We start from the raw sequence: 54,653 nt of genomic DNA, 5'->3' as shown, positions 1-54,653 counted from the left end.
CACGCCGTGATCGAGGCCTACGACCGGGAATTCCGCAATCGCTCCGAGGGGGCCATTCCCGCGGTCGAGGAATACCTGGCGCTGCGCCGGCTCACCTTCGCGCACTGGATCTGGACGGATCTGCTGGAAGCGAGCGCCGGGTGCGAACTCCCGGACAGTGTGCGGAAACACCCGGGATATCGGCGGGCGGCACTGCTCAGCCAGGAATTCGCCGCCTGGTACAACGACCTCTGTTCCCTGCCGAAGGAAATCGCGGGCGACGAGGTCCACAATCTCGGAATCAGTCTCATCAAACACGAGGGGCTGACTCTTGAGGACGCGGTCGCCGAAGTAAGGCGCCGGGTCGAGGAATGCATTGCCGATTTCCTCGTCGCGGAACGGGAGACCTTACGACTCGCCGACCGCCTCGACGACGGCACCGTACGGGGAATGGAATTGAGCGCCGCCGTGCGGTCCTGTCTCGGCAATATGCGGAACTGGTTCAGTTCCGTCTACTGGTTCCACCACGAGTCCGGCCGTTACATGGTCGACAGCTGGGACGACCGGTCCACACCCCCCTACGTCAACAACGAAGCGGCAGGTGAGAAATGACCGTCGAGTCTGTGAAGCCCGCGGCCACCGAGGCGCCGGACCTCCTTGAGCCGCCCGTCGCGGGCGGCGGAGTCCCGCTCCTCGGCCACGGCTGGAAACTGGTCCGCGACCCGCTGGCCTTCATGGCCCAACTCCGCGACCACGGCGAGGTCGTACGGCTCCGCCTCGGTCCCAAGACGGTGTACGCCGTCACCGCGCCGGCCCTCACCGGGGCGGTGGCGCTGAGCCCCGACTACATCATCGCGGGCCCGCTGTGGGAGTCCCTGGAGGGGCTGCTCGGCAAGGAGGGGGTGGCCACCGCCAACGGGCCCACCCACCGGCGCCAACGGCGCATCATCCAGCCCGCGTTCCGGCTCGACGCGATACCCGGGTACGGGCCGGTCATCGAGGAGGAGGTGCACGCGCTCACCGAGCGCTGGCGGCACGGCGGGACGATCGACTGCACCTCCGAGGCCTTCCGGGTCGCCGTGCGGATCGCGGCCCGCTGTCTGCTGCGCGGCGACTTCATGGACGAGCGCGCCGAGCGGCTGTGCACCGCCCTCGCCACCGTCTTCCGTGGCATGTACCGGCGGATGGTCGTCCCGGCCGGACCGCTCTACCGGCTGCCCCTTCCGGCCAACCGCGAATTCGACCGGGCACTGGCCGATCTGCATCTCCTCGTCGACGAGATCGTCGCCGAACGCCGGGAATCTGGTCAAAAGCCGGACGATTTGCTGACAGCGCTGCTGGAGGCGACCGACGAGAATGGCGAGCCGATCGGGGAACAGGAGATCCACGACCAGGTCGTCGCGATCCTCACCCCCGGAAGTGAGACCGTGGCGTCCACGATCATGTCGCTGCTTCAGGTCCTCACCGAACACCCGGAACACACCGACAAGGTATGTGCAGAAGTTGAATCCGTGACGGGCGGACGCCCGGTGGCATTCGACGACGTCCGCGCGCTCACCCACACCAACAATGTCCTCGTCGAGACGTTGCGCCTGTGGCCCGCCGTATGGATATTGACGCGGCGGGCGGTCACCGACACCGAACTGGGCGGCTATCGGATTCCGGCCGGGGCCGACATCATCTACAGCCCCTACGCGATCCAGCGCGACCCGCGTTCGTATGCGCACAACCTGGAGTTCGACCCCGACCGCTGGCTTCCGGAACGGTCCAAGGACGTACCGAAATTCGCCATGAGCCCGTTCAGCGTGGGCAACCGGAAGTGTCCCAGCGACCACTTCTCGATGGCCCTGCTGAGCCTGTTCACGGCGGCGGTGGCGGCGAAGTACCGCTTCGAGCTGGTGTCCGGTTCCTACGACACCACCCGCGTCGGCATCACCCTCCATCCGCACAGGCTGATGCTCAGGCCGATCCCCAGGTGAGACGACAGGCGTGCGTTCAGGCGGCTTCCGGGCCCCTGAACGTGCGCCGGTAGGCGTTCGGAGTGGTGCCCAGGGCGCGGACGAACTGATGGCGCAGCGCGGGCGCGGTACCGAAGCCGGTGCGCCAGGCGATCTCGTCCATCGTCTCGTCCGTCCCCTCCAGCAACTGCTGTGCCAGCAGCACCCGTTGACGCAGGATCCAGCGGTACGGCGTGGTCCCGGTCTCCTGCTGGAAACGGCGCGCGAACGTACGCGGCGACATGTGGGCGCGGGCGGCGAGCTGCTCGACGGTGACCTCCTCGTCGAGGTGCTCCGCCATCCACACCAGCACCTCGCCCACGGTGTCGCACTGCGAGCGCGGCAGCGGCCGCTCGATGTACTGGGCCTGACCGCCGTCCCGGTGCGGCGGTACGACCATCCGCCGCGCGATGGCGTTGGCGACCTCAGGACCCTGCTCCTTGCGCACGATGTGCAGACAGGCGTCGATACCGGCGGCCGTACCGGCGGAGGTGATCACCGGGTCCGCGTCGACGTACAGCACATCCGGTTCCACGACGATCTTCGGATACCGCCGGGCCAGCAGCTCCGCGTGATGCCAGTGCACCGCGCACCGCCGCCCGTCCAGCAGCCCGGCGGCGGCCAGCACGAACACCCCCGAGCAGACGCTGAGCACCCGGGCGCCCCGGTCCACGGCCCGCCGCAGCGCGTCGAGCAGCTCCTCCGGGTACTCCCGCGCGGCGTAGGTCGCACCGGCCGGTACGGCGATCAGGTCCGCGCTCTCCAGCCGCTCCAGCCCATGTTCGACGGCCAGCGAGAAGCCGGCGTGCGTGGCGAGCGTCGGCCCCTCGGCCGAGGCGACCGCGAAGTCGTAGACCGGCAGGCCCTCGTCGCTGCGGTCGAGGCCGAACACCTCGCAGACGACGCCGAGTTCGAAGGGATGGACTCCGTCGAGCAGGACTACGGCCACGTTTCTCAGCATGCTGCCAGTGTGCGCCGGAAGTGGCAGTAAATCGAGGGTGTACGGCAGTTCTGCCACTGACGGTAAGGAGTGTAAGTCGCGACACTGGTGTCTATGAACGCAGCCATGGACAACCTCATCGCCCTACTGACCGTCCTCGGCGTCATCCTCGCCGTGGCCTTCCCGTCGCTGCTCGGCATCGCGCACGAGCGCCGCGTCGACCGTCAGATCCGGACCGCCCACCGGATCATGACTTCGTCACCACGACGGTGACCGACCACTCCTGAATGCCCTTGCAGGAGATCTTGTGCGGGGCGGTCGCACACAGCGGCCGGGACGACGTGAGCTTCACGGTCCCGGCCGAGACCGCCTTGAACGCGTTGCTCGCGTCGCCGGGCCGGATCAGGATCCCGCTGTTGGTGGCCTCCAGGCCGGTGCCGGCGGTCTTGACCTGCGCCCACGGCCGGGACTCCGTCCCGTCCAGCAGGATCCGGACCGTGCTGCCGGTCGTCAGACAGAACGTGCCGTTGTCGTCGGTGGCGGCGAGGGTCTCCTTCGCCGTACAGGCCGACTTGCTCTTGCTCGGTGTGGGGGACGAGGACGGCGACACACTGCCGCTTCCGGTGTCGGACTTCGTGCCGCCGCAGCCCGTGAGGGCGAGTGCCAGGGTGGCGACGGCGAGGGACGGAGCGAGGATGGATCGACGCATGGGGGGCCTCCTTGCCCCTTTGACGTGTCACGGACGCAACCGGATCCGCCGTGAGACGTGAAGTATTCGTGGACATGACACTCGCGGACACCGCATCCGTAGACATGACAGAGCCCCGGCCGCTGCGAGACGGCCGGGGCTCAGCTCATGAGGAGGTCAGCTGGTCGTGACGGCGGTGTCGTCGACGACGAAGCTGGTCTGGAGCGAGGAGTCCTCGACTCCGCTGAACTTCAGGGTGACCGTGGTGCCGGCGAAGGCCGACAGGCTGAAGGACTTCGCGACGTAGCCGGTCGCCGCGTTGAGGTTGGAGTAGGTGGCCAGGGTGGTCGATCCGGCGGTGACCGTCAGCTTGTCGTAGGCCGTGCTGGTACTGGTCTCGGCCGTGTCGACGTGCAGGTAGAAGGTGAAGGTCGTGCCCGTGCAGCCGGACGGGATCGTCACCGACTGGGACAGCGTGTCGGTGTGCGTCGAGCCGTAGCCGTCCAGCCAGGCCTTGTACGAACCGGTGCGGGCCGCCTCACTGCTGGAGTTGGTGATGACGCCGCTGGACGCGGTCCAGGTCGTGTTGCCCGACTCGAAGCCCGCGTTGCCCAGGAGCTGGGACGAGGTGCAGCTGCCGCCGCCGGAGGTGCTGACCGTCCAGGTGAAGGAGGCCGAGCCGGAGGCGCCGGTGGAGTCGGTCGCGGTCACCGTCACGGCGTAGGTGCCGGCGGTGGACGCGGTGCCGGAGATCAGACCGGTCGAGCTGCTGATCGACAGGCCGGTCGGCAGCCCGCTCGCGCTGTAGGAGAGGGTCGCTCCCGCGCTGTCGGAGGCCGAGATCTGCAGGCTGGCCGTGGAACCGGTCGCGGTGGACTGGCTGCCCGGGTTGGTGACGGTCACCGTGTTGCCGGTCGTGGTGCCGGAGGTGAAGGCGGCGGTGCCGTCCGGGGTGCCCCAGCCGGTCGGGCCGTCGTAGCCGGTGCCCGCGGTGCAGAAGTAGCTCGTCGAGCAGGAGCCGTTGTTGCCGCTGGTGACGTCGTACAGGTTGCTGGTGTGGGAGTAGGGGTACTTCGCCGGGTAGTCGCTGGAGCCCGGGGTGCCGGCCAGCGCGTAGACGCCCGCGATGATCGGGGACGAGGCGCTGGTGCCGCCGTAGACCGCCCAGCCGGAGCCGCCGTAGGTGTCGTAGACGGCCACGCCGGTGGCGGGGTCGGCGACGGCGGAGACGTCGGCCTCCATGCGCTTGGTGCAGCCCGTGTCGGTCTGCCAGCTCGGCTTGGCGTCGTACGCCGAGCAGCCGGAGCCGGTGCCCTCGGTGCTGCTGGTCTTCCAGACGGACTCGGTCCAGCCGCGGGAGTTGGAGGAGGTGGAGAGTGCGGTACCGCCAACTGCGGTCACGTACTGGGACGTTGCCGGGTACTCGGCACCGTAGGCGGAGTCACCGGAGGAGACGGTGATCGCTACGCCCGGGTGCTTGAAGTACGAGGTGTCCTCGGAGGTCTGCGAGGAGGACTCGGAGCCGCCCCAGCTGTTGGAGACGAACTTCGCGCCCAGGGCGACGGCCTCGTTCTCGGCGGTGCCGAGGTCCGAGTCGGTCGCGGAGTTGGCCTCGACCAGGATGATGTTGCAGTTCGGGCAGACCGCGCTGACCATGTCGATGTCGAGCGCTTCCTCGCCCGCCCAGCCGCTGTCGTTCGTCGGCAGGGACGTGGTCGAGCCGGTCTGACTGACCTGCTTGAAGCAGCCGTTGGCCACCGTGCAGGCCGACAGGCCGAAGTTGGAGCGGTAGGTGGCCAGGTCCGAGGCCGCGTTGGGGTCGTTGTACGCGTCGACCACCGCGACCGTCAGGCCGGAACCGCCGGTCGAGGGAAGGGCGTACGCGCTGTGCAGGTTGGCCGGGCTGAGGCCGGAGACCGCGGCCGCGGCGTCCGGGTGCACGGCGGCGGCGAGCTTCTGCTTGATGTCGGTGCGCCGCTGGGCGAAACAGGCCGCCGAACCGGGGGCCGCCTTCGCGCACAGGTGCTCGGTCGGCACCTTCTGCCCGGCCTTGCCGGTGGAGTGGACGGCCTGGGCCGCGGGGGCGGTCAGGGCCTTGGCGTTCTGGGTGACCTTGGAAACCTGGGCGGACTGGACGACCGCCTGGGCCGCGGGGCGCGCGTCGGCGGGGGAGGCCGCCGCGAGACCGAAGACGCTGAGGGTGAGGACGGGTATGGCGGCGGTCAGTAGTCTTCGCAGGCTTCGTCTGGGCTTCTCACGCATGGGGGTACTGCCTCCGTCGAGTTCGATTGGAGTGGGGTTCCTCGGCGTGGTGGCAGGCCTGTGACGCGCGTAGCGGCGGCGTTGGACGTCGTCATGGGCATGACACTTGGAGCGTTCTGTGATGCCGTTGTGAATGACATGGACAGGACGGGCAGAACGTAGCCGGGGTGGCGCGACCGCGAACAGACGCACCCCATGAACTTTGCCGCTCCATAGAAACTCCATGGACGGCCCATGGAAGCTCCATGGGCCGTCCGCGAAGTAAGCGATACATAAAGGGTGTTCGGCGGGGCTAGAAGTCCTCGTCGAGGTCGACCGTGCCCTCCACCGCCACCTGGTACGCCGACGGGCGGCGCTCGAAGAAGTTGGTCAGCTCCTGCACACCCTGCAACTCCATGAAGGAGAAGGGGTTCTCGGAGCCGTACACCGGGGCGAAGCCCAGCCGCTGGAGGCGCTGGTCCGCCACGCACTCCAGGTACTGGCGCATCGAGTCGGTGTTCATGCCCGGCAGACCCTCACCGCACAGATCGCGCCCGAACTGCAGCTCCGCCTCGACGGCCTCCTTCAGCATGTCCGTCACCTGCTGCTGGAGCTGGTCGTCGAAGAGCTCCGGCTCCTCCTTGCGGACGGTGTCGACGACCTCGAAGGCGAAGGACATGTGCATCGTCTCGTCGCGGAACACCCAGTTGGTGCCGGTCGCCAGACCGTGCAGGAGACCCCGGCTGCGGAACCAGTAGACGTACGCGAACGCGCCGTAGAAGAAAAGCCCCTCGATGCACGCGGCGAAGCAGATCAGGTTGAGGAGGAAACGGCGGCGGTCGGCCTGGGTCTGGAGGCTCTCCAGCTTCTCGACCTCGTTGATCCACTTGAAGCAGAACTCGGCCTTCTCGCGGATGGAGGGGATGTTCTCCACCGCGTCGAAGGCGGCGGCCCTGTCCTCCGGGTCGGGGAGGTAGGTGTCGAGGAGGGTCAGATAGAACTGGACGTGCACGGCCTCCTCGAAGAGCTGGCGGCTCAAGTAGAGCCGCGCCTCGGGGGAGTTGATGTGCTTGTACAGGGTCAGCACGAGGTTGTTCGCCACGATCGAGTCGCCCGTCGCGAAGAACGCGACCAGCCGCCCGATCATGTGCTGCTCACCCGGCGTCAGCTTCGCGAGGTCGGCGACGTCCGAGTGGAGGTCGACCTCCTCGACGGTCCAGGTGTTCTTGATCGCGTCCCGGTAACGCTCGTAGAAGTCCGGGTAGCGCATGGGGCGGAGGGTCAGCTCGAAGCCCGGGTCGAGAAGGTTCTTGGCAGTCATATCTGTCGGCGCGAAGCGCTGTCCTTCAGGGGCGGTGGTCGGGCGACGGGTGGGCATTACTGGCAGGCCTCGCAGGACTCGGGGTTTTCCAGGGAGCAGGCGACCGCGTCTTCGTCGGGGGTCAACTGCTGTACGGGGACGGTGGGTTGGGCCTGCGCGGCGCGGGCGATGCGGGTCGCCGGGCGGGAGCGCAGGTAGTAGGTCGTCTTCAGGCCCTGCTTCCAGGCGTACGCGTACATCGAGGAGAGCTTGCCGATCGTCGGCGTCTCCAGGAACAGGTTCAGGGACTGGGACTGGTCCAGGAACGGGGTGCGGGCGGCGGCCATGTCGATCAGGCCGCGCTGCGGGATCTCCCACGCGGTGCGGTACAGGGCGCGCACGTCGGCCGGGATCCAACTGAAGCCCTGCACCGAGCCGTTGGCGTCCCGCAGCGCCTCACGGGTGCGGGCGTCCCACACGCCGAGCTGCTTCAGCTCGTTCACCAGGTAGGAGTTGACCTGGAGGAACTCACCGGACAGCGTCTCGCGTTTGAAGAGGTTGGAGACCTGCGGCTCGATGCACTCGTACACGCCCGCGATGGACGCGATGGTGGCCGTGGGCGCGATCGCCAGCAACAGGCTGTTGCGCATGCCGACTTGGGCGATACGTTCCCGCAGTGCCGTCCAGCGCTCCGGCCAGGTGAGTTCCACGCCGTAGTGGTCGGGGTGCAGCACGCCTCGGGCCGTACGGGTCTTCTCCCAGGCCGGGAGCGGGCCGTTGCGCTCGGCGAGGTCGGCGGAGGCCTCGTACGCGGCGAGCATGATGCGCTCGGCGATCCGGGTGGAAAGGGCCTTGGCCTGCGGGGAGTCGAAGGGGACGCGGAGTTTGAAGAAGACGTCCTGGAGGCCCATCGCGCCCAGGCCGACCGGGCGCCAGCGGGCGTTGGAACGGCCCGCCTGCTCGGTCGGGTAGAAGTTGATGTCCACGACACGGTCGAGGAAGGTGACGGCGGTGCGGACCGTCTCGTCCAGCCGTTCCCAGTCCAGCTCACCATTGGTGACGAACGCGCCCAGGTTCACCGAACCCAGGTTGCAGACCGCCGTCTCGCCGTCGTTCGTGACCTCCAGGATCTCCGTGCAGAGGTTCGAGGAGTGGACGGTGTGGCCCGGCTCGGCCGTCTGGTTGGCGGTGCGGTTGGCCGCGTCCTTGAAGGTCATCCAGCCGTTGCCGGTCTGCGCGAGGGTGCGCATCATGCGGCCGTAGAGGTCACGGGCCGGGATGGTCTTCTTGGCCAGGCCCTGAGCCTCCGCCTTGCGGTAGGCCGCGTCGAACTCGTCGCCCCACAGGTCGACCAGCTCGGGCACGTCGGCCGGCGAGAACAGCGACCAGATGCCGTCCTCGTTCACCCGGCGCATGAACTCGTCCGGGATCCAGTGCGCCAGGTTCAGGTTGTGCGTACGGCGGGCGTCCTCACCGGTGTTGTCCCGCAGCTCCAGGAACTCCTCGATGTCGGAGTGCCAGGTCTCCAGGTAGACCGCGGCGGCACCCTTGCGCCGGCCGCCCTGGTTCACGGCGGCGACCGAGGCGTCCAGCGTCTTCAGGAACGGCACGATGCCGTTGGAGTGCCCGTTCGTGCCCCGGATCAGCGAACCGCGGCTGCGGATACGGGAGTACGACAGTCCGATGCCGCCGGCGTGCTTCGAGAGGCGGGCGACCTGGTGGTAGCGGTCGTAGATGGAGTCCAGCTCGTCCAGCGGGGAGTCGAGGAGGTAGCAGGACGACATCTGGGGGTGCCGGGTGCCGGAGTTGAAGAGGGTGGGGGAGGAGGGGAGGTAGTCGAGGCGGCTCATCAGGCGGTAGAGCGCTGCTACTTCGTCCAGGGCGCGGGTCGAGTCGTCCTCGGCAAGTCCGGACGCCACGCGCAGCATGAAGTGCTGGGGCGTCTCGATGACCTTGCGGGTGATCGGGTGGCGGAGGAGGTAGCGGCTGTGCAGGGTACGGAGCCCGAAGTAGCCGAAACGGTCGTCGCCCTCGGTGTCGATCAGCGCGTCGAGGCGGGCCGCGTGCAGCGTCACGAACTCGGCGGTGCGGTCGGCGATCAGGCCCTCGCGGTGGCCCACGGCGACGGACCCGGTGAACGTCGTGACGCCCTGCGAGGCTGCCTCGGCGGCGATGCCGACCGTCAGCAGCCTGGCGGCCAGGCGGGAGTAGACCGGGTCCTCGGAGATGAGGCCGGCGGCGGCCTCCGTGGCCAGTTCGCGCAGTTCCGTCTCGTCCGCGTGCGCGGACCGGCCGCGCAGGGTGGCGGCGGCGACCCGGCCGGGGTCGGCGTCGGGAAGGTCGGCGGTCAGCTCGGTCAGGGTCCGCAGGATCGCGGCGCCGGGACCGTCGGCACCGGGAACGGTGGTTCCCGGCATGTCGGTTCCGTTCGCGTTCGCCTCGTTCGCCTGGGTCGCTGATGCCGGCTCTGCTGGCGCGATGGTCACGGTGGGGCTCTCCCTCGCTCGGCACGGGGCCTTGCGGAGGGCAGGCGGCAGCTCACGAGCGCACGGGGCGTCGCGTCCACCGGCCCACTCCACGAGGCCCGGACGTCATGCGCCCGGGCCGGGTTGGCCGGGCGCGCCGTCGGCAGGTCCTCGGACTGACCAGGCGTGCGTATGCACGCAAGTACACCGTTGCGGGACAGTTCCGGATTCGCACCGGATTCCCCTGCGGCGACAGCGAGCATGAGCATACATCTTGTGCCGGGCTGTCGTGGCACCCCCAGATGTTGTGTCGCGGCGACTTCGGAGCGTGTCAGAACGTCAACTCGTAGGTGAGCAGAGTGATGTCGTCGAGCTCCGGAATCGGGTTCCAGTCACGCTCGGGGGTGCGGGTGAAACCGAGGCGTTCGTAGATGCGGTGGGCGGCGTGCATGGTGCGCTGGGTCGACAGGATGACGCGTACGCAGCCGTCCGTGGCCCTGGCGCGCTCGACGCAGGCGCGGACGAGGGCCTCGCCGGCGCCCCGGCCACGGGCCGCGCGGGCGACGGCGAGCATCCTGATCTCGGCCTCGCCCGCCGTCGCGAGATCGGCCATGGGTCCCCCGGACGGGACGAAGGTCACGCCGCCGAGGACCTGTTCGCCGTCCAGGGCGACCAGGACCTCCGCCGCGGCGGCGCGCTTGGCCACGTCTCTCAACTCGCCGAGGTACCAGTCGCTCTCGCCGAAGTCGAGGAGGCCGTCCTGTAGGTAGGCCTGTGCGGTGATCTCACCGAGGGTGTCGTACTCGGCGGGGGCCACTTGCCTGATCGCGATGTCCATGAGGCCGAGTGTGCCGGAGGGGTACGACAACGGGCCGCCGGATTTCTCCGGCGGCCCGTGATCACGTAGGAATCAGTGACCGGCGATTACAGGGAGCTCCTCCTTCACCCCCGGGTCGCCCGCGTCCGCCGTGTAGTCCCCGGCGCTTGTCTCGTCCACGCCCTCCGGGACCTTGAAGGCCTTCAGCGCGAACGTCAGGACCACCGTCACCGCCACGTTCAGTACGAACGCCGTCAGGCCGATGTAGCCGATCTCGCCGATGCCGGGGATCTTCTTGGACGAGCCGCCGAAGTGGTTCTGGGTCGGGGAGGCCACCCCGTAGGCCGCGAGGGTGCCGTAGAGCATGCCGACCGCCCAGCCCGCCAGGAGGGCCCAGCGGTGGAACCAGCGGGTGAAGAGGCCGCCGACCAGGGACGGGAAGGTCTGGAGGATCCAGATGCCGCCCAGGAGCTGGAAGTTGATGGCGACTGTCTTGTCCATCGTCAGGACGAAGGCCAGGGCTCCGACCTTCACCAGGAGCGAGACGATCTTGGAGACCTTGGTCTCCTGGGCCGGGGTCGCGTCCGGGTTGATGAAGTCCTTGTAGATGTTGCGGGTGAAGAGGTTGGCCGCCGCGATGGACATGATGGCGGCGGGGACGAGCGCCCCGATGCCGATCGCCGCGAAGGCCACGCCCGCGAACCAGTCCGGGAACATGTTCTCGAAGAGCTGCGGGATGGCCAGTTGGCCGTTGGTGACCTTGACGCCCGCCGCGATGGCCATGAAGCCGAGCAGGGCGAGCAGGCCCAGCATCAGTGAATACAGCGGCAGGATCGTGGTGTTGCGGCGGATCACGTTGCGGCTCTTGGAGGAGAGGGTCGCGGTGATCGAGTGGGGGTACATGAACAGGGCCAGTGCCGAGCCCAACGCCAGTGTGGCGTACGTCCATTGGCCGGCCGGGGCGGGCACGAGTCCGCCGGCGCCCGCCGCCTTGAACTTGGCGCCCGCCGCGCTGAAGATGTCGTCGAAGCCGCCGAGCTTGATCGGGATGTAGATGATCGCCACGGTGATGACGAGGTAGATCAGGCCGTCCTTCACGAACGCGATCAGCGCGGGCGCGCGCAGGCCGGACGAGTAGGTGTACGCGGCCAGCACGGCGAACGCGATCAGCAGCGGCAGGTCCTTCACGAACCAGTTGGAGTTGGCGCTGCCGCCCACCCCCATGACGTCCAACACGGCCTGGATGCCGACCAGTTGGAGCGCGATGTACGGCATGGTCGCGAGGATGCCGGTGACCGCGACCGCCAGCGAGAGGCTCTTCGAGCCGAAGCGGCCGCGCACGAAGTCGGACGTCGTCACGTAGCCGTGCTTGTGCGACACCGACCAGAGGCGGGGCAGGAACGTGAAGATCAGGGGGTACACCAGGATCGTGTAGGGCACCGCGAAGAAGCCGGCCGCGCCCGCCGCGTAGACCGCCGCGGGGACGGCGACGAACGTGTACGCGGTGTAGAGGTCGCCGCCGAGCAGGAACCAGGTGACCCAGGTGCCGAACGACCGTCCGCCCAGGCCCCATTCGTCGAGGCTGTGCTCGTTGTCGGCCCGGCGCCAGCGCGCGGCCAGGAAGCCCAGGACCGTGACGGCCAGGAAGAAGAAGATGAAGACGCCGAGAGCGACGCCGTTGACGCCGTCGTTCACCGGGTGCCTCCATGACGGGTGCGCTGGTCGCGCTGCCAGAGCTTGTAGGCGGTCATGGTCAGCGCCGTCGAGATCAGCACCCACAGCATCTGGTACCAGTAGAAGAACGGGATGCCGATGAATACGGGGTCCGTCTTGGCGTAGGAGCCGACCCAGAGCAGCGCCACGAAGGGCGCGAACAGACAGACGGCTATGGCAACGCGCACGGGCGTCACCACCGGTGCGGCCACTTCGGGCGGAACTTCGGGCACATCTGACATTTCGCGGCTCCGTCCCCTCACTGATCACCTGTGTAACGCGCAGGCAATGTAGGTCACGGCGTCACGCGAGCGAAAGACCCCGTCCGCATATCGTCATGTCGATTTAGTGAAAGCCCGACATCGGTGTCAACAGCAGCGGAAACCCTGGCGTGGATCGGCCTCCTGGCGGTCCGTCCGCATTCGTTCGAAGTCGCGTCGGTTCGGGACCTCGGCGGCCGGGTGGTCCCGGCGCAGATGCGTGACATACCGCTCGTACGCCGACTCGTCCATCAACTCCCGGACGTACCAACGCACTCCGCTACTCGCCCGCCGGAACGCCGACCACATCGCGCGCCCTCGCCTCCTCCTCCTTCTCCTCCCGGGTCGGGATCAGTCCGGCCGGTGCCACGATCTTCGACTCGACGTACGGCGTCTCGCTCAGCGAGGAGAGCGCCGGGCGGCGGACGTGTCGAACGCAGACGCGGAGGGCGTCCGTGATGACGACCACGACGAGCACCGCGAGAATGGCCGAAAGCACTCCGTCCACCGTGGAGTTGGTGACGACGGTGTGCATGTCGTCCATGGACTTGGCGGGCGGCAGTACCTTGCCCGCGTCGATCGCGTCCTGGAACACCGAGCGTTGCTTGAAGAAGCCGACCTTCGGGTCACTGGAGAACACCTTCTGCCAGCTCGCGGTCAGCGTGACCGTCGCGTCCCAGGCCAGCGGAATCCCGGTGATCCAGGCCCACTTGAGGCGGCCGGACTTCACCAGGAGGGTGGTGCAGACGGCCAGCGCGACGGCGGCCAGCAGCTGGTTGGAGATGCCGAAGATCGGGAAGAGCTGGTTGATCCCGCCGAGGGGTTCGTGGACGCCGACCCAGAGGAAGTAGCCCCAGAGCGCGCAGACCACGGCACTTGTCATTGCCAGGCCCGGCTTCCAACTCACGTTCTTGAACGGCCGGTAGAGGTTGCCCAGCATGTCCTGGAGCATGAACCGGCCCACCCGTGTGCCCGCGTCCAGCGCGGTCAGGATGAACAGAGCCTCGAACATGATCGCGAAGTGGTACCAGAAGGCGCGCAGACTCCCGCCGGTGACCTTGGCGAAGATCTCCGAGACGCCGACCGCGAGGGTGGGCGCACCGCCGGTGCGGGAGAGCAGGCTGGCCTCGTCGACGTTCTTCGCGGCCTGCGCGAGGTCGGCGGGGGAGATGTGATAGCCCCAACTGGTCACCACCTGCGAGGCGTTCTGCACGGTCGTGCCGATCGCGCCCGCCGGTGCGTTCATCGCGAAGTACAGGCCGGGGTCGATGATGCTCGCGGCGACCAGCGCCATGATCGCGACCGACGACTCCATCAGCATGGAGCCGTAGCCGATCATCCGGATCTGCGTCTCCTTCTGGATCATCTTCGGCGTCGTACCGCTCGATATGAGCGAGTGGAAGCCGGACAGGGCCCCGCAGGCGATCGTGATGAAGACGAACGGGAAGAGGGAGCCGGCGAAGACCGGGCCGTTGCCGTGCTTGGCGAAGTCGGTGACGGCGGGCATCCTCACGTCGGGCAGGGCGACGACGACGCCGATCGCCAGCAGGGCGATGGTGCCGATCTTCATGAAGGTGGAGAGGTAGTCGCGCGGGGCGAGCAGGGTCCACACCGGCAGGATCGAGGCGATGAAGCCGTACGCCACCAGCCAGATCACCAGCGTCGAGGGCGCGAGCGTGAAGGTGCCGGCCCAGGACGACTCGGCGACCCAGCGGCCCGCGACCAGGGCGAGCAGCAGCAGGGCCACGCCGATCAGCGACACCTCGGAGACGCGGCCGGGGCGAAGTACCCGTAGATAGAAGCCCATCAACAGGGCGATCGGGATGGTCATGCCGATGGAGAAGGTGCCCCAGGGGGAGGAGGCCAGCGCGTTCACGATGACCAGGGCCAGTACGCCGAGCAGGATGATCATGATGGCGAAGGTGGCGAGCAGGGCCGCCGCGCCGCCGAAGGGGCCGATCTCCTCGCGGGCCATCTGCCCAAGTGACCTGCCGTCGCGCCGGGTTGAGAAGAACAGCACCACCATGTCCTGGACCGCGCCCGCGAAGACGACCCCGACGATGATCCAGATCGTGCCGGGCAGGTAGCCCATCTGCGCGGCCAGTACGGGCCCGACGAGCGGTCCGGCGCCGGCGATCGCGGCGAAGTGGTGGCCCAGCAGGACGCGGCGGTCGGTGGGGTGGTAGTCGATGCCGTTGTCGAGGCGTTCGGCCGGGGTGGCCCGGGTCGCGTCGACCTTCAGGACCTTGTACGCGATGAACCTGGCGTAGAAGCGGTAGGCGATGGCGTACGAGCCGAGGGCGGCGGCGACCATCCAGGCGGCCGACACGTTCTCGCCCCGCGCCAGCGCGAGGACGGACCAGCCCGCCGCGGCGACGAGCGCGACGAGGGTCCAGACGACGATGGTTCGGACGTTCGCGGTACGCACCGGGGAGTCCTCCCGTCCATGCGGCGACGGGAGGAACGTAGAGCAACCGGCGTTACTGCGTAAGTCCCCTAGTCCTGCGGGCGCTTCAGTCGCGCCACGAACTTGTACCGGTCGCCCCGGTACACCGAGCGCACCCACTCCACCGGCTTGCCCTCCTTGTCGAGGGAGTGGCGGGAGAGCATCAGCATCGGGAGGCCGACGTCGGTGCTGAGGAGGCCGGCCTCGCGCGGGGTGGCCAGGGAGGTCTCGATGGTCTCCTCGGCCTCGGCGAGATGGACGTCGTAGACCTCGGCCAACGCGGTGTAGAGGGACGTGTACTTGACCAGTGACCTGCGCAGCGCGGGGAAGCGCTTCGCGCTGAGGTGGGTGGTCTCGATGGCCATCGGTTCGGCGTTGGCCATGCGGAGGCGTTCGATGCGCAGGACCCGGCCGCCGGTGGTGATGTCGAGCAGGTCGGCGAGGGTGTCGTCGGCCGTGATGTAGCCGATGTCCAGGAGCTGCGAGGTCGGTTCGAGGCCCTGGGCGCGCATGTCCTCGGTGTACGAGGTGAGTTGGAGCGCCTGCGAGACCTTGGGCTTGGCGACGAACGTGCCCTTGCCCTGGATGCGTTCGAGTCGGCCTTCGACGACCAGTTCCTGAAGGGCCTGGCGGACCGTCGTGCGCGAGGTGTCGAACTCGGCGGCCAGCGTGCGCTCGGGCGGGACGGGTGTGCCGGGCGGCAACGTCTCCGTCATGTCCAGCAGGTGTTTCTTCAGGCGGTAGTACTTGGGCACACGCGCGGTGCGGACGGTAGCCCCACCCTCGTTCTCCGCACTGCTGACGTCGGTGCTCATGCTCCGCCTTTCCGGCTCCGGACAAGGGTCACTTCGTGATCCCTTCTGTATACCGTCGCGGTCGCTTTTGGTCTAGTCCACAAGGGCAAGTGGTCTAGCGGAAGAGAGTACTCCGGCACGGTTGTTTTCGCTGCCTTCTTACTTAAAGGTTCCTGCATATGTAGGTCCCATAACGGCTGGTCAGGGCGGTTTCGGGAACCCTTGACAGGCCCTGTGGTCTGGTCCAAGCTCCCGGTACTGGTCTACACCATTGGTTCAGGTCCCGGCCCATGGGCGGGAGGTGTGGCAGGCATCCCTGAGGAGGGTGGCGTGAAGCGCAAGCTGATAGCCGCGATCGGTATCGCGGGCATGATGGTCTCCATCGCGGCGTGCGGGGGCAACGACGACAAGGGCTCTTCGAAGAGCGGCGCCGACGCCAAGGAGCTGACCGTCTGGCTCACCGTCGACGCGCAGAACAACTGGCCCCAGCTGGTCGCCGCAGCCGACGCGGCCGTGAAGAAGGCGCACCCGGGCGTCACGATCAAGCACGAGTACTACGGCTGGCCGGACAAGAACACCAAGCTCGACGCGGTCCTCGCCACCGACAAGGCCCCCGACGTGGTCGAGATGGGCAACACCGAGATGCTGAGCTACATGGTCAAGGGCGCCTTCGCACCCGTCGACCCTGCCAAGTTCACCAACTCCTCCGCCTGGCTCGACGGCCTCAAGGCCTCGGTCACCTACTCCGGCAAGACCTACGGCGTCCCCTACTACGCCGGTGGCCGTGTCGCCAACTGGCGTAGTGACATCGCCGCTTCGGTCGGCATCAAGACGCCCCCGACGACGTACACCGAGCTGACCGCCGACCTGGACAAGATCCAGAAGAAGGAGGGCAGCAAGTTCAGCGCCTGGTACCAGCCCACTCGCGACTGGTACGCGGCCATGTCCTTCGTCTACGACGCCGGCGGCGCCATCGCCACCCAGTCCGGGGACCAGTGGAAGGCCAGCCTCTCCTCGCCCGAGTCCATCAAGGGACTCAACGAGTGGAAGTCGGTCATCGACAAGTACATGCACGGCGACAAGACCAAGGACGAGTCCGACCGTTACATCGTCTACGGCCAGGGCAAGGCGTCCATGATCTTCGGCGCCGCGTGGGAGGGCGCGAGCGCGGCCGACCCGAAGGCCGACAAGACCGGCGGCAAGCTGAAGACCAGCCTCGTCAACTTCGTGATGCCCGGCCCGTCCGGCAAGAACATGCCCGTGTTCCTGGGCGGTTCGGACCTGGCCGTCCCGGTCAAGTCCAAGGCACAGGCCCTCGCCGCCGAGTGGATCAACGCCTTCACCGGCCCCTCCGGCCAGAAGGGCCTGATGGCCAAGGGCAACCTGCCCAACAACAAGACCGACCTCGCGACGCTGAAGAACGACCCCGCGACGGCGGTCCCGGCCACCGCGGCCGAGTCCAACTGGTTCGTCCCGATGGCACCGGGCTGGGGCCAGGTCGAGAAGGCTCAGGTCCTGCAGACCATGCTGCAGAACATCGGCACCGGCAAGCAGTCGGTCGAGGACGCCGCGAAGGCCGCGGACACCGCGATCGACAAGGTCATCAACACCAAGTGACCTGAAGGCAGGGCCCTGTTGGACCCCCACGGCGGGTTCTTCGGGGCAGGGCCCTGCCCCACGTACGGCCGTACGACCTGAGGGACCGCTGAGGAGCGCGCGATGAGTGCCGACACGACCACCCCCGCCAAGGTGCCGCCGCCGCGGCAGGCGCCCCCACCGCGCGCCTTGGGCGCACCTCGCAGAAAGCGGACGTCGAGAGGGACCGGGATCCCCTGGCTGCTGCTCGCCCCCTGTCTGCTCATCCTCGCCCTGGTCATGGGCTATCCGCTGGTCCGCCTGGTCACGCTGTCCTTCCAGTCCTTCGGACAGTCCCAGCTGTGGGGCTTCAAGCCCGCCGAGTGGATCGGCTTCGACAACTTCTCCGGGATCCTGGGCGACGGCGAGTTCTGGGGCGTCGTCGTCCGCACGATCGTCTTCGCGGCCGGCTCGGTCGTCTTCACGATGGTCGCCGGCATGGCCCTCGCCCTGCTCCAGCAGCGGGTCTCCGGCTGGATGAAGACCCTCATCAACATTGTCCTGGTGGCCAGTTGGGGCATGCCGGTCATCGTGGCGACCACCGTCTTCAAGTGGCTCTTCGACACCGACTACGGCGTCTTCAACGCCCTGCTCAGCAAGCTCCCCGGCGTCGACATGGTCGGCCACAACTGGTTCGCCAGCGGACCGCAGGGCCTCCTCGTCATCATGCTGCTGGTGGTCTGGGGCGCGGTGCCCTTCGTGGTGATCACCCTCAGCGCCGGACTCACCCAGGTTCCCCAGGAACTGGAGGAGGCCGCCCGCCTCGACGGCGCCGGCGCCTGGGGCGTCTTCCGGTACGTCACCCTGCCCATCCTCAAGCCGATCATCGTGATGCTCACGACCCTCTCGGTGATCTGGGACATGGGCGTCTTCCCCCAGGTGTTCGTGATGCGCGGCGGCCATCCCGAGGCCGACTTCCAACTACTGAGCACCTACTCGTACGACCGTGCCTTCGTCGTCAACGACTACGGACAGGGTTCTGCGATAGCCCTGGTCACGGTGGTGCTGCTGCTCGGTGTCGTCGCCGTCTACATGCGTCAGATGCTTCAGATCGGAGAGGTCGAATGAGCGCGCTCACGACCGACGCGCCCCGCAGGCCGGCCGGCGGGCGCAAGAAGTCCAAGCTCGGCTGGAACCTCGTCGGCCTCCTCGTCTTCATCGTCGTCGGCTTCCCCCTCTACTGGATGGTCGACACCGCGTTCAAGCCGGCCAAGGACGCCATCGACCCGGACCCGAGCCTGCTGCCCACCGGCATCACGCTCGACAACTTCCGCCGGGCGCTGGACATCGCGGACTTCTGGGGCCCGGTTGGCCGCAGCCTCATCGTGTCCCTGTCGGTCGTGGTGATCGGCATCGTCGTGGGCCTGCTGGCCGCGCTCGCCATCTCGCGCTTCGCCTTCCGCGGCCGCAAGATCGTGATCGTCGGCATCCTCGCGGTCCAGATGGTCCCGCTGGTCTCGATGATCATCCCGGTCTTCCTGCTGCTGAACGACCTCGACCAGTACGACAAGCTCTCCGGCCTGATCATCACGTACCTGACCTTCATCCTCCCGTTCACGGTGTGGACCCTGCGCGGCTTCATAGTCAACATCCCGAAGGAACTGGAGGAGGCGGCCATGGTCGACGGCTGCTCCCGCACCGGCGCCTTCATCCGCGTGGTCTTCCCGCTCCTCGCCCCCGGCATGGTCGCCACCTCGGTCTACGGCTTCATCCAGGCCTGGAACGAGTACCTGTACGCCCTGATGCTGCTCAGCCAGGAGCACCAGACGGCGACCGTCTGGCTCGGCAACTTCACCACCAAGCACGGCACCGAATACGCCCCGATGATGGCCGGCGCCACGATGATGGCCGTGCCGATCGTCGTCCTCTTCCTCCTCGTCCAGCGCAAGATGGCCGCGGGTCTGACCGCCGGCGCTGTGAAGGGATAACGCCAACCGATGACGACATTCGCCAGCGGTACAACTGCGTCCAATCCTGAAAAGGACGGCCTGACCCGCGACGCCCTCACCGTCCTGCAACCCGGGTTCCCCGGCACCACGGCCCCCGACTGGCTGCTGAGGCGCCTCGGCGAAGGCCTGGCCTCGGTGGGCCTGTTCGGCCGCAACATCGCGTCCGCCGAGCAACTGTCCTCCCTGACCGCCCAGTTGAGGGCCGAACGGGACGACGTGCTGGTCGCGATCGACGAGGAGGGCGGCGACGTCACGCGCCTGGAAGTGCGCACGGGCTCCTCCTTCCCCGGCAACCACGCGCTCGGCGCGGTGGACGACGTCGACCTGACACGGGCGGTGGCCCACGAGCTGGGCCGCAGGCTCGCCGCATGCGGCGTGAACCTCAACTGGGCCCCGTCCGCCGACGTGAACTCCAACCCCTCCAACCCGGTCATCGGCGTCCGCTCCTTCGGCGCCGACCCGGAACTGGTCGCCCGCCACACCGCCGCCTACGTCACCGGCCTCCAGGCCGCGGGCGTCGCCGCCTGCACCAAGCACTTCCCGGGCCACGGCGACACGGCGGTCGACTCCCACCACGCCCTCCCGCGCATCGACGCGGAGTCCTCCGTCCTGGAGCGACGCGAACTCCTCCCGTTCCGCGCGGCCATCGCCGCCGGCACCCGCGCGGTGATGAGCGCCCACATCCTGGTCCCGACCCTGGACCCGGACCACCCGGCCACCCTCTCCCCGCACATCCTGACCGACCTGCTGCGCGGCCGGCTCGGCTACGACGGCCTCATCGTCACCGACGCCATCGAGATGCAGGCCATCGCCGCCACCTACGGCATCGAACGCGGCAGCGTCATCGCCATCGCCGCCGGCGCCGACGCCCTGTGCGTGGGCGGCGGCCTCGCGGACGACGAGACGGTACGACGCCTGCGCGACGCCCTGGTGAGCGCGGTCCGCGCGGGCGAACTCCCCGAGGAACGCCTCGCCGAAGCGGCTGAACGGGTACGGGGGTTGGCCCGCTGGGCGGCCTCGGCGTCAGCCTTCGCTTCGGACGAAGGCGTCGCTCCCGCGCCGGACGTGACGCGCGTCGACATCGGTCTCGTCGCCGCCCGGCGCGCCCTGACGGTCACCGGTGCCGAAGGCTTCACCCCCCTCACCGAACCGCCCTACGTCGCTCTCCTCACCCCCGTCGCGAACATCGCCGTCGGCGACGAGACGCCCTGGGGCGCGGGTGTGGAGCTGACCCGGCTGCTGCCCGGCACGGAGATGGGGAGCTTTGCCGGGGAGGCCGCGGGGGACGAGGTGCTGGAGGCGGCGGGGGCGCGTCGGGTCGTGGTCGTGGTGCGGGACGAGCACCGGCATCCGTGGATGGCCGCTGCCCTCGACACCGTACTGGCGGCCCGCCCCGACACCGTCGTGGTCGAGATGGGCATACCGCAGGCCTCACCCCGAGGCGCTCTCCACATCGCGACGCACGGCGCGGCCCGGGTCTGCGGCCGTGCGGCGGCGGAGGTCCTCGCGGGGGCGTGACCTCAGGTGATACGCCGGTGCCGGGCCCTCCACGAGGGAGCCCGGCACCGGTACGTACGCGAGAGGAACCCGCGCCTCAAGTCCCGCGACTCAAATCCCCTGCCAGTCGGGCTTGTTGACGAACGTGTGCCGGAAATAGTCCGCCAGCTTCAGCTTGGACGCGGCGCCCTCGTCCACCACGACCGTCGCATGCCGGTGCAACTGCAGTGCCGACGCCGGGCACACCGCCGCGACCGGCCCCTCCACCGTCGCGGCGACCGCGTCCGCCTTGCCCTCACCGGTCGCCAGCAGCACCAGGTGCCGCGCCTCCAGGATGGTCCCGATGCCCTGCGTGATGACGTGGTGCGGGACCTGACCCATGTCGCCGTCGAAGAAACGCGCGTTGTCCACCCGCGTCTGCTCGGTCAGCGTCTTGATCCGGGTCCGCGAGGCCAGTGACGAGCACGGCTCGTTGAACCCGATGTGCCCGTCGGTCCCGATCCCCAGTATCTGCAGGTCGACCCCGTCGGCCTCGCCCAGCGCCCGGTCGTACGCCTCGCACGCCGCCTGCACGTCCTCGGCCGTCCCGTCCGGTCCGAGGAACGAGTCCATCCCGACCCCGAGCGGCTCCAGCACCTCACGGCGCAGCACCGAACGGTACGACTCCGGGTGCTCGGCGGGCAGCCCCACGTACTCGTCGAGCTGGGCGATCCGCGCCCGCGAGGCGTCCACGGCACCGGCGCGGACCTTGGCCGCCAGCGCTTCGTAGATGGGCAGTGGCGTCGAGCCGGTGGCCACGCCCAGCAGGGCGTCCGGCTTGTGCCGGAGCAGCTGCGCCATGGCCTCGGCGATCAGCTCGCCGCCCGACTTGGCGTCCGGAACGATGACAACTTCCACGCTGGGCCTGCCGTTCTGAAGTGAGCCATGTGGTTTAGACCAATCGGGGCTCAATCTAACAGAATCGGGTCCGACCGCCCAGGTGATCCCCGTCCCAACCACCCCGCGCGGGCGGCCTGGTGGAAGAGGGGGTGAAATGGACCCGACGGACCGCCCCCGCCTTACCCCGCGCATCTCCGGAGGACCCGCATGACCGCCACGACACCGACCCCCGAGAACGACGTGCCGGGCCGGATCATGGCCCGCGAAACGGCCGAGCAGCCGGCCGTCCTGCGCCGCATCCTGGAGGAGGGCGCCCCGCGCATCCGGCAGGTGGCCCAGGACGTGGCCGCCCGCAAGCCCCGCTTCGTGCTGCTCACCGCCCGCGGCACCTCCGACAACGCCGCCCTGTACGCCAAGTACCTCCTGGAGATCCGCCTCGGCCTGCCCTGCGGACTCACCTCGATGTCGACCACCACGGCCTACGGCGCCCGCCCCGATCTGACCGACGTCCTCGTCGTCACCGTCAGCCAGTCCGGCGGCTCCCCGGACCTGGTCGCCTCGACCCGTGCCGCCCGCGAGGCCGGCGCGATCACGGTCGCCGTGACCAACAACCCGGACTCACCGCTGGCCGCCGTCTCCGAGTACCACATCGACATCATGGCCGGACCGGAGAAGGCCCTCCCCGCGACCAAGACGTACACGGCCTCCCTTCTCGCGCTCTATCTCTTCGTCGAGGGACTTCGAGGCGGCGACGGCGCCGCGGCCAAGGCGCTGCCCGGCCTCGCGGAGCAGCTGCTCGCCCGGCAGGACGAGGTCCGCACCCTCGCCTCCCGCTACCGCTTCGCGGAGCGCATGGTCATCACCTCCCGCGGCTACGGCTATCCCACCGCCAAGGAAGCCGCCCTCAAGCTGATGGAGACCAGCTACATCCCCGCCCTCGCCTATTCCGGTGCCGACCTGCTGCACGGCCCCCTCGCCATGGTCGACAACGTCTCCCCGGTCATCGCGGTCGTCACGGACGGCAAGGGCGGCGCCGCCCTCCAGCCCGTGCTCGACCGGCTGCGCGGCCGGGGCGCCGACCTGGTCGTCATCGGCCCGGCCGGCCAGGTCGAACAGGCCTCGGCCGGTTTCGTCCTGCCCGTCGAGGGCGTCCCCGAGGAACTCCAGCCGATCCTGGAGATCCTCCCGCTCCAGCTCCTCGCCTACGAGGTCACCATCGCCCGCGGGCAGGACCCGGACGCGCCCCGCGCCCTGGCCAAGGTGACGGAGACCCGCTGACGGCACGCTCTTATGTGAGGGAACCTCCCGTCGCGTCCACCCAGCTCCCCGTGATCCACCGCCCGCCGTCGGACGCCAGGAACGCCACCACATCCGCCACGTCGGCGGTCTCTCCCACCCGCCCCAGCGCGGAGATGGCCGCCGCCCGGGCCCAGCCGTCCTCGCTCCCGTGCAGCAACTCGGCGGTGTTGTCCGTGTCTATGAGGCCCGGCGCCACCGAGTTCACCGTGATGCCCCGGGGGCCGAGCACCTTGGACAGGTCCCGGGAGAAGACGTCCAGGGCGCTCTTCGTCATGGAGTACGCGATGTTGTCCGGCATCGCCGCGCTGCGGGCGAGTCCCGAGGAGATGTTGATGATCCGGCCGCCGTCCCGCAGCCGGTCCAGCCCGTGCCGGACGAGGAAGAACGGCGCCTTCACGTTCACCGCGAAGACCCTGTCGTACTCGTCCTCCTCTATCTCCCCGATCGGTGACGAGGACCCGATCCCCGCGTTGTTCACCAGGATGTCCAGCCCGTCCGCGTGCCGGTCGAACTCCGCCCAGAGCCGCTCGGCATCGCCCGGCACGCCCAGTTCCCCGCCGAGCGCGAACGCCGAGCCGCCCGCGCTCTCGATCGCGGCGACCACCTCCTTCGCCGCCGCCTCGCTCCTGCCGTAGTGCACCGCGACCCGCGCCCCGTCCCGCCCCAGCCGCTCCGCGATGCCCCTTCCGATTCCCCTGCCCGCACCCGTGACGAGTGCCGTCCTGCCCGCGAGCACACCCATGTCCACGCCCCCTCCGCGTCTCTCCAGCAATTTCCCTAGCGGTCGCTACAGAAAAGACCGTACAACAGCGCGCCGACATTTCTCTAGCGGCCGCTATACAATTCACTCCATGGTGGACGATGCTGAGGCAAAACCGCAGGTCAAGGCCGGTAAGTCGCGCGGTCGACCGCGCTCCTTCGACCGTACGACCGCGCTGGAGCGGGCGGTGCTCGCCTTCTGGGAGCACGGCTACGAGGCCACCTCCGTCTCGGACCTGACCCGTGCCATGGGCATCGGCGCCCCCAGCCTCTACGCGGCCTTCGGTGACAAGCAGGCCCTGTTCGCCGAGGTCGTCGAGGAGTACGGCACGCGCTACGGCTCCTTCGCCGACCGGGCGCTCGCCGAGGAGCCGACCGCCCGGGCCGCCGTGGCGCGGATCCTTCGCGAGGCCGCCGCCGAGTACACCGCACCCGGCCGGCCGCACGGCTGTCTCGTCATCCACGCGGCCACCAACTGCACGACCCCAGAGGTCGAGGAGTCCCTCCGGATGCGGCGCAACGCCAACCTCGCCGCCTTCGAGCGCCGTATCGCCGCGGACATCGCCGAGGGGGAGCTGCCGGCGGACCTCGACGCCGCCGCGCTGGCCCGGCACGCGGGGGCTGTCGTCCAGGGAATGTCCCAGCAGGCGCGGGACGGGGCGAGCCGGACGGAGCTGGAGGCGCTCGCCGAAATTGCCATGACCATCTGGCCCCGCACATGACTCAACACCGTTAGGCTTCGCACTGCATGCTGGGACGTCCGAGTAGTTGCGGACAAGTGCGGGAAAGCATCGGCATCAAACATCCTTCAACGCATGGACATGGATTAGTGGTCTAGTCCACAATGTGTTAAAGGCGTAAGCCTCCGTCTTCCCCGCACAGGAAGACGGACCGAGGAACCGGAGCTCTCTGCCCTGACTGCCCCGGGTCCTCATCCATCGGCCGATCGGGACCGCACACCCCGTGGCCGTTGCTGCTCCGGGCTGCGGTGCCGAGAGGGCTGAGGGTCCCTCTCAGGCGCCGCGGCCCGCGGGTGTTTTTAGGACAGGTACAGACCGGCGGGTACGCTCGCAGACGTGCCCTCCATGAACGAACTCGTACGCCAGCACACCGCACTCGACGACTCCGACCTCGAGTGGCTCCACCTGCTGGTCTCGGAGTGGCAGCTGCTCTCCGACCTCTCCTTCGCCGACCTGGTCCTGTGGGTCCCCACGCGCGACGGCACGCGCTATGTCTCCGTCGCCCAGATGCGGCCGAACACCGGCCCCACCTCGTACCAGGACGACATGGTCGGCCACCTCGTCCCGCGCGGCCGCCGCCCCATGCTGGACGCCGCCCTCGACGAGGGCCGGATCGTGCGCGAGGGCGACCCGGAGTGGCGCGAGGAGGTCCCCGTCCGCGTCGAGTCGATTCCGGTACGACGGGACGGGCGCGTCCTGGGAGTCATCGCGCGCAACACCAACCTGCTCACCGTGCGCACCCCGAGCCGTCTCGAACTCACCTATCTGCAGAGCGCGTCGGACCTCGCCCAGATGATCGCGGCCGGTTCCTTCCCGTTCCCGAACCAGCTGGTCGACATGGACGCCTCGCCGCGCGTCGGCGACGGACTGATCAGACTCGACGGCGACGGCATCGTGCAGTACGCCTCGCCCAACGCCCTCTCCGCGTACCACCGGATGGGCCTCGCCACCGACCTCGTCGGCCAGCACCTGGGCGTGACCACCGCCGAACTCGCCCCGACCCGGGGCCCGGTGGACGAGGCGCTCGCCAAGGTCGCCAGCGGATGGGCGCCGCGCGAGTTCGAGATCGAGGCGCGTGACGGCGTGATCCAGTTCCGGGCGATCCCGCTCAAACCCAAGGGCACCCGCATCGGTTCACTGGTGCTGCTCCGGGACGTCACCGAACTGCGGCGCCGCGAGCGGGAGTTGATCACCAAGGACGCGACCATCCGGGAGATCCACCACCGGGTGAAGAACAACCTCCAGACGGTCGCCGCCCTGCTCCGGCTGCAGGCCCGCCGGATCGAGTCGGAGCGCGGCCGGGAGGCTCTGGAGGAGGCCGTACGACGGGTCGGTTCGATCGCGATCGTGCACGAGACGCTGTCCCAGAACCTGGACGAGCGCGTGGAGTTCGACGAGATCGCCGACCGGGTGCTCGCGATGGTCGCCGAGATCTCCCCGGGCAAGGTCACCGGCCGGCGCAGCGGCCGCTTCGGAATACTGGACGCCGAGGTCGCGACCCCGCTCTCCATGGTCCTCACCGAGATCCTCCAGAACGCCCTGGAACACGGCTTCCGCGAGGGCGAGACCGGCACGGTCGAGGTGTCGGCCGTCCGCGGCGGCACATCGAAGGACGCCCGCCTCCTGGTCACCGTGCAGGACGACGGCGTAGGACTCCCCGAGGGATTCGACCCGCACCGCTCGGGCAACCTGGGTCTGCAGATCGTACGGACTCTGGTGGAGGGCGAGTTGGGCGGCACGTTCGACATGGTGCCGGGGCCGGAGCGGGGGACCCGGGTGATTCTGGACGTGCCGGTGCAGGCGCACAAGTGACATACGTGCACACGATCTCCACGCGCGTGTGCCCGAACTGCCGTGCACGCGCGCGTGCTTGAGGACAGCAAAGAGCCCCGGACCAAGTGATGGTCCGGGGCCAGTCGCTCGTTGCTATGCGCATCGGGGGTACTGCGCGCTGCGGCTCGGGGGCGGGAGATGCGTACTCGCTGTACGCGCCGCCAAGCTCAGGCTGTTAGCAGGGTGGGCGTCAGGCGGAGGCCTGACGGGCACGGTTGCGAGCGGCGCGGCGCTTCATGGCGCGGCGCTCGTCCTCGCTGAGACCACCCCAGACGCCGGAGTCCTGGCCGGACTCGAGCGCCCACTGCAGACACTGGTCCATAACAGGACAGCGACGGCAGACGGCCTTGGCTTCCTCGATCTGCAGCAGCGCAGGACCGGTGTTGCCGATGGGGAAGAAGAGCTCGGGGTCTTCCTCGCGGCAAACGGCGTTGTGACGCCAGTCCATGGCTGCTACCTCTCCTTGGTATTACGTGCGGGTTGCTTGTGAATGTGAACGCTTTCACGAATCCCTCAACAAGTGAAGGGCCGAACGCCAGGTTCACTGGCGGAGGTCCTGTGGATTGAAGAGGGGTTCCGGCGATCCGTGGAGGCCGGTGTTGCGGGCCGTCTCGATCGCCACGTAGAGACTCGCAAACCTCAGCGGCGGATACAACCCCTACCGGAAAGTTTTTTTTGATTCCTCGGTGTCGACTAGGTCACAGCCGTACTTCCATGGGGTGGACCCTGGTCTAAACGTTCGAGTGAAAGGACTTCAGCCCTTTCTGCTCACACAATCACACGCAGTGCACGGCGTACGCCTGTGAACGTCACGCTCGTACGCAGTCCAAGGTGGTCGCCGTCCATCTGGAGGGGCAGAGGGACCTTCGAATGCAAGGTGAACTCGCTCAGGTCGTGCAGAGCCGCAGCGTGCTTGCCATGGGGTCCGCGCTCGGGGGACGAAGTGAGCAACTGGGTGCCATACCGGGCAACCGCGGCGCTGGACAGGCGGGTGAGACCGAGTACGTCGAGGCCTTTATCGAACGACGCCTTAGGTGACGTGTACATCGGGCGATTGCCGAGATACGTCCAGGGCGAGGTGTTCGAGACTATGGCCACCACCAGATCGGTGACCGGGTCCTCGCCGGGCTGCTCCAGGGTGATCGTCCCGTGCCGGCGGTGCTGCTCCCCGAGGAACTGCCGGACCACCTGGCGCACGTAGAGCGCGTGCGTGGACTTCTTGCCCTGCTCCCGCTGCTGTTCGACCCGCCCGACCACCCCGGCGTCGAACCCGAGCCCGGCGTTGAAGGTGAACCAGCGGGACGGCACCGCCTCGTCCTCGGTGCCGGGCGTTCCTGAAGCCAGCCCCAGGCCGACCGTGCGCTCGCTGCCCTCGCGCAGGGCGTCGAGGATGGCGCCGGTGGCCTCCACGGCGTCGTTGGGCAGGCCCAGGGCGCGGGCGAAGACGTTGGTGGAGCCGCCGGGGACCACCGCGAGGCCGGGCAGGCGCTCCGGGTCGGGGCCGGTGTGCAGCAGGCCGTTGACGACCTCGTTGACCGTTCCGTCGCCGCCGAGGGCCACCACCAGGTCGACGTTCCCGCTCTCCGCGGCCTGCCGGGCGAGGTCACGCGCGTGGCCCCGGTACTCCGTGGTGACGGCCTCCAGCTTCATCTCGCTGGCGAGGGCGTGAAGCAGGACGTCGCGCGTACGTGCGCTTGTGGTGGTTGCCGCCGGATTGACCACGAGAAGTGCACGCATGAGTTGCAGCGTACCTACTGGGGGGTACCCGTCCCATACCGAGGTAGGGGTTGGGTAAGAGGAGAGGGCGTGAGCCTGGACACCTGGGGCCGTTTTCCGAGGGCTACCCTTCTGGGGTGAGCGCTGAGCAGACCCCCGCCCCGGAGACGGCGACCGACGGCCCCGACGGACCCCGTCCGCGCCGACTGACCTACGCGGCGGCCCTCGTCGCACTGGAGGGTCTCGCGCTGGCCGTCGGCGGTGTGTGGATGCTCGTCCTGGGGCTCACCGGCGACCCGGACGACCGGCAGCAGGCCGTGACCGGAGGCATCACCCTGGTGGTGCTCGCGCTGCTGCCGCTGCTCGCCGGGCGCGGGCTGCTCGGCCGGCGCGGCTGGAGCCGGGGTCCTGCCGTGATCACGCAGATCATGGCGCTGCCCGTGGCCTACAACCTGCTCCAGGCCGACAGCGTGGCCATCCCGGCCGGGATCGCGCTCGCGGTGGTCGCGATCGCCTCCCTGGTGCTCCTGGTGAACCCGGCAACGACACAGGCCCTCGGAATCCGAGGGCCCGGCCGCCGTACCGAAGAGCCGAAGGGCTAGCCTCCGGCCCGGTCCTACTCCTCCACGAGGAGCTTCTCCCGCAGCTGGGCCAGGGTCCGGGCCAGCAGGCGGGACACGTGCATCTGGGAGATGCCGACCTCCTGCGCGATCTGCGACTGCGTCATGTTGCCGAAGAAGCGCAGCAGCAGGATCCGCTTCTCCCGGGGCGGCAGGTCCTCCAGGAGCGGCTTGAGGGACTCGCGGTACTCGACGCCCTCCAGGGCCTCGTCGTACGCGCCCAGGGTGTCCGCGACCGCCGGGGACTCGTCGTCCGTGTCCGGGACGTCCAGGGACAGCGTGGAGTACGCGTTCGCGGACTCCAGGCCCTCCAGGACCTCCTCCTCCGAGATGCCCAGCTTCTCGGCCAGCTCGTGGACCGTGGGAGAGCGGCCGTGCCGCTGCGAGAGCTCCGCCGTCGCCGTGGTCAGCGACAGACGCAGCTCCTGGAGCCTGCGCGGGACGCGCACCGCCCAGCCCTTGTCACGGAAGTGCCGCTTGATCTCGCCGACGACCGTCGGGGTCGCGTACGTCGAGAACTCGACACCGCGCTCCGGGTCGAAGCGGTCGACCGACTTGATCAGGCCGATGGTGGCGACCTGGGTCAGGTCGTCCAGCGGCTCGCCGCGGTTGCGGAAGCGGCGCGCGAGATGCTCGACGAGCGGCAGGTGCATACGGACCAGCCGGTTGCGCAGCTCTGCGTACTCGACGCTGCCGTCCTTGAGCGTGCGCAGCTCGATGAAGAGCGCGCGCGCTCCGCTGCGGTCCTGGGGGTCGTGCCGGGTGCTCTGCACACTCTGCACGCCTTGCGCGCCCGCCACGTCGTCCCGCTCGTGCTCGCTCATCGCCTGGTCCGTCGCCCTTCCCCGAGCTTTCGCCTCCTCCCCCACGCTCGACTGAGTCGGAGCGGGGGAACCCCCGGCAACAGGGGAGACCCCACCAATACGCACGGCACCGTCCTGCTCACGTTGACCGTCGTCCGTCACACCGGCCTCCGAGGGTTCGTCCTCCGGATGCGGCCGAGCCTGTTCGGGGATTCCGCCGCGTGGCACCAGGGAGCCGGCGTCCGCCGTGAGGCGTGCTCCGCCCGTGCCGCCATCGGCCGGCAGCTCCCGTGTGCCGCGCTCTTCGTCCCGCACCGGCCCGTCCCCGTTCCTCACGCCGGCCCGGGTCCCGCGCCGCGCTGTTTGTAGAGGCTGATCGTCACGGTCTTGTCCTCGTCGACTGCCGATGAGACCTTGCCCGCGAGGGCCGAGAGCACGGTCCAGGCGAAGGTGTCGCGCGAGGGCGCGTGACCGTCCGTCGTCGGGGCGGAGACGGTGACTTCGAGCGAGTCGTCCACGAGCCGGAAGACACAGCTGAGCACTGAGCCGGGCACGGCCTGCTGGAGCAGGATCGCGCAGGCCTCGTCCACCGCGATGCGGAGGTCCTCGATCTCGTCGAGGGTGAAGTCCAAACGGGCTGCGAGGCCGGCCGTGGCCGTACGCAGCACCGACAGGTAGGCACCCGCAGCCGGCAGCCGGACTTCCACGAAGTCCTGGGTCGCGGGCTCGCCTGCGATCTGGGACACCCTCACCTCCAAGGTGGTACAAGCTCTTTCGGGGGCCCAGGGGTCGCCCCCCGGGGTAACGCGATACTTGGTTCAGCGGTGACGCTACCGCGCTCCGAACTTTCCTGTCCCCGGGACCCCAACCCCATGCTGTCACTCATAGTAAACCTACGGATACGCTCCGTGGCTAGGGGTCCTGCGGGCCCAATTGGGAAGAGCGCGCGCCGGGTTGACGTACCCAGACGTCAGACGGTCGAACCGTCGAAACCGGCGGTCGGATTACGGGGTCACAGGAGTACGTGGTCGACGAAGCACCAGCGCCAGCTCTCACCGGGTTCGTAGGTACGCATCACCGGATGCCCGGATTCCTTGTGATGTGCTGTCGCGTGGCGCAGGGGAGAAGAGTCGCAGCAGGCGACATGGCCGCAGTAGAGGCAGAGTCGCAGCTGTACGGGGTGGGTGCCGGCCGCCAGACACTCGAGGCAGGTCTCGCTCTGGGGCTTCGGTTCCGGGAGCGGCAGCGCGTCGGCGTGCGTGCACTGTTTCATGATTGCCAGATTACGACGGCTGTGCGGTTGGCCGCGCGGAAAAACGAGGGCGGGCGAGGACGATGGACGTGATGCCACTGCTGTTGCTGGTGGCGGGAAGTGCCGCGGTGGCCGCCGGGGCCCGGCGCACCCCGGTGCCGGCGCCACTGCTGCTGGTCGCGGTCGGGCTGGCCGTCTCCTACGTCCCGGGGGTCCCGGACTACACCCTGGACCCGGACGTCGTACTGCCGCTGCTGCTTCCCCCGCTGCTCTACACGTCGGCCACCGACAGCTCCTACCTCGACCTGCGGGCCCAAGTGCGGCCCGTGGCGCTGCTGTCGGTGGGGTACGTGCTCTTCGCCACGTTCGTCGTCGGCTGGGCCGCGTACGTGATCGTGCCGGGGCTGCCGCTGACCGCGGCGCTGGTGCTCGGCGCGGTGGTGGCGCCGCCGGACGCGGTCGCCGCGACCGCTGTGGCCCGCCGGGTGGGACTGCCCTCGCGGATCACGACGATCCTCCAGGGCGAGTCCCTGCTGAACGACGCCACCGCGATCACCGCCTACAAGGTGGCCCTCGCGGCGGCGGTCGGCGAGGGCGCCACCTGGGCGGGCGGTATCGGGGAGTTCCTGCTCGCGGCCGTCGGCGGGGTCGGTGTCGGGCTCCTGATGATGGTGCCGATCCACTGGCTGCGCACGCACCTCAAGGAGGCGCTGCTGCAGAACACACTCTCCTTGCTGATCCCGTTCGTCGCCTACGCGGTCGCCGAGCAGGTGCACGCCTCCGGAGTGCTCGCCGTCGTGGTCGTGGCGCTCTATCTGGGCCACCGCGCGTGGGAGGTCGATTTCGCGACCCGCCTCCAGGAGGAGGCCGTGTGGAAGATGGTCGCGTTCGTCCTGGAGTCGGCGGTGTTCGCCCTGATCGGGCTGCAACTGCCGGTGGTCCTCAAGGGACTTGGCGAGTACCGGGGCCTGGACGCGGCCCTGTACGCGATCGCTCTCTTCCTGGTGGTCGTCGTGACCCGCTTCGTGTGGGTGTACCCGGCGGCCTTCCTGCCCCGCATGTTCTCCGCGCGGATCAGGGAACGCGAGGACAATCCCACCTGGAAGGGGGCGATGACCACCGCGTGGGCCGGCATGCGGGGTGTGGTCTCGCTGGCCATCGCCTTCTCGATCCCGCTCACGGTGCACGGCGGCGGCCCCTTCCCGCAGCGCAACCTCATCCTGTTCCTGACCTTCACGACGGTCATCGGCACCCTGGTGGTGCAGGGCCTGAGCCTGCCCCCGATCATCCGGCTGCTGAAATTCCCCGGGCGCGACCCCCAGGCCGAGACCCTCGCCGAGGCCAACGCCCAGGCGCAGGCCTCCCGGGTGGCCGAGAAACGCCTCAACGCCCTTCTGGAGGACGAGCGCAACACCCTGCCCCCTCCGCTGGCCGACCGCCTCCGCGAGGTCCTGGAGCGCCGCCGCAACGCCGTCTGGGAGCGCCTGGGTGCCACCAACCCCGTCACCGGCGAGACCGTCGACGACACCTACCGCCGCCTCTCCCGCGAGATGATCAGCGCCGAACGCTCGATGTTCGTCCGCCTCCGCGACGGCCGCTACATCGACGACGAGATGCTCCGCACGCTGCTCCGCAGGCTGGACCTGGAGGAGGCGGCGGCCTATCGGGAGGCGGCCTAGAGGTTTCTACGGCGCCTGGGAGGCCTACGGGAACGGCCGCCCGGTGATCACCGCCGCGATCGTCGTCCCGCGCGGGAAGGCGCCCTCGTCGGCGAGAGCGACAAGTCCATACAGCAACTTGGCGACATAGAGACGCTCGACAGCCAGCCCGTGCCGGTCCTCGAAGTCCTCTGCGAAGGCGTCGAGTTCGGCCGGCACGCGCGCGTAGCCCCCGAAATGGAAGCGGTCGTCGAGCGACCAGGCGCCCCGCCTGCCGCCGAAGGCGCGTTCCTGAAGGGCCGCGATATCGGTGCCCAGGAAGTCGCCCTTGAGGACGGGTATCCCCAACACCCGCTGGTCGGGGGCGAGTCCCGCGGCCAGTCCGGCCAGTGTGCCGCCGGTCCCGCAGGCCAGGGCGACGACGTCGACGTCGGCACGCGCGCGTAGTTCCTCGCCCAGGGCCCGGCAGCCGCGTACGGCAAGGGAGTTGCTGCCGCCCTCTGGGACGACATACGCGTCCTCCGCGTCCACCTCGCGCAGGATGCCCGACAGGGCTTCGGGCTCGCTCTTGTGCCGGTACGTCGACCTGTCGACGAAGTGGAGGCGCATACCGTCGGCCGCGCACCGGGCCAGGGACGGGTTGAGCGGGCGGTCCGCCAGCTCCTGGCCGCGGACCACGCCGACCGTGCGCAGGCCCAGGAGGCGGCCCGCGGCGGCGGTGGCGCGCAGGTGGTTGGAGTAGGCGCCGCCGAAGGTGACGACCGTACGGCCGGCCGCCGCCGCGAGGTTGGGCGCGAGTTTGCGCCACTTGTTGCCGATCAGGTCGGGGTGGATCAGGTCGTCCCGCTTGAGCAGCAGCCGGACGCCGTGCCGGCCGAAACGCCCGTCCGTGATCTCCTCCACCGGCGACGGCAGCCGGGGCCGTAGGGCGGCGAGGTCGGGGCTGGTCACGGCACCATTGTCACCCGGGGCGCCGGTGTCGTCCGTGTACCCCGGGGGTCACTTCAGGCGGTCGCCGACCCGTTCGCGCAGCCAGTCCATCGTGAAGCCGCGCGGGTCCACCTTTCCGGGCTGCCACTCCAGGTGCCCGATCACCGAGCGCGCGGACCACTCGTGGTGGCGGCAGATCGCCGCGCAGACCTTCTCGATCGCCTCCAACTGGGCCTCGGGCCACGGGTCCTCGCCGTCGCCGAGGTTCTCGCACTCGAAGCCGTAGAAGTGCCGGTTGCCGTCGGTGTTGGCCTCGTTGTCGTGCGGCAGCCGCTTCTCGGCGATCACCGCGCGCAGCACGTCGTCGTCGCCCAGGCCCGCGTGGTTGGCGCGGCCGTAGCCGACCAGGTGGACGGTGCCGTCCTTGGTGATGACGCCGTGGCACAGCGGGCCGGGCAGGTCGGGGCGGCCCTCGCGGCAGAGGTCCACGGTGTGGGCGCTGCCCTTGGTGACCGTGTGGTGGATCATCACGCCGTGGACGGGTCCCCACGGGCCCTTGTGGTTGCGGTTGTGGTGCTCCCAGTCGCCGACCTCGACGACCGTGACGCCCTCCGCCTTCAGACCGGCCAGGAACCCGCCCGCGGACATGGGTGAGGCCATGAACGCCTCCTTCGTGCTGTGCGACGGCCGACGTGCACGGCCGCCTGTTATCGCTGCTTGTACCGAAAAAGTCCCGGTACGCACGACTTGTTCGCACGGCGTGCGAGCCGATCCGGACAACGGCGGCCCCGGCCGCAACTCGAACAACATTCGACGTAAACAGCCCCCGTGCCCAGCACGCGAAGATCCATTCCCGCTCTTTCGGGTAATACCACCGGCACGCTGAGTGAGGAAGGCTGGTGCGCGAGAACGATGTCGGGCGCACAGGCCCGGCATGAATGGGGAGGGCATTTCTCTATGTCGGTAGGCGAAGAGGTCCGCGCGGAGCAGAACAAGCCGCAGCAGAGCCTTGGCACGGCGGCTGCGCGGAACCTGGCCACCACCACCAAGTCCGCACCGCAGATGCAGGAGATCAGCTCCCGCTGGCTCCTGCGCACACTGCCGTGGGTGAACGTGCAGGGTGGCACATACCGGGTGAACCGACGGCTGAGTTACTCCGTGGGCGACGGCCGGGTGACATTCGTGAAGACCGGCGACCGCGTCGAGGTCATCCCCGCGGAGCTCGGCGAACTGCCCGCGCTGCGGGACTACGAGGACGAGGAGGTCCTCTCGGAGCTGGCGGTCCGCTGCCGGCAGCGCGAGTTCGCCCCGGGGGAGGCGATCGCGTCGTTCGGCAGCCAGGCCGACGAGGTGTACCTGCTGGCACACGGCAGGGTGGAGAAGATCGGCACAGGCCCGTACGGCGACGACACGGTCCTCGGAGTCCTCGCCGACGGCGCCTACTTCGGCGACCAGGCACTGCTCGACCCGGAGGCCATCTGGGAGTACACGGCCCGCGCGGACACCGCCTGCACGGTGCTCGTGCTGGCCCGCGGTGACGTCGAGCAGGTCGCGGAGCGCTCCGAGACCCTGCGCGACCACCTCACGCAGCTGCGCGCGATCCCCGAGCAGCGCACCAACAAGTACGGCGAGAAGGCGATCGACCTCGCCGCGGGCCACTCCGGCGAGCCGGACATCCCGCACACCTTCGTCGACTACGACGCCCGGCCGCGCGAGTACGAACTGAGCGTCGCCCAGACCGTCCTGCGCATCCACTCGCGCGTGGCCGACCTCTACAACCAGCCGATGAACCAGACCGAGCAGCAACTCAGGCTCACCGTCGAGGCGTTGAAGGAGCGCCAGGAGCACGAGCTGATCAACAACCGCGAGTTCGGCCTGCTCAACAACTGCGAGTACGACCAGCGGCTCCAGCCCCACGACGGCGTCCCCAGCCCGGACGACCTGGACGAGCTGCTCAGCAGGCGGCGCGGCACCAGGATGCTCCTGGCCCACCCGCGCGCGATCTCCGCGTTCGGTCGCGAGCTCAACAAGCGCGGACTGGTCCCGGAGTCCATCGAGATCGGCGGCAACCGCATCCCGACCTGGCGCGGGGTGCCGATCTACCCGTGCAACAAGATCCCGGTCAGTGACCGGCGGACCACCTCGATCATCGCCATGCGTACCGGCGAGGCCGACCAGGGCGTCATCGGCCTCCAGCAGGCCGGCATCCCGGACGAGATCGAGCCGAGCCTGTCGGTGCGCTTCATGGGCATCAACGAACAGGCGATCATCAAGTACCTCGTGACGGCCTACTACTCGGCGGCGGTCCTGGTGCCGGACGCCCTCGGCGTCCTGGAGAACGTCGAGATCGGCCGCTGGAGGTGACGTTTCAGCAGCTGGACGCGGTGTCCCCGCCCGTCAGGGCGGGTACACCCCGGTCACATGTGCCCAGCCGCAGTGGAAACGCCACCGTCCGCGGACTCTCCGAGGGGGACCCCATGGCCGAGTTCAGGGCGGAGACGAAACAGCGCGCCGACGGGACGCAATCGATCGAAGAGACGGCGGCGGGCGCACCGGCGGCCGACGGACACGAGGCCGCGGTGATCCTGGAGGGGGCCCGCGCGTCCGTCGACCCCGAACTGCGCTCGGCGATCGACTCGCTGCCCGGCTCGATGCGCCGGATCGCGCTCTACCACTTCGGGTGGGAGCACGCGGACGGCACCCCGGCGGCGGGCAACGCGGGCAAGGCGATCCGTCCCGCCCTCGTCCTCACCGCGGCCACCGCGCTCGGCGGCGAGCGGGCGCGGGCGAGCGCGGTGCGGGCCGCGGCGGCGGTGGAACTGGTCCACAACTTCACATTGCTGCACGACGACGTGATGGACCGGGACACCACCCGCAGACATCGGCCCACCGCGTGGACCGTGTTCGGCGACCCCGACGCGATCCTCGCCGGGGACGCGCTCCAGGCGCTCGCCCTCCGCCTGCTCGCCGAGGACCCGCACCCGGCGTCCTCGGCCGCCGCGGCCCGGCTCGCGGACTGCGTCGTCGAACTCTGCGCGGGCCAGCACGCGGACACCGCCATGGAGAAGCGCGCCCCCGGCGAGGTCACCCTCGACGAGGTGCTCGCCATGGCCGAGGCCAAGACCGGGGCGCTGCTCGGCTGCGCCTGCGCGGTGGGCGCGCTGTACGCGGGGGCGTCCGCCGAGGACGTGGCGGCACTGGACGCGTTCGGCCGGCAGGCAGGGCTCGCCTTCCAGCTGATCGACGACGTCATCGGCATATGGGGCGACCCCGGCCGCACAGGCAAACCGGCCGGCGCCGACCTCGCCGTACGAAAGAAGTCGCTGCCCGTGGTCGCCGCGCTCACCTCGGGCACCCCGGCGGCCGTGGAACTCGCCGAACTGTACGGACTGCCGTACGAGGAAGGGGACTTGGATCGCACCGCGCTCGCCGTGGAGCGGGCGGGCGGCCGGGACTGGGCCCAGGCCCAGGCGGCCGACCGGATGGCGCGGGCCGTGCAGGAGCTGGCCCGGGCGATTCCGGACCCGCAGGACGCGGGCGGTCTGCTCGCGCTGGCCGAGTTCGTGACCCGGCGCAGCAGTTGAAGACTCCGGACCCCTCGGGAGCGGTGCGGCCCTGACTCCGCACGGCCACCGGGGCTCCGGACCGACGGGTCCCGCGCATCCCCACGGTGCGCGGGGCCCCTCTTTTTTTAGGCTCGGTTCGCCTCCGGGGCGCCGCTGTGTTCAATATGCGCCTACCGGCGCGTGGCTGTGTCGAGAGCGCGATCGTGCTCGACCCTTCGGGCCTCCGCGCGTTCGCGCTCTCGACACAGGCGCGCCCCTTTGGCTTACTCGCCCGTAAGTCCCGCTAGTCTCAACAGCCGTACGAAATACGACTGTTGAGGCGCGGAGGCGGAACATGGGCGTGGCGATACGGACCGCGGGCGAAGGTGACCGGGAGCTGGTCGTCCGGCTGCTGGACGACGCGTTCCAGGACGATCCGGTGAGCGGCTGGATCTTCCCCGACGCCGAGTACCGCCGTACGACCCACCACAAGCTGATGGCCGCCTTCACGGACGCCGTGTTCGCCGACGGGCGGATCGACCTGGCCGAGGACGGCGCGGCCTGCGCGCTCTGGCTGTCGATGCCCGGCGAGGCACACGCGGCGGACGGCGAGGACGAGGCCGTGGCGCTGCGGGAGTTCGTGGATCCGGACAACGAGCGGGTCGAGACGATCGCCCGGCTCATGGACGAGGGGCATCCCACCGGCCGGGCCCACGAGTACCTGTGGATGATCGCCGTAAGACCGGACCGGCAGGGCGAGGGCCTCGGCGCCGCGCTGATCCGGCACGTTCTGGACCGCTGCGACCGCGAGGGCCTGCCCGCGTACCTGGAGGCGAGCAGCGAGCGCAGCACCAAGCTCTACGAGCGGCTCGGCTACGCCTTCACCGACACCACCCTCGACCTCCCGGACGGCCCGCGCATGTATCCGATGTGGCGCGAGCCCCGCGCGGTTCTAGTCTGAGTGCATGGGCAGAGAAGAGCGGACCTGTCCCGTCTGCGGACAGCCGGTGACCACCGTCGTCAAGCGGTACAAGACGCTCGGCGCCTGGGTGCCGAAGTGGGTGGCCGGCCCGTGCCGGAACCCCGAGTGCGAGGCGTACGTAGGCCAGGGCGCCGAGCCCGGGGCCGAATCCGGCCCGAAAGAATCCTGAACCCGTGTCGAGAATCGCGGCCCGGCTCCGATGTCCCCTGTGAGAGCCGCCCGGAACGGGTGGCCCGAGCCGAAGGAGCGGACTCATGAAGTACCTGGTCATGGTGCAGGGCACGCAGGCGGACTACGACGGCATGCAGGGCAAGCCCACCCCCGGGTCCCCGGCCTGGAGCGAGGCGGAGATGCAGGCCATGTTCGCCCACATGGGCGCCATCAACGACGACCTGTCCGAGACGGGTGAACTGATCGACGCGCAGGGGCTGACCGAGCCGGCGAGGACCCGGCTGGTCACGCTGGGCGCGGACGGCAAGGCCGTGATCACCGACGGCCCGTACAGCGAGACCAAGGAACTGATGGCCGGCTACTGGGTCCTGGAGTGCGCGAGCCTGGAGCGCGTCACGGAGATCGCCGACCGCGTCACCCGCTGCCCCCTGCCCGAAGGCGCCGTCAACCGCGCGGTGGTGATCCGCCCCATCCAGGACGGCACCGCGGACGTCTGAGCCGTATGCGCGACACCACCGGCACCGAGGACCTGCTGCGCCGCCACGCGCCGCAGGTCCTCGGCGCGCTGGTCAGGCGGTACGGCCATTTCGACGCCGCCGAGGACGCCGTACAGGAGGCGCTGCTCGCGGCGGCCCGGCAGTGGCCGGAGTGCGGTGTGCCGGAGAATCCGCGCGGGTGGCTGATCCGGGTCGCCTCGCGGCGGCTGACGGACGCGCTGCGCGCCGAGGAGGCGCGGCGGGCGCGGGAGGAGAAGGCGGCGGCTCTTGAGCCCCGGAACCCGTACACCCCCGAGCCGCCGCGCGAGGACGACACCCTCTCCCTGCTCTTCCTCTGCTGCCACCCGGAGCTGACCCCGCCCGCGCAGATCGCGCTCACCCTGCGGGCGGTCGGCGGACTGACGACGGCGGAGATCGCCCGCGCGTATCTCGTCCCCGAGGCGACGATGGCGCAGCGCATCAGCCGGGCGAAGGCCAAGGTGCGGGGCGTGCGCTTCGGGCGGCCGGACAACTGGGCGGAGCGGCTGCCGGCCGTTCTGCACACGCTGTACCTGATCTTCAACGAGGGCTATACGGCGACGTCCGGCCCGAGTCTGACGCGGCGCGAACTCGCGGGCGAGGCAATCCGGTTGACCCGGGCCGTGCACCGGCTGCTCCCGGAGGCCGGCGAAGTGGCGGGGCTGCTCGCGCTGATGCTGCTCACCGACGCCCGCCGGGCCGCCCGCACCGGTCCGCACGGCGAACTCGTCCCCCTCGACGAACAGGACCGCGACCGCTGGGACAGGGCGGCGATCGAGGAGGGCGTCGCGCTCGTCACCCGGGCGCTGTCCCAGGGGCCCGCGGGGCCGTACCAGTTGCGCGCGGCGATCGCCGCCGTACACGACGAGGCGCCGTCGGCGCGGGCGACGGACTGGCACGAGATCCTCGGCCTGTACGAGGTGCTGGTGCGCCTGGTCCCCGGTCCCGTCGAACGCCTCAACCGGGCCGTCGCCGTCGCCATGGTCGACGGTCCGCACGCGGGCCTGGCCGAACTGGACCTGGTGGCGGACGAGTTGGGGGAGGGGCACCGCCCCGACGCGGTCCGCGGCCACCTCCTGGAACGGGCCGGCGAGTTCACCGCGGCCCGGGCCGCCTACGAGTCGGCGGCGGCCAGGACCCTCAGCCTGCCCGAACAGCGCTACCTGCGGGCGCGGGCCGCGCGGCTGAGGCCTTAGCGTGGCCCCATGCCGGAATCAGAACCCACCGCCGCCCCCGCCACCATCCTCCACATCACCGAACGCGCCCTCTGGGACGCGGCCCGCGAGCGCGGCCTCTACGAGTGGTCGACCCGCGGCCGCACCCTCCAGGAGGAGGGCTTCATCCACTGCTCGACCCGCGCCCAACTCCCGCGCGTGGCGGCCTTCTTGTACGGCTCCTACGACGGCCCCGGCGACCTGGTGGTCCTGGAGGTGGACCCGGGACGGCTCGGCGCGCCCTTGAAGTACGAGGCGCCCAAGCCGGGCGGCGAGGAGTTCCCGCACGTCTACGGGCCGATCCCGGTGGACGCGGTGGTGGGCGTGGAGGTGTGGACGGCTTGAGCCGGTTGTGGCGCCGGGTCCTGGTGGCGTGGGCGGTCGCCGTGGCCGTCGGGGGCGGGCTCACACTGTGGCTGCAGGACTCCGCCGCGCCGCACGAGCCGTACAGCTGGCAGCTGAACAATCCCGACGGCGAGACGCCGACGCCGTCGCCAGGTCAGGACGATCAGGACGCGGCGAACGACTGTCCGACGCCCACGGCCTCGCCGTACGACGCCCCGCATACGAGCTTCATCTGCCTCACGACCGGCTAGGCAGCCCGCCGGTCTCCGGGTCGCGCCCCGTCAGGCAGTAGGTGCCGCCCGCCGGGTCCCGCATCACGATCCAGTGCGTGCCGTGGGAGACGACGGTCGCGCCGAGCCGCTCGTGCCGTGCCGTCGTCGCGGCGATGTCCGCGCAGGCCAGGTCGAGATGGGCGGAGGCGGGGCGTTCCTCGCCGAGCCGCTGGAGCAGGACGCGGATCGGCAGGCCGGGTGGCGGCTTGAGCACATGGAACTCGGGGAGCGCGCCCCGCAGCGAGGCCCAGTCGGGCAACAGGGCGCTCCAGAAGGCGACTTCGGCGTCGTAGGAGCCTGGCCCGATGTCGAGGGACACCTGGTCGAGACGGCTGCCGTCCACGACGGGCGGCCGTACGGCCTCGCCGTGCCAGGTGACCGCGCAGAACAACTGCCCGGCGGGGGACCGGAGTACGGCCCACCCGTCGTACTCGGCGACGCCTTCGGCGCCGAGCCGCAGCGCGGAGTCCACGAACGCCGGCACATCCTCGACGGAGAAGTCGAGATGAGCCCCGCCCGGACCGGCTTCGACCCCTTGGACCTTCACGCAGGGATCCGCCCCCTTCACCAGCAGGGTGACGAACTCCCCTTCCTCACCGCGCGGTTCGGACAGCCGGGTGTCCGTGACGGCCGTCCAGAAGGTGCGGGCGGGGTCGAGGAGCGCGCGCGGGCGGTCGACGAAGGCGTAGGTCCAGCGGATGCCGATGGGGATGCTCATCGCGTGATCGTAAGCCGGAGGGCCCGAGCGGCCCTCGCGGATTTCAGTCCCCGCTGCGCTGCATGAACCGCAGCATGTTCCCGGCCGGATCCCGGAACGCGCAGTCCCGGACACCGTACGGCTGGTCCGTCGGCTCCTGGACCACCTCGGCACCGGACTCCTGGACGCGGGCGTAGAGGGCGTCGCAGTCGGCGGTGGTGAAGTTGACCCCGCGCAGGGTGCCCTTGGCGAGCAGTTCGGCCATGGCCTGCTTGTCGGCGGGGGAGGCGTCCGGGTTCGCGGCCGGCGGCTCCAGCACGATCTCCACGTCCGGCTGCAACGGCGACCCCACGGTCACCCACCGCATGCCCTCGAAACCGACGTCGTTGCGGATTTCCAGCTCCAGCACGTCGCAGTAGAAGGCGAGCGCCTTGTCGTGGTCGTCGACGGCGATGAAGCACTGGCGGAGTTTGAGATCCATGGAGGACAGGCTAGGGCCGGAGCGGCGGTCCTGCCCGGTTCGGCCGGGTGAAAGTGCGGGCCACGCAGGACGGGATCACCGCGCCGGCCTCGTGGGAGCGGGCGCGGTAGGCGCTGGGGGTCTCGCCGACCAGCTCGGTGAAACGAGAGCTGAACGAACCGAGCGAGGTACAGCCGACGGCCATGCACACCTCCGTCACACTCAGATCCCCGCGCCGCAGCAACGCCTTCGCCCGCTCGATCCGCCGCGTCATGAGATAGCTGTACGGCGTCTCCCCGTACGCGGCGCGGAAGCTCCGCTGGAAATGCCCCGGCGACATCAGCGCGGTCCGCGCGATCGAGGCCATGTCGAGCGGCTCGGCGTACTCCCGGTTCATCCGGTCGCGGGCCTGTCGCAGCCGTACGAGGTCTTCGCGGTTCACGGGGTCCAGGATGGCACGGGGACCGCTTTCACCGGGGCGGGAACGACGAAGGGGCCCCGCCGGCGAACCGGCGGAGCCCCTTCCCCATGCCCACTGACCGTCGATGGTGCACCGACCGCCGGTCGACCGGGCCGGGCCGACTGGGTGTCAGGCCTTCTTCGTCTCCCAGAAAATCTTGTCGATCTGGGCGATGTAGTCCAGAGCCTTCTGGCCCGTCGCCGGGTCGGTGGACGCCTTGGCGGCCGAGAGGGCCTTCAGGGTGTCGTTGACCAGCTGGTGCAGCTCCGGGTACTTCTCGAAGTGCGGGGGCTTGAAGTAGTCGCTCCAGAGCACCGAGACGTGGTGCTTCGCGAGCTCGGCACGCTGTTCCTTGATGACGGTGGCGCGCGCCTGGAAGTGCGGGTCGTCGTTGGCGGCCATCTTGTCCTGCACGGCCTTCACCGACTCCGCCTCGATGCGGGCCTGGGCCGGGTCGTACACACCGCAGGGCAGGTCGCAGTGCGCGCTGACCTTCACCTTGGGGGCAAACAGGCGGGAAAGCATGGAGCGTTCCTTCCTCGTGATCGTCTTCTCAGGTGGGACATTACTCCCTGGAGAAGCTGATTTCGCGAGTGCCCCCATGGGCTTAGGACAAAAGTACGGGGTCGGACTCAGACTGGTGGAGGATAGGACCGGGGAGGTGCCGGGGATGCCGGAGCTGTCGCAGGAGACCGAGCGCGGGAGGGCCGTACTGCCCTTCGGGACGGCCGAGGTGACCGGGCCGTCCATGGTGCCGACGCTGGTCCACGGGGATCTGCTCGTGGTCCAGTACGGCGCCAGGGTCAGGCCCGGGGACGTCGTCGTGCTGCGGCATCCGTTCCAGCAGGACCTGCTGGTCGTCAAGCGGGCCGTGGAGCGGCGGGACGGCGGCTGGTGGGTGCTCGGGGACAACGCGTTCGCGGGTGGGGACAGTACGGATTACGGCGCCGTGCCCGAGGACCTGGTGCTGGGCAAGGTGCGTTTCCGGTACCGGCCGCTCAAGCCCGGTCAGCGTTCGCCGCTCGCGCTTGCCCGCTGGGCGCTCTCGGCCGCCAGGCCCGTCCTCTCCGACCGGTCGGCCTCCAGGCGCTTCCGGGCCCGGTAGGCGGCCACGTTGGCGCGGGTCGCGCAGCGGTCCGAGCAGTAGCGCCGGGAGCGGTTGGTCGAGGTGTCGAGGTAGGCGTTGCGGCACGGGGGCGCCTCGCACAGGCCCAGCCGGTCGACGCCGTACTCGGTGAGGTGGAAGGCCAGGCCCATCGCCGCGATGGCCGCGTAGCCGGCGGTCGCGTTGGACGGGTGGTCCGCGAGGTGCATGTGCCACAGCGGACGGCCGTCCTCGTCCCGGAAGTTGTGCCCGGAGATCTGCGGGCTGACCGGGAACTCCAGGAGGAGTGAGTTCAGCAGGTTCACGGAGAGGGTCTCGTCGCCGCCGTCGGCCGCCTCGAAGACCGCCCGCAGCCGCGCCCGGACCGAACGGAAGCGGGTGACGTCGGCGTCGGTGGCGCGGCGGGCCGCCTCCTTGTTGGTGCCGAACAGGTCCCGCACGGCCTCGACCGAGGTCAGGGCGTCCTTGCCCCGGGCCGGTTCCTCGGTGTTGACGAGGCGTACGGCGTAGTCCGAGTAATAGGCCAGTTCCACTTGTAGTCCTTACGGAGGCGCTCTATGGTCGTGGATGCGGTCGGGTAACAGCTGATCGTGCTTCCAGGGTATTACGAGAGTGGCCTTGCCACAGTGCGCGGACAGGGGGTCCTCATGACGACCGGTGTCGGAACCGACTGGCAGTCCTGGCAGGAGAGCTGGGACCGGCAGCAGGAGTGGTACATGCCCGACCGGGAGGACCGCTTGCGGATCATGCTCGACATGGTCGAGGCGTGCGTCGGGCCCGAGCCGCGCGTCCTCGACCTGGCCTGCGGCACCGGCAGCATCACGGCCCGGCTGCTGGCCCGCTTCCCGAACGCCACCAGCACCGGCGTCGACCTCGATCCCGCCCTCCTCACCATCGCCCGCGGCACCTTCGAGGGCGACGAGCGGGCCTCCTTCGTCACGGCCGACCTCAAGGACCCGCGGTGGACGACGGAACTGCCGTACGACTCGTACGACGCCGTCCTCACCGCCACGGCCCTCCACTGGCTGCGCGACGAACCCCTCGCGGCCCTCTACGGCCAACTCGCCGAACTCGTCCGCTACGGCGGCGTCTTCATGAACGCCGACCACATGATCGACGACACCACGCCCCGGATCAACGCGATCGAGCGCACCCGCAGCCACGCCCGCATGGAACAGGCCCAGAAGAACGGCGCCCTCGACTGGGCCGAGTGGTGGCAACTCGCCGCCCAGGACCCGGTCCTCGCCGCCCCGACCGCCCGCCGCTTCGAGATCTACGGCGCCCACGCGGACGGCGACATGCCCTCGGCGGCATGGCACGCGCGCGTGCTGCGGGAGAAGGGGTTCGGGGAGGCGCGGGCGGTGTGGTGCTCGCCGGGGGACACGCTGCTGCTCGCGCTGAAGTGAGGACGTGAAAAGGGCGATACGAGGATCCCGTACCGCCCCTTCCGCGTGCCTGCCGTCAGGCCGACGTGCCCACCGCTAGAGCACCTTGGACAAGAACCCCTGCGTCCGCTCGTGCTGAGGGTTCGTCAGGACGTCGCGCGGGTGGCCGGATTCGACCACCACACCGCCGTCCATGAAGACGAGGCTGTCGCCGACCTCGCGGGCGAACCCCATCTCGTGGGTGACGACGATCATCGTCATGCCGGACTCGGCGAGGTCGCGCATGACGTCGAGGACGTCGCCGACCAGTTCCGGGTCGAGGGCCGAGGTCGGCTCGTCGAAGAGCATCAGCTTCGGGTCCATCGCCAACGCCCGCGCGATCGCGACCCGTTGCTGCTGGCCGCCGGAGAGCTGCGAGGGATAGCTCTGGGCCTTGTCGGCCAGTCCCACCCGCTCCAGGAGCTGCATGGCGCGGTCCCTCGCCTCACCCTTGCCAGTGCGCCTGACCTGCACTGGCGCCTCGATGATGTTCTCCACGGCCGTCATGTGCGGGAACAGGTTGAAGCGCTGGAAGACCATGCCGATGTCCCGGCGCTTCACCGCGACCTCGCGATCGCGCAACTCGTAGAGCTTGTCGCCCTGTTGGCGATAGCCGACGAGTTCGCCGTCGACGTACAGCCGGCCGGCGTTGATCTTCTCGAGGTGGTTGATGCACCGCAGGAAGGTCGACTTGCCGGAGCCGGAGGGCCCGATGAGGCAGAACACCTCGCCGGACTTCACCTCCAGGTCGATGCCCTTCAACACCTCGACCGGGCCGAACGACTTGTGGACGCCCTCGGACTTGACCATCGGGACCGACGGGTCGGTCGTGGCGGAGTCGGTCTTGGTGAGCTTGTCGGTCATGCCGCTGCTCCCTTCGGACGGCCGATGGACAGCAGGTTCGCCCGGATCTTCTGGAGCGGGGTCGGCGGCAGCGCACGGCTGGAGCCGCGGGCGTAGTACCGCTCGACGTAGTACTGCCCGACGCTCAGGACGGACGTCATGATCAGGTACCAGGCGGCGGCGAGGAAGTACATCTCCACCGGGGCGCCGGAGTTCTGGCCGATGTCCTGGGCGTAGCGGAAGAGCTCCGGATACTGGACGGCCGCCACGAGCGAGGTCGTCTTCAGCATGTTGATCACTTCGTTGCCCGTGGGCGGCACGATCACCCGCATCGCCTGCGGGATCACGATCCGGCGCAGCGTCTTGGCGTGGCTCATGCCCAGCGCGTGCGAGGCCTCGGTCTGGCCCTCGTCGACCGCGAGCAGACCGGCGCGGCAGATCTCCGCCATGTACGCGGCCTCGTTGAGACCGAGGCCGAGCAGCGCCGTCAGCAGCGGCGTCATGAAGTCCGACCAGTAGTTCTTGTAGATCGGACCGAGGTTGATGTACTCGAAGACCAGGCCCAGGTTGAACCAGAGGAACAGCTGGACCAGGACCGGGGTGCCGCGGAAGAACCAGATGTAGAACCAGGCGATCGACGAGGTCACCGGGTTCTTCGACAGCCGCATGACCGCCAGGCCGATGCCGCCGGCGATGCCGATCAGCATCGACAGGACCGTCAGGAGGAGGGTCTTGTAGACACCGGTCAGGATCCGGTGGTCGAAGAAGTAGTCCGGTACGGCATGCCAGTTGATCTTGCCCTGGCCGAACGCGTAGACGATCGCGACCAGGATGCCGATCGCGATGACGGCGGAGACGTAGCGCCCGTAGTGCCGGACCGGAATGGCCTTGATGGCCTGCGGGCCGGCCGGGGGCGTGTCCTTCGGCCCCGCCGTCTTGTCGATGTCAGAAGTCACGGATGTTGCCTCTCAGCGACAGCGGATCCGCGGTCACTTGCCGCCGTTGATGACCGACGACTTGACCGCGCCGTCCTCGGCGCCCCACTTCGTCAGGATCTTCTGGTACTCACCGCTCTTGATCACGGCGTCCATCGCGGCCTGCAGCGCGTCCCGCAGCTGGGTGTCGCTCTTGGCGACCGCGATGCCGTACGGCGCCGCCTCGACCTGCTCGCCGACCAGCTGGAAGTCCTTGCCGCCGCCGGAGGTCTTCACCGCGTAGGCGGCGACCGGGAAGTCGGAGGAGGCCGCGTCCGCGCCACCGGAGCGCAGGCGGGTCTGGGACTGCTGGTCGTCGTCGAAGGGCTCGATGGTGATCTTCTTGCCGCCCGTACACTTCTTCGACTCGGACTTGGCGAGGTCCTCGGAGACCGTGCCGCGCTCGACGGCGAGCTTCTTGCCGCACAGGTCGGCCCACGAGGCGATGTTCTCGGTCTGGCCCTTGCGCGTGTAGATCGAGACACCGGCGGTCAGGTAGTCGACGAAGTCGACGCCCTCGCCGACCTTCTTGCCGGTGTCGGGGTCGACGCCGTTCTGCCGGTTCTTGTTGTCCGTCATCGCGGACATGGCGATGTCGTAGCGGTTGGAGCGCAGACCGGTGAGCAGGCCGTCGAACGTGCCGTTCTCGAACTCGAACTTCACGCCGAGCTGCTTGCCCATCGCGGCCGCGAGGTCGGGGTCGAGACCGACGACGTTGCCGGAGTTGTCCTTGAACTCGACCGGCGCGTACGCGATGTCCGAGCCGACCTTGACGACCCCCGCGCTGCGGATCGAGGCAGGCAGCTTGGAGGCCAGCGGCGCCGAGCTGGTGGACGCGCTGCTGGAGGACTTGTCCTTCTTGGTCTGGTCACCGCAGCCGGTGAGCAGCAGGGCGCCCGCGACCGCGATCGCACCGACCGCTGTGAGCCGGGTGTGCGCGGCGGTCGTACGACGGGTGAAGCTTGCGGTCATGGTGAGTTCCTCCGGCGGATGGATGGCGGTGCCGACGGGTCGACGAGAACACACACCTTCGGGTGTCGCGACCTCGTGTGATTAGGGCATCTTGCCATTCGGACTGAACCATTCAGGGGACCAGCCATGTCAAAATCGGATAACGGGTGACCCCCGAATCACATCAGGTCGGTACATCGGGACGGCCTGACCCCGGACCATCTGCTGGAACCACTCGTTCCGGCCGGAAGATCTTCGGCATGTCTCACGATGTGATCGATCATCGTTCCGCCCTCGGCCGACGAGATGTGACCTTGCGCCTATTGGACTCGTCCTCGGTGCCGTCCGTCCGGTAAGAAGGTTCTTTACACCCCTCATCCGGGGCTCAGGGCGCGTGTGCGGCGCGCCCGTCGCGCAGGTGCTCGTACGCATCAACTCTCTGGGCCCTGCGCGGTGCCCGCCCACCCCTCACCAGGGAGTGGCCACCCTCAAAATCAATGAAGACTTAAGGGGTAAGACAAAGTGGCAGCGGAGATCGTCAATCCTCGCAGCGACAGCAGTACGGATCAGGACGGCGGGGCCGAGCCCCTCGATTCCTTCGATCCTGCGTTCGCGCTGCACCGCGGCGGCAAGATGGCCGTGCAGGCCACCGTGCCGATCCGCGACAAGGACGACCTGTCCCTCGCATACACACCCGGCGTCGCGCGCGTGTGCACCGCCATCGCGGAGCAGCCGGAACTCGTCCACGACTACACATGGAAGTCGTCCGTGGTCGCCGTCGTGACGGACGGTACGGCGGTGCTCGGGCTCGGCGACATCGGTCCCGAGGCCTCCCTCCCCGTCATGGAGGGCAAGGCGATCCTGTTCAAGCAGTTCGGCGGCGTGGACGCGGTGCCGATCGCGCTGGACTGCACCGGCGTCGACGAGATCATCGAGACCGTCGTGCGCCTCGCGCCCTCCTTCGGGGGCGTCAACCTGGAGGACATCTCGGCGCCGCGCTGCTTCGAGATCGAGCGCAGGCTCCAGGAGCGGCTGGACATCCCGGTCTTCCACGACGACCAGCACGGTACGGCGATCGTGACGCTTGCGGCCCTCCGCAATGCGGCGAAGCTCACCGGGCGCGAGCTGGGCGACCTGCGGGCCGTCATCTCCGGCGCGGGCGCGGCCGGAGTGGCCATCGCCAAGTTCCTGCTGGAGGCCGGGCTCGGTGACGTCGCCGTTGCCGACCGCAAGGGCGTCGTCTCGCGTGATCGGGACGACCTCACGCCCGTCAAGCGCGAACTGGCCGAGCTCACCAACAAGGCCGGGCTCTCCGGGACGCTGGAGGCGGCGCTGGAAGGCGCCGACGTCTTCATCGGCGTCTCCGGCGGTACGGTCCCGGAGCCGGCCGTCGCTTCGATGGCCGAGGGCGCGTTCGTCTTCGCCATGGCCAACCCGGACCCCGAGGTGCACCCCGATGTGGCGCACAAGTACGCGGCGGTCGTCGCCACGGGGCGGTCCGACTTCCCGAACCAGATCAACAACGTGCTGGCGTTCCCGGGCATCTTCGCGGGCGCGCTCCAGGTGCGGGCCTCTCGGATCACCGAGGGCATGAAGATCGCGGCGGCGGAGGCGCTGGCCGGTGTCGTCGGCGACGATCTCGCCGCGGACTATGTCATTCCGTCACCGTTCGACGAGCGCGTCGCGCCTGCGGTCACCGCGGCTGTGGCTGCGGCGGCGCGGGCGGAGGGCGTTGCCCGACGGTAGTCCGAATGGCCCCGCCCGTTCGGGCGGGGCCATTTTTTGCCCACCCGCCCACCCGTTCGGGTGACTCGAGGGGTGGGCGTAGCCCGTGGGTGGCTCGGGTTCGTCGGCGGGCTCAGGCCGTGGGTCCATTTTGCCCACCCGCCCACCCGTTCGGTCCGCCTACAGGTGGACCGTGCCCGTGGGTGGCGGGGCTGGCCGGCGGCCGCAGGTGCCCCTGGGAGACCGTCACGCAAACACCCCGCCCCCCTCGCGCAAGAGGGCATGTGTCACAGCGCGAGGTAGTTCCCTGGTCAACCGGCGGAGCCTATCGTCAAGGTCATGTTCGCCGTCTACGCCGCCCGAATCGACCGCGACCAGCCGCTCTCCGGCCTGGAGTTGGGGGAGCGTCCCGCCCCCGAGGCCCGGCCGGGCTGGAGCACCATCGATGTCAGGGCCGCCTCCCTCAACCACCACGACCTGTGGTCCCTGCGCGGCGTGGGCCTCGCGGAGGACAAGCTGCCGATGATCCTCGGCTGTGACGCCGCCGGCGTCGACGAGGACGGCAACGAGGTCGTCCTGCACTCCGTGATCGGCCAGACCGGCCACGGCGTCGGCCCCAGGGAACCCCGTTCCATCCTCACCGAGCACTACCAGGGCACCTTCGCCGAGCAGGTCGCCGTACCGACCTGGAACGTGCTGCCGAAGCCCAAGGAGCTGTCCTTCGCGGAGGCCGCCTGTCTGCCCACGGCCTGGCTCACGGCGTACCGCATGCTCTTCACCAACTCCGGTGTACGGCCCGGCGATTCGGTCCTCGTGCAGGGCGCGGGCGGCGGTGTCGCCACGGCCGCGATCGTGCTCGCGAAGGCGGCCGGGCTGCGGGTCTTCGCGACCAGCCGGGACGAGGCCAAGCGGAAGCGGGCGCTGGAGCTGGGCGCCCTGGAGGCGGTGGAGCCGGGAGCCCGGCTGCCGCAGCGCGTGGATGCCGTCATCGAGACCGTCGGCGCCGCCACCTGGTCCCACTCGGTCAAGTCGCTGAAGCCCGGCGGCACGCTCGTCATCTCCGGTGCCACGAGCGGCGACCGCCCCTCGCACGCCGAGCTGACCCGCATCTTCTTCCTCGAACTCAAGGTCGTCGGCTCGACCATGGGCACCAAGGACGAGCTGGAGGACCTGCTCGCCTTCTGCGCCACGACGGGGGTCCGCCCGGTCATCGACGAGATCCTCCCGCTGGACCGGGCCCGCGAGGGCTTCGAACGCCTCGACTCCGGCGACCAGTTCGGCAAGATCGTCCTCACGAACGGCTGACGTCTCGTCTCTTCTGCTCGTCTCTTCTGTCTGGCTCACGGCCGGTCCGGTTTTCCGGGCCGGCCGCAGCCGTGTATCGGCACGCGTTTGTCAACTTTGATTGACAGATCGATGCGTGTCAACGTAGGTTGACATCATGACCGAAGCAACGGATCTCGCCGAGCGCGCGGGTGACCGTGACCCACGGGTCGGCCTCCGCGCCGTGTCCGCGTTGCGCAAGCTCGTGGAGCAGCTGGAGGCGGTGCAGGTGCGCAGTGCGCGCAACCAGGGCTGGTCGTGGCAGGAGATCGCCGCGGAACTCGGAGTCAGCAGGCAGGCCGTCCACAAGAAGTACGGGAGGCAGTGATGTTCGAACGGTTCACGAAGGACGCCCGCGCCGTGGTGCGGGGCGCGGTGGAGCACTGCGAGCGGTCGGGGTCCGCTTCCGTCGACCCCGACCATCTGCTCCTGGCACTCCTCGACCGCGAGGGCAGTCGCGCCTCCTTCACCCTGACCGCCGTCGGCCTCACCACCGAAGAACGCAAGGAGTCCCTACGGCAGGCTCTGGGCGACGCGCGCCGACGCGCCGGGCTCTCCCAGTCCGAGGCCGACGCCCTTGCCGGACTCGGCATCGACGTCTCGGAGATCGTCGCCCGCGTCGAGGAGGTGCACGGTGTCGGCGCGATGTCCGGCGACCGCAAGGGCGGGGAGTGGTGGTCGGGCCGCCGTACCTTCAGCCGGGGTGCCAAGAACGTCCTGGAGAAGTCCCTGCGCATTGCCGTGGCCCACCATGACCGGCACATCGGCGACGAACACCTCCTCCTCGCCCTGACCATCCTCCCCGGGGTGGCGGGCGAGGTGCTCGCCGACCACGGGGTGACCCACGAGGCGGCGACACGGGTCCTGTACGGCGGGGGAGAGGCGAAGGCGGGCTGAGGTGAGGAGCGGGCGGTGCGCTTCGGTTGATGCCGTGGCGCACCGCCTACGGGCCTCGGCCTCAGCCTTGGCTCAGGCTTTGCGTCCGCCCCGCAGCACCGCCCCGATGTGCGCCGCCGCCGCAGACAAGTGGCGGCGGGTGTCGCGGAGTTGGTCCTCGGTGACGCCTCGGTCGCGGGCCGCGTCGCGGATGTCGTCCCGGAAGCGGTCGAGGAGGCGGTCCAGGTCGCGGGCCGGGTCGCCGGTGGAGTCCTCGTGCGCCCAGGCCGGTTCGTACTCGGCGGGGAAGTCCTCCGGGGTCTGGCTGTACTCCGGTGCCGATGCGCCCGGTGCCGGTGCCGACTTGCCCGCAGCCGGCCGCCCGCCGAACCCGAAGTCCTTGCCGAACTCCTTCCCGAAGTCCCCGAACTCCTTTGCCAGTTCGGTCAGGCTCTCCCGTACGCCCGTGGGCCAGTCGCCGCGCGCGAAGTGGTCCTGGGCGTGCTCCTGGACCTGGCGGCCGATGCGCTGCATCTCCTCCTGGGCCTGCGCCCACGCCCGCGCCTGTGCCTCCTTGGCCTGGCGCCGGGCCTGCTGGGCCTCCTCGCGGGCCCGCCGGCTCTCGTCCTTGGCGCGCCGGGCCTGCTCCTTCCACTCCTGCTTGGCGCGGCGCATCTCCTCCTTGGCGGCGCGCCACGACTCCTTGTCGCCGAAGTCCGTGAAGTCCCCGGCGGTGCCTTCGGGTTCGCCACCGCGAGCCCGCGCGCTTCCGGTGCCCCGCCGGGCCTCGGAGGCCGCCGCGCGCACCTCGCGCCGCAGGTCCCCCGCCGCGCCCCGGACATCGGCCCGGATCTCGGCGGCCAACTCGGCGACGGACTCGCGGATCTCCAGCTCCAGGTCGGCCAACTCGCCGCTGCGGTCGGCCAGTTCGGCGCGGCCGGCGTCCGTGATGGCGTACACCTTCCGGCCGCCCTCGGTGGTGTGGGTGACCAGGCCCTCGGCCTCCAGCTTGGACAGGCGCGGGTAGACCGTGCCCGCCGACGGCGCGTACAGCCCCTGGAAACGCTCCTCCAGGAGGCGGATCACCTCGTAGCCGTGGCGGGGGGCCTCGTCCAGCAGCTTCAGCAGGTAGAGGCGGAGGCGGCCGTGGGCGAAGACGGGAGGCATGTCAGAGCACCTTCTTGTCGGTCGTGCCGTCGGCCGAGGCGCTGCCGGAAGCATCGTCCGGGCCGGAAACGGAATTGTCCCCCGAGTTGCCCTGAGCCCCGTTCGCGGGGGCACCGGTCACGTCGTTCTCAACGCCCTCTTCCCCGTCCTCCGCCGCCGGCCGACGCAGCAGGGCGATGGAGCCGGAGACGGTCGTGGCACGCAGCTTTCCGGTGCCCGCGCCGAGGCGTCCGGTGATCTTGTGGGCGCCCCACTGGCCGTGCACCCGCAGTCCGTCGAAGGCGTTGGAGATGGATCCGCTCGCCGTGTTCGCCTCGACGTCCGCGTCCGCCGGATGCGGCAGCCGGATGGCGATCTCGCCCGAGACGTTGGTCAGCCGGACGTCGGTCGGGCCGTCCGGGTCGAGGTCCACGATCATGGAGCCGCTCACCGACTCGGCGCGTACGGAGGTCCCCGAACCGTCGACGACGGTGAGGTCACCGGAGACGGAGTTGAAGTGGAGGTCGCCGGTGACGGCCTGGGCCTCCAGGTTCCCCGAGACCGTCTCGGCGCGGACCGGGCCGGAGAGGCTCACGAGGGTCGTGTCGCCCGTGACACCGCGCACCACGGAAGGCCCGCGGATCCCGGAGACGACAGCCGCCGCGCCGACCACCCCGACCTCGACCCGGGTGCTCGCCGGAACCGCCAGGGAGACCACCGCGCTGCGCCGCCAGCCCTTGCGGTCGAGCCACTTGAGGAAGCCCTTCCAGGGCAGGTCCTCGTACGCCACCGTCAGGGTGCCGTGCTGCTGGGTCACCACCAGGGGCGGCCCGTCGATCTCGGAGATCTCGAGGCGGGCGGAACCCTCGTCGGTCCCCACGACGTTCACCGTTCCGTTGACGATGCGCACATGGAGATCGCTCACGGGCTCGTCGAACGTGAGCTTCTTGGGCTCTGCGACGGACCACTCGGACATGATGCAGACCTCCTCGGTCGAACCGCGCGGGACGGGATCGGGCACAGACGGGACTGGACACGACGCGCCATATCGCGTCTTCCAAGAAACACGATATATCGCGGATGTCGAAAGTCAAGACACTCGTTTCGGTGACCGTCGGTCGACCCCGACCGTCCAACGACCGGCGGAAAGGGGCGTATTGCCCTAGCGTGTGACCATGTCCATGGAGAAGTCCCAGGTCGGACGCAGGGCCGGTGCCGGCCCGGGCGCGCTGCTGCTCTGCCGCGCGGAGGCGGACTCCGTCGCTCCGGTGGCACATCTGCTCCGCGAGCGCATGCTGCTGACCGGCGCGGGCGACGACTGGAGCGTGCTCGTCCCCGAGGGCAGGCCCTGGCTGCACGGCGACGAACCCGTCGACCGCGTCCTCACCGGCTGGGCCGCCGCGCTCGCCGTCGGCGCCCCCTGGCCCGTACTCGCCCTGTGGTGGGACGCCGACCGCGCCGGTTACACCCTGGCCTCGGGCTTCCGCCGTCCCGTCGGCTACGTCTGGCTCGCCGACGGCACTCCCGCCGGCGAGGACGAGGCGATGCGCACCTTCGCCGCCCGCCTGGCCCTCGACCCCGTACTGGATCTCCAGTCCCTCGACCGCCTCACACAACCGGACCCCGAGGCCGACGCCCGCACCCGTCTGCGCGGCCTCCTGGCGGTGCTCACGCGCGCGGGAGTTGCCCTTCCGGCAGGCCTCACCCCCGGCGAACCGTCGGACCGCCTCCGCGAGATCGCCCGCATCCGCCCGGACGCCCGGCAGATCGAGCGGTCGGGCTGGCGCGAGCTGGTCCGCACGGAACTCGACGCGGCCGACAACAGCCGCCTGGGCCCCTGGCTGCCCTGGTCCGGCACATACGCGACCAGTGCCCTGTCCGTGGCCCAGCTGACGGCGGGCGTTCCGCTCACGGCCTGGGGCCTACGACGCCGCAGCGCGGGCTGGACCGTCGCGGGGGTACTGCTCCTGGCCTACGGGACGCTCGGCATCGCCTACGGCCTGGCCCGCCCGCGCGACTGACACAGGGGCGCGGGAGGGCCGTCGTAGGAACTGCTACTTGTGGCCGGACCGACCGTCGTAGGAGCTGCTACTCGTCGTCGTCCTCGTCGTCCAGCCGCGCCAGCCAGGTCGCCAGGCGCTCCACCGGGACCTCGAAGTCCGGGTTCAGATCGACGAACGTCCGCAGCTGCTCGGCGAGCCACTCGAAGGTGACCTCTTCCTCGCCGCGCCGCTTCTCCAGTTCTTCGATGCCACGGTCCGTGAAGTACATGGGTCAAGGATAAGTGCGCGCAAACGGCCGGGGGGGGCCCCCCCCCCGGGGGGGGGGGGGGCGCCGGCGGGGGGGGGGGGGGGGGTGTGGTAGCGGAACACACACCACACACAACACCACCCACGGCACGAGGGCAGCTCAGGG

58 protein-coding genes and 1 riboswitch (1 of these 59 only partly in view) are annotated in these 54,653 nt (G+C 69.6%); of the genes, 27 read left to right on the top strand and 31 right to left on the bottom strand.

What is annotated here, in order from left to right; genetic code table 11:
- Positions 1-591: the 3' portion of an epi-isozizaene synthase gene (cyc1, locus tag ACFXC1_RS15725; protein ID WP_381243537.1), read on the top strand. The gene continues 495 nt to the left of window position 1, outside the view; 591 of the gene's 1,086 nt are visible here — the last part of the coding sequence; its start codon lies beyond the left edge, outside the window; its stop codon occupies positions 589-591.
- On the top strand, positions 588-1,958 hold the full coding sequence (locus ACFXC1_RS15720) for a bifunctional albaflavenone monooxygenase/terpene synthase (RefSeq protein WP_381242980.1): 1,371 nt from the start codon (positions 588-590) through the stop codon (positions 1,956-1,958). Before cyc1 ends, ACFXC1_RS15720 begins: the two co-directional genes overlap by 4 nt.
- Before the next feature lie 16 nt (positions 1,959-1,974).
- Here ACFXC1_RS15720 and ACFXC1_RS15715 read toward each other — a convergent pair whose 3' ends face one another.
- Positions 1,975-2,937, bottom strand: a complete 963-nt coding sequence (locus ACFXC1_RS15715; protein WP_381242978.1) for a GlxA family transcriptional regulator — start codon at positions 2,935-2,937, stop codon at positions 1,975-1,977.
- Positions 2,938-3,030: 93 nt separating this feature from the next.
- Here ACFXC1_RS15715 and ACFXC1_RS15710 point away from each other — a divergent pair, with 93 nt between their 5' ends.
- Positions 3,031-3,189: a hypothetical protein gene (locus ACFXC1_RS15710; RefSeq protein ID WP_381242976.1), complete on the top strand. Its 159-nt coding sequence runs from the start codon at positions 3,031-3,033 to the stop codon at positions 3,187-3,189.
- On the opposite strand, the gene ACFXC1_RS15705 is transcribed toward ACFXC1_RS15710, so the two are convergent.
- From ACFXC1_RS15705 to ACFXC1_RS15660, 10 genes are all read right to left on the bottom strand, one after another.
- Positions 3,164-3,625 (bottom strand): hypothetical protein, encoded by a 462-nt coding sequence (locus ACFXC1_RS15705; protein ID WP_381242975.1) that lies wholly within the window; start codon positions 3,623-3,625, stop codon positions 3,164-3,166. The genes ACFXC1_RS15710 and ACFXC1_RS15705 overlap by 26 nt on opposite strands.
- A gap of 156 nt (positions 3,626-3,781) precedes the next feature.
- Positions 3,782-5,866 carry a putative Ig domain-containing protein gene (locus ACFXC1_RS15700; protein WP_381242973.1) on the bottom strand — a complete coding sequence of 695 codons (2,085 nt, stop codon included), beginning with the start codon at positions 5,864-5,866 and terminating at the stop codon, positions 3,782-3,784.
- A gap of 292 nt (positions 5,867-6,158) precedes the next feature.
- Positions 6,159-7,166: a ribonucleotide-diphosphate reductase subunit beta gene (locus ACFXC1_RS15695; RefSeq protein WP_381242971.1), complete on the bottom strand. Its 1,008-nt coding sequence runs from the start codon at positions 7,164-7,166 to the stop codon at positions 6,159-6,161.
- A gap of 56 nt (positions 7,167-7,222) precedes the next feature.
- The gene (locus ACFXC1_RS15690; RefSeq protein WP_381242969.1) at positions 7,223-9,631 is read right to left on the bottom strand and encodes a ribonucleoside-diphosphate reductase subunit alpha; all 2,409 of its coding nucleotides are present in this window, start codon (positions 9,629-9,631) and stop codon (positions 7,223-7,225) included.
- Between the two features lie 124 nt (positions 9,632-9,755).
- A riboswitch (cobalamin riboswitch) is annotated at positions 9,756-9,879 on the bottom strand.
- Positions 9,880-9,941: 62 nt separating this feature from the next.
- A complete protein-coding gene (locus ACFXC1_RS15685; protein WP_381242967.1) occupies positions 9,942-10,448 on the bottom strand; it encodes a GNAT family N-acetyltransferase in 507 nt (168 codons plus the stop codon).
- Positions 10,449-10,520: 72 nt separating this feature from the next.
- The gene (gene mctP, locus ACFXC1_RS15680; protein ID WP_381242965.1) at positions 10,521-12,122 is read right to left on the bottom strand and encodes a monocarboxylate uptake permease MctP; all 1,602 of its coding nucleotides are present in this window, start codon (positions 12,120-12,122) and stop codon (positions 10,521-10,523) included.
- A complete protein-coding gene (locus ACFXC1_RS15675) occupies positions 12,119-12,382 on the bottom strand; it encodes a DUF3311 domain-containing protein (RefSeq protein WP_381242963.1) in 264 nt (87 codons plus the stop codon). The genes mctP and ACFXC1_RS15675 overlap by 4 nt, the downstream gene beginning before the upstream one ends.
- A gap of 126 nt (positions 12,383-12,508) precedes the next feature.
- Positions 12,509-12,709, bottom strand: a complete 201-nt coding sequence (locus ACFXC1_RS15670; protein WP_381242961.1) for a CstA-like transporter-associated (seleno)protein — start codon at positions 12,707-12,709, stop codon at positions 12,509-12,511.
- A complete protein-coding gene (locus ACFXC1_RS15665) occupies positions 12,681-14,828 on the bottom strand; it encodes a carbon starvation CstA family protein (RefSeq protein WP_381242959.1) in 2,148 nt (715 codons plus the stop codon). Before ACFXC1_RS15665 ends, ACFXC1_RS15670 begins: the two co-directional genes overlap by 29 nt.
- A 68-nt stretch (positions 14,829-14,896) precedes the next feature.
- Entirely contained in the window at positions 14,897-15,661 is a 765-nt protein-coding gene (locus tag ACFXC1_RS15660; RefSeq protein WP_019072168.1) for a GntR family transcriptional regulator, read from the bottom strand.
- A gap of 309 nt (positions 15,662-15,970) precedes the next feature.
- Here ACFXC1_RS15660 and ACFXC1_RS15655 point away from each other — a divergent pair, with 309 nt between their 5' ends.
- From ACFXC1_RS15655 to ACFXC1_RS15640, 4 genes are all read left to right on the top strand, one after another.
- The gene (locus ACFXC1_RS15655; protein ID WP_381242957.1) at positions 15,971-17,257 is read left to right on the top strand and encodes an extracellular solute-binding protein; all 1,287 of its coding nucleotides are present in this window, start codon (positions 15,971-15,973) and stop codon (positions 17,255-17,257) included.
- A gap of 102 nt (positions 17,258-17,359) precedes the next feature.
- Positions 17,360-18,343 carry a carbohydrate ABC transporter permease gene (locus tag ACFXC1_RS15650; RefSeq protein ID WP_381242955.1) on the top strand — a complete coding sequence of 328 codons (984 nt, stop codon included), beginning with the start codon at positions 17,360-17,362 and terminating at the stop codon, positions 18,341-18,343.
- Positions 18,340-19,203, top strand: a complete 864-nt coding sequence (locus tag ACFXC1_RS15645) for a carbohydrate ABC transporter permease (protein ID WP_381242953.1) — start codon at positions 18,340-18,342, stop codon at positions 19,201-19,203. The genes ACFXC1_RS15650 and ACFXC1_RS15645 overlap by 4 nt, the downstream gene beginning before the upstream one ends.
- 9 nt (positions 19,204-19,212) lie before the next feature.
- A complete protein-coding gene (locus tag ACFXC1_RS15640; protein WP_381242951.1) occupies positions 19,213-20,742 on the top strand; it encodes a glycoside hydrolase family 3 protein in 1,530 nt (509 codons plus the stop codon).
- A 90-nt stretch (positions 20,743-20,832) separates the two neighbouring features.
- Here the strand turns inward: ACFXC1_RS15640 and nagB are convergent, their stop codons facing one another.
- Positions 20,833-21,618 carry a glucosamine-6-phosphate deaminase gene (nagB, locus tag ACFXC1_RS15635; RefSeq protein ID WP_381242949.1) on the bottom strand — a complete coding sequence of 262 codons (786 nt, stop codon included), beginning with the start codon at positions 21,616-21,618 and terminating at the stop codon, positions 20,833-20,835.
- 189 nt (positions 21,619-21,807) lie between these two features.
- Between nagB and ACFXC1_RS15630 the strand changes: the two genes are divergently transcribed.
- Complete coding sequence (locus ACFXC1_RS15630; RefSeq protein WP_381242947.1) at positions 21,808-22,878, top strand: SIS domain-containing protein; 1,071 nt, start codon at positions 21,808-21,810, stop codon at positions 22,876-22,878.
- A 10-nt stretch (positions 22,879-22,888) separates the two neighbouring features.
- Here ACFXC1_RS15630 and ACFXC1_RS15625 read toward each other — a convergent pair whose 3' ends face one another.
- A complete protein-coding gene (locus ACFXC1_RS15625; protein WP_381242945.1) occupies positions 22,889-23,641 on the bottom strand; it encodes an SDR family oxidoreductase in 753 nt (250 codons plus the stop codon).
- Positions 23,642-23,750: 109 nt separating this feature from the next.
- On the opposite strand from ACFXC1_RS15625, the gene ACFXC1_RS15620 reads away from it, so the two are divergent.
- Both ACFXC1_RS15620 and ACFXC1_RS15615 read left to right on the top strand, forming a co-directional pair.
- A complete protein-coding gene (locus ACFXC1_RS15620; protein WP_381242943.1) occupies positions 23,751-24,380 on the top strand; it encodes a TetR/AcrR family transcriptional regulator in 630 nt (209 codons plus the stop codon).
- A 363-nt stretch (positions 24,381-24,743) separates the two neighbouring features.
- Positions 24,744-26,210, top strand: a complete 1,467-nt coding sequence (locus ACFXC1_RS15615) for a sensor histidine kinase (protein WP_362984751.1) — start codon at positions 24,744-24,746, stop codon at positions 26,208-26,210.
- 211 nt (positions 26,211-26,421) lie between these two features.
- Here ACFXC1_RS15615 and ACFXC1_RS15610 read toward each other — a convergent pair whose 3' ends face one another.
- Positions 26,422-26,679: a WhiB family transcriptional regulator gene (locus ACFXC1_RS15610; RefSeq protein ID WP_006142322.1), complete on the bottom strand. Its 258-nt coding sequence runs from the start codon at positions 26,677-26,679 to the stop codon at positions 26,422-26,424.
- A gap of 320 nt (positions 26,680-26,999) precedes the next feature.
- Entirely contained in the window at positions 27,000-27,968 is a 969-nt protein-coding gene (locus tag ACFXC1_RS15605; RefSeq protein WP_381242941.1) for a diacylglycerol/lipid kinase family protein, read from the bottom strand.
- A gap of 116 nt (positions 27,969-28,084) precedes the next feature.
- Here ACFXC1_RS15605 and ACFXC1_RS15600 point away from each other — a divergent pair, with 116 nt between their 5' ends.
- Complete coding sequence (locus ACFXC1_RS15600; RefSeq protein ID WP_381242939.1) at positions 28,085-28,549, top strand: hypothetical protein; 465 nt, start codon at positions 28,085-28,087, stop codon at positions 28,547-28,549.
- Positions 28,550-28,563: 14 nt separating this feature from the next.
- On the opposite strand, the gene ACFXC1_RS15595 is transcribed toward ACFXC1_RS15600, so the two are convergent.
- The 3 genes from ACFXC1_RS15595 to ACFXC1_RS15585 all read right to left on the bottom strand — a co-directional run bounded on the left by ACFXC1_RS15595 (position 28,564) and on the right by ACFXC1_RS15585 (position 30,643).
- Complete coding sequence (locus ACFXC1_RS15595) at positions 28,564-29,706, bottom strand: RNA polymerase sigma factor SigF (protein ID WP_381242937.1); 1,143 nt, start codon at positions 29,704-29,706, stop codon at positions 28,564-28,566.
- Positions 29,703-30,116: an ATP-binding protein gene (locus tag ACFXC1_RS15590; RefSeq protein ID WP_020130755.1), complete on the bottom strand. Its 414-nt coding sequence runs from the start codon at positions 30,114-30,116 to the stop codon at positions 29,703-29,705. The genes ACFXC1_RS15595 and ACFXC1_RS15590 overlap by 4 nt, the downstream gene beginning before the upstream one ends.
- A gap of 266 nt (positions 30,117-30,382) precedes the next feature.
- Positions 30,383-30,643 (bottom strand): UBP-type zinc finger domain-containing protein, encoded by a 261-nt coding sequence (locus ACFXC1_RS15585; protein ID WP_019072181.1) that lies wholly within the window; start codon positions 30,641-30,643, stop codon positions 30,383-30,385.
- 62 nt (positions 30,644-30,705) lie between these two features.
- Here ACFXC1_RS15585 and ACFXC1_RS15580 point away from each other — a divergent pair, with 62 nt between their 5' ends.
- Positions 30,706-32,301 carry a Na+/H+ antiporter gene (locus ACFXC1_RS15580; RefSeq protein ID WP_381242935.1) on the top strand — a complete coding sequence of 532 codons (1,596 nt, stop codon included), beginning with the start codon at positions 30,706-30,708 and terminating at the stop codon, positions 32,299-32,301.
- 24 nt (positions 32,302-32,325) lie between these two features.
- On the opposite strand, the gene ACFXC1_RS15575 is transcribed toward ACFXC1_RS15580, so the two are convergent.
- On the bottom strand, positions 32,326-33,231 hold the full coding sequence (locus tag ACFXC1_RS15575; protein ID WP_381242933.1) for a 1-aminocyclopropane-1-carboxylate deaminase/D-cysteine desulfhydrase: 906 nt from the start codon (positions 33,229-33,231) through the stop codon (positions 32,326-32,328).
- Positions 33,232-33,279: 48 nt separating this feature from the next.
- On the bottom strand, positions 33,280-33,870 hold the full coding sequence (locus ACFXC1_RS15570) for an N-acetylmuramoyl-L-alanine amidase (protein WP_381242931.1): 591 nt from the start codon (positions 33,868-33,870) through the stop codon (positions 33,280-33,282).
- Between the two features lie 297 nt (positions 33,871-34,167).
- Here ACFXC1_RS15570 and ACFXC1_RS15565 point away from each other — a divergent pair, with 297 nt between their 5' ends.
- The 8 genes from ACFXC1_RS15565 (at position 34,168) to ACFXC1_RS15530 (ending at position 40,233) form a co-directional block, all read left to right on the top strand.
- Positions 34,168-35,574 carry a family 2B encapsulin nanocompartment shell protein gene (locus ACFXC1_RS15565; protein WP_381242929.1) on the top strand — a complete coding sequence of 469 codons (1,407 nt, stop codon included), beginning with the start codon at positions 34,168-34,170 and terminating at the stop codon, positions 35,572-35,574.
- A gap of 113 nt (positions 35,575-35,687) precedes the next feature.
- A complete protein-coding gene (locus ACFXC1_RS15560; protein ID WP_381242927.1) occupies positions 35,688-36,794 on the top strand; it encodes a family 2 encapsulin nanocompartment cargo protein polyprenyl transferase in 1,107 nt (368 codons plus the stop codon).
- A 316-nt stretch (positions 36,795-37,110) separates the two neighbouring features.
- Entirely contained in the window at positions 37,111-37,716 is a 606-nt protein-coding gene (locus tag ACFXC1_RS15555) for a GNAT family N-acetyltransferase (RefSeq protein WP_381242925.1), read from the top strand.
- Between the two features lie 4 nt (positions 37,717-37,720).
- Complete coding sequence (locus tag ACFXC1_RS15550; RefSeq protein ID WP_381242923.1) at positions 37,721-37,906, top strand: hypothetical protein; 186 nt, start codon at positions 37,721-37,723, stop codon at positions 37,904-37,906.
- Between the two features lie 85 nt (positions 37,907-37,991).
- Positions 37,992-38,405, top strand: coding sequence for a YciI family protein (locus ACFXC1_RS15545; protein ID WP_093629082.1), 414 nt, complete (start codon positions 37,992-37,994; stop codon positions 38,403-38,405).
- A gap of 5 nt (positions 38,406-38,410) precedes the next feature.
- Positions 38,411-39,619: an RNA polymerase sigma factor gene (locus tag ACFXC1_RS15540; RefSeq protein WP_381242921.1), complete on the top strand. Its 1,209-nt coding sequence runs from the start codon at positions 38,411-38,413 to the stop codon at positions 39,617-39,619.
- Between the two features lie 9 nt (positions 39,620-39,628).
- Positions 39,629-39,982, top strand: coding sequence for a DUF952 domain-containing protein (locus tag ACFXC1_RS15535; RefSeq protein WP_381242919.1), 354 nt, complete (start codon positions 39,629-39,631; stop codon positions 39,980-39,982).
- Positions 39,970-40,233, top strand: coding sequence for a hypothetical protein (locus ACFXC1_RS15530; RefSeq protein WP_381242917.1), 264 nt, complete (start codon positions 39,970-39,972; stop codon positions 40,231-40,233). The genes ACFXC1_RS15535 and ACFXC1_RS15530 overlap by 13 nt, the downstream gene beginning before the upstream one ends.
- On the opposite strand, the gene ACFXC1_RS15525 is transcribed toward ACFXC1_RS15530, so the two are convergent.
- The 4 genes from ACFXC1_RS15525 to sodN all read right to left on the bottom strand — a co-directional run bounded on the left by ACFXC1_RS15525 (position 40,220) and on the right by sodN (position 42,396).
- Entirely contained in the window at positions 40,220-40,972 is a 753-nt protein-coding gene (locus ACFXC1_RS15525; protein ID WP_381242915.1) for a VOC family protein, read from the bottom strand. The two genes, ACFXC1_RS15530 and ACFXC1_RS15525, sit on opposite strands and share 14 nt — an antisense overlap.
- 43 nt (positions 40,973-41,015) lie before the next feature.
- A complete protein-coding gene (locus ACFXC1_RS15520; RefSeq protein WP_019072193.1) occupies positions 41,016-41,432 on the bottom strand; it encodes a VOC family protein in 417 nt (138 codons plus the stop codon).
- A 10-nt stretch (positions 41,433-41,442) separates the two neighbouring features.
- Positions 41,443-41,853, bottom strand: coding sequence for a helix-turn-helix transcriptional regulator (locus ACFXC1_RS15515; protein ID WP_019072194.1), 411 nt, complete (start codon positions 41,851-41,853; stop codon positions 41,443-41,445).
- Positions 41,854-42,000: 147 nt separating this feature from the next.
- Entirely contained in the window at positions 42,001-42,396 is a 396-nt protein-coding gene (gene sodN / locus ACFXC1_RS15510; protein WP_019075224.1) for a superoxide dismutase, Ni, read from the bottom strand.
- A 145-nt stretch (positions 42,397-42,541) separates the two neighbouring features.
- On the opposite strand from sodN, the gene sodX reads away from it, so the two are divergent.
- Positions 42,542-42,976, top strand: coding sequence for a nickel-type superoxide dismutase maturation protease (gene sodX / locus ACFXC1_RS15505; protein ID WP_381242913.1), 435 nt, complete (start codon positions 42,542-42,544; stop codon positions 42,974-42,976).
- On the opposite strand, the gene ACFXC1_RS15500 is transcribed toward sodX, so the two are convergent.
- A complete protein-coding gene (locus ACFXC1_RS15500) occupies positions 42,880-43,509 on the bottom strand; it encodes a CGNR zinc finger domain-containing protein (RefSeq protein ID WP_381242911.1) in 630 nt (209 codons plus the stop codon). The genes sodX and ACFXC1_RS15500 overlap by 97 nt on opposite strands.
- Positions 43,510-43,623: 114 nt before the next feature.
- On the opposite strand from ACFXC1_RS15500, the gene ACFXC1_RS15495 reads away from it, so the two are divergent.
- Positions 43,624-44,382, top strand: coding sequence for a class I SAM-dependent methyltransferase (locus ACFXC1_RS15495; RefSeq protein ID WP_381242909.1), 759 nt, complete (start codon positions 43,624-43,626; stop codon positions 44,380-44,382).
- Between the two features lie 75 nt (positions 44,383-44,457).
- Here the strand turns inward: ACFXC1_RS15495 and ACFXC1_RS15490 are convergent, their stop codons facing one another.
- Genes ACFXC1_RS15490 through ACFXC1_RS15480 form a run of 3 tightly spaced genes read right to left on the bottom strand, consistent with a single transcriptional unit; the run spans position 44,458 to position 47,189 of the window.
- Positions 44,458-45,264 (bottom strand): amino acid ABC transporter ATP-binding protein, encoded by an 807-nt coding sequence (locus ACFXC1_RS15490; protein WP_381242907.1) that lies wholly within the window; start codon positions 45,262-45,264, stop codon positions 44,458-44,460.
- Complete coding sequence (locus ACFXC1_RS15485) at positions 45,261-46,199, bottom strand: amino acid ABC transporter permease (RefSeq protein WP_381242905.1); 939 nt, start codon at positions 46,197-46,199, stop codon at positions 45,261-45,263. Before ACFXC1_RS15485 ends, ACFXC1_RS15490 begins: the two co-directional genes overlap by 4 nt.
- A gap of 33 nt (positions 46,200-46,232) precedes the next feature.
- Positions 46,233-47,189, bottom strand: a complete 957-nt coding sequence (locus ACFXC1_RS15480) for an ABC transporter substrate-binding protein (protein ID WP_381242903.1) — start codon at positions 47,187-47,189, stop codon at positions 46,233-46,235.
- A gap of 501 nt (positions 47,190-47,690) precedes the next feature.
- Here ACFXC1_RS15480 and ACFXC1_RS15475 point away from each other — a divergent pair.
- The 4 genes from ACFXC1_RS15475 (at position 47,691) to ACFXC1_RS15460 (ending at position 51,113) form a co-directional block, all read left to right on the top strand.
- Entirely contained in the window at positions 47,691-48,914 is a 1,224-nt protein-coding gene (locus tag ACFXC1_RS15475; RefSeq protein WP_381242901.1) for an NAD(P)-dependent malic enzyme, read from the top strand.
- A 318-nt stretch (positions 48,915-49,232) separates the two neighbouring features.
- Positions 49,233-50,198, top strand: a complete 966-nt coding sequence (locus ACFXC1_RS15470) for a zinc-binding dehydrogenase (protein ID WP_381242899.1) — start codon at positions 49,233-49,235, stop codon at positions 50,196-50,198.
- 136 nt (positions 50,199-50,334) lie between these two features.
- The gene (locus ACFXC1_RS15465) at positions 50,335-50,544 is read left to right on the top strand and encodes a helix-turn-helix domain-containing protein (protein ID WP_019058236.1); all 210 of its coding nucleotides are present in this window, start codon (positions 50,335-50,337) and stop codon (positions 50,542-50,544) included.
- Entirely contained in the window at positions 50,544-51,113 is a 570-nt protein-coding gene (locus ACFXC1_RS15460; RefSeq protein WP_381242897.1) for a Clp protease N-terminal domain-containing protein, read from the top strand. The genes ACFXC1_RS15465 and ACFXC1_RS15460 overlap by 1 nt, the downstream gene beginning before the upstream one ends.
- Before the next feature lie 72 nt (positions 51,114-51,185).
- Here the strand turns inward: ACFXC1_RS15460 and ACFXC1_RS15455 are convergent, their stop codons facing one another.
- Positions 51,186-52,259: a helix-turn-helix transcriptional regulator gene (locus tag ACFXC1_RS15455; RefSeq protein ID WP_381242895.1), complete on the bottom strand. Its 1,074-nt coding sequence runs from the start codon at positions 52,257-52,259 to the stop codon at positions 51,186-51,188.
- Position 52,260: 1 nt separating this feature from the next.
- A complete protein-coding gene (locus ACFXC1_RS15450) occupies positions 52,261-53,214 on the bottom strand; it encodes a DUF4097 family beta strand repeat-containing protein (RefSeq protein WP_381242894.1) in 954 nt (317 codons plus the stop codon).
- 199 nt (positions 53,215-53,413) lie between these two features.
- Here ACFXC1_RS15450 and ACFXC1_RS15445 point away from each other — a divergent pair, with 199 nt between their 5' ends.
- Complete coding sequence (locus ACFXC1_RS15445; RefSeq protein ID WP_381242892.1) at positions 53,414-54,259, top strand: hypothetical protein; 846 nt, start codon at positions 53,414-53,416, stop codon at positions 54,257-54,259.
- Between the two features lie 67 nt (positions 54,260-54,326).
- On the opposite strand, the gene ACFXC1_RS15440 is transcribed toward ACFXC1_RS15445, so the two are convergent.
- The gene (locus tag ACFXC1_RS15440; RefSeq protein ID WP_019075209.1) at positions 54,327-54,509 is read right to left on the bottom strand and encodes a DUF6104 family protein; all 183 of its coding nucleotides are present in this window, start codon (positions 54,507-54,509) and stop codon (positions 54,327-54,329) included.
- Between the last annotated feature and the right edge of the window lie 144 nt (positions 54,510-54,653).

The sequence above is a fragment of the Streptomyces hokutonensis genome, assembly GCF_042751305.1.
GTDB classification, from domain to species: Bacteria; Actinomycetota; Actinomycetes; order Streptomycetales; family Streptomycetaceae; genus Streptomyces; species Streptomyces hokutonensis_A.
The sequence above is the reverse complement of the archived record's forward strand: the minus strand, read 5'-3'. Positions and strand labels throughout refer to the sequence as shown.

Bases quoted from the DNA above. Each gene is read 5' to 3' on its own strand.
- ACFXC1_RS15695 (WP_381242971.1), bottom strand. From the start codon at position 7,166: ATGACTGCCAAGAACCTTCTCGACCCGGGCTTCGAGCTGACCCTCCGC.
- ACFXC1_RS15470 (WP_381242899.1), top strand. From the start codon at position 49,233: ATGTTCGCCGTCTACGCCGCCCGAATCGACCGCGACCAGCCGCTCTCC.
- ACFXC1_RS15495 (WP_381242909.1), top strand. From the start codon at position 43,624: ATGACGACCGGTGTCGGAACCGACTGGCAGTCCTGGCAGGAGAGCTGG.
- ACFXC1_RS15675 (WP_381242963.1), bottom strand. From the start codon at position 12,382: ATGTCAGATGTGCCCGAAGTTCCGCCCGAAGTGGCCGCACCGGTGGTG.
- ACFXC1_RS15480 (WP_381242903.1), bottom strand. From the start codon at position 47,189: ATGACCGCAAGCTTCACCCGTCGTACGACCGCCGCGCACACCCGGCTC.
- ACFXC1_RS15490 (WP_381242907.1), bottom strand. From the start codon at position 45,264: ATGACCGACAAGCTCACCAAGACCGACTCCGCCACGACCGACCCGTCG.
- ACFXC1_RS15440 (WP_019075209.1), bottom strand. From the start codon at position 54,509: ATGTACTTCACGGACCGTGGCATCGAAGAACTGGAGAAGCGGCGCGGC.
- ACFXC1_RS15630 (WP_381242947.1), top strand. From the start codon at position 21,808: ATGACCGCCACGACACCGACCCCCGAGAACGACGTGCCGGGCCGGATC.
- ACFXC1_RS15450 (WP_381242894.1), bottom strand. From the start codon at position 53,214: ATGTCCGAGTGGTCCGTCGCAGAGCCCAAGAAGCTCACGTTCGACGAG.
- ACFXC1_RS15670 (WP_381242961.1), bottom strand. From the start codon at position 12,709: ATGTGGTCGGCGTTCCGGCGGGCGAGTAGCGGAGTGCGTTGGTACGTC.
- ACFXC1_RS15565 (WP_381242929.1), top strand. From the start codon at position 34,168: ATGTCGGTAGGCGAAGAGGTCCGCGCGGAGCAGAACAAGCCGCAGCAG.
- ACFXC1_RS15605 (WP_381242941.1), bottom strand. From the start codon at position 27,968: ATGCGTGCACTTCTCGTGGTCAATCCGGCGGCAACCACCACAAGCGCA.
- ACFXC1_RS15620 (WP_381242943.1), top strand. From the start codon at position 23,751: ATGGTGGACGATGCTGAGGCAAAACCGCAGGTCAAGGCCGGTAAGTCG.
- ACFXC1_RS15525 (WP_381242915.1), bottom strand. From the start codon at position 40,972: ATGAGCATCCCCATCGGCATCCGCTGGACCTACGCCTTCGTCGACCGC.
- ACFXC1_RS15705 (WP_381242975.1), bottom strand. From the start codon at position 3,625: ATGCGTCGATCCATCCTCGCTCCGTCCCTCGCCGTCGCCACCCTGGCA.
- ACFXC1_RS15585 (WP_019072181.1), bottom strand. From the start codon at position 30,643: ATGAAACAGTGCACGCACGCCGACGCGCTGCCGCTCCCGGAACCGAAG.
- ACFXC1_RS15720 (WP_381242980.1), top strand. From the start codon at position 588: ATGACCGTCGAGTCTGTGAAGCCCGCGGCCACCGAGGCGCCGGACCTC.
- sodN (WP_019075224.1), bottom strand. From the start codon at position 42,396: ATGCTTTCCCGCCTGTTTGCCCCCAAGGTGAAGGTCAGCGCGCACTGC.
- ACFXC1_RS15550 (WP_381242923.1), top strand. From the start codon at position 37,721: ATGGGCAGAGAAGAGCGGACCTGTCCCGTCTGCGGACAGCCGGTGACC.
- ACFXC1_RS15625 (WP_381242945.1), bottom strand. From the start codon at position 23,641: ATGGGTGTGCTCGCGGGCAGGACGGCACTCGTCACGGGTGCGGGCAGG.
- ACFXC1_RS15710 (WP_381242976.1), top strand. From the start codon at position 3,031: ATGAACGCAGCCATGGACAACCTCATCGCCCTACTGACCGTCCTCGGC.
- ACFXC1_RS15640 (WP_381242951.1), top strand. From the start codon at position 19,213: ATGACGACATTCGCCAGCGGTACAACTGCGTCCAATCCTGAAAAGGAC.
- ACFXC1_RS15700 (WP_381242973.1), bottom strand. From the start codon at position 5,866: ATGCGTGAGAAGCCCAGACGAAGCCTGCGAAGACTACTGACCGCCGCC.
- ACFXC1_RS15555 (WP_381242925.1), top strand. From the start codon at position 37,111: ATGGGCGTGGCGATACGGACCGCGGGCGAAGGTGACCGGGAGCTGGTC.
- ACFXC1_RS15535 (WP_381242919.1), top strand. From the start codon at position 39,629: ATGCCGGAATCAGAACCCACCGCCGCCCCCGCCACCATCCTCCACATC.
- ACFXC1_RS15545 (WP_093629082.1), top strand. From the start codon at position 37,992: ATGAAGTACCTGGTCATGGTGCAGGGCACGCAGGCGGACTACGACGGC.
- ACFXC1_RS15560 (WP_381242927.1), top strand. From the start codon at position 35,688: ATGGCCGAGTTCAGGGCGGAGACGAAACAGCGCGCCGACGGGACGCAA.
- ACFXC1_RS15455 (WP_381242895.1), bottom strand. From the start codon at position 52,259: ATGCCTCCCGTCTTCGCCCACGGCCGCCTCCGCCTCTACCTGCTGAAG.
- ACFXC1_RS15610 (WP_006142322.1), bottom strand. From the start codon at position 26,679: ATGGACTGGCGTCACAACGCCGTTTGCCGCGAGGAAGACCCCGAGCTC.
- ACFXC1_RS15465 (WP_019058236.1), top strand. From the start codon at position 50,335: ATGACCGAAGCAACGGATCTCGCCGAGCGCGCGGGTGACCGTGACCCA.
- ACFXC1_RS15580 (WP_381242935.1), top strand. From the start codon at position 30,706: ATGGACGTGATGCCACTGCTGTTGCTGGTGGCGGGAAGTGCCGCGGTG.
- ACFXC1_RS15715 (WP_381242978.1), bottom strand. From the start codon at position 2,937: ATGCTGAGAAACGTGGCCGTAGTCCTGCTCGACGGAGTCCATCCCTTC.
- ACFXC1_RS15650 (WP_381242955.1), top strand. From the start codon at position 17,360: ATGAGTGCCGACACGACCACCCCCGCCAAGGTGCCGCCGCCGCGGCAG.
- ACFXC1_RS15685 (WP_381242967.1), bottom strand. From the start codon at position 10,448: ATGGACATCGCGATCAGGCAAGTGGCCCCCGCCGAGTACGACACCCTC.
- ACFXC1_RS15645 (WP_381242953.1), top strand. From the start codon at position 18,340: ATGAGCGCGCTCACGACCGACGCGCCCCGCAGGCCGGCCGGCGGGCGC.
- ACFXC1_RS15520 (WP_019072193.1), bottom strand. From the start codon at position 41,432: ATGGATCTCAAACTCCGCCAGTGCTTCATCGCCGTCGACGACCACGAC.
- ACFXC1_RS15460 (WP_381242897.1), top strand. From the start codon at position 50,544: ATGTTCGAACGGTTCACGAAGGACGCCCGCGCCGTGGTGCGGGGCGCG.
- sodX (WP_381242913.1), top strand. From the start codon at position 42,542: ATGCCGGAGCTGTCGCAGGAGACCGAGCGCGGGAGGGCCGTACTGCCC.
- ACFXC1_RS15615 (WP_362984751.1), top strand. From the start codon at position 24,744: ATGAACGAACTCGTACGCCAGCACACCGCACTCGACGACTCCGACCTC.
- ACFXC1_RS15540 (WP_381242921.1), top strand. From the start codon at position 38,411: ATGCGCGACACCACCGGCACCGAGGACCTGCTGCGCCGCCACGCGCCG.
- ACFXC1_RS15660 (WP_019072168.1), bottom strand. From the start codon at position 15,661: ATGAGCACCGACGTCAGCAGTGCGGAGAACGAGGGTGGGGCTACCGTC.
- ACFXC1_RS15570 (WP_381242931.1), bottom strand. From the start codon at position 33,870: ATGGCCTCACCCATGTCCGCGGGCGGGTTCCTGGCCGGTCTGAAGGCG.
- ACFXC1_RS15445 (WP_381242892.1), top strand. From the start codon at position 53,414: ATGTCCATGGAGAAGTCCCAGGTCGGACGCAGGGCCGGTGCCGGCCCG.